52 protein-coding genes are annotated in these 55,946 nt (G+C 64.1%); 21 read left to right on the forward strand and 31 right to left on the reverse strand.

What is annotated here, in order from left to right:
* From ACFFUC_RS09220 to ACFFUC_RS09240, 5 genes are all read left to right on the forward strand, one after another.
* The coding region (locus ACFFUC_RS09220) for a type III PLP-dependent enzyme domain-containing protein (RefSeq protein WP_512699889.1) at window positions 1–483 on the forward strand (483 nt) is incomplete at its 5' end.
* 10 nt (window positions 484–493) lie between these two features.
* Window positions 494–934, forward strand: a complete 441-nt coding sequence (locus tag ACFFUC_RS09225) for a GlcG/HbpS family heme-binding protein (RefSeq protein WP_377685587.1) — start codon at window positions 494–496, stop codon at window positions 932–934.
* A 136-nt stretch (window positions 935–1,070) separates the two neighbouring features.
* Window positions 1,071–1,748 carry a GntR family transcriptional regulator gene (locus tag ACFFUC_RS09230; protein WP_377685588.1) on the forward strand — a complete coding sequence of 226 codons (678 nt, stop codon included), beginning with the start codon at window positions 1,071–1,073 and terminating at the stop codon, window positions 1,746–1,748.
* Between the two features lie 372 nt (window positions 1,749–2,120).
* On the forward strand, window positions 2,121–5,114 hold the full coding sequence (locus tag ACFFUC_RS09235) for an FAD-binding and (Fe-S)-binding domain-containing protein (protein ID WP_377685590.1): 2,994 nt from the start codon (window positions 2,121–2,123) through the stop codon (window positions 5,112–5,114).
* Between the two features lie 295 nt (window positions 5,115–5,409).
* Window positions 5,410–6,333 (forward strand): Hint domain-containing protein, encoded by a 924-nt coding sequence (locus ACFFUC_RS09240; RefSeq protein WP_377685592.1) that lies wholly within the window; start codon window positions 5,410–5,412, stop codon window positions 6,331–6,333.
* Window positions 6,334–6,436: 103 nt separating this feature from the next.
* Here the strand turns inward: ACFFUC_RS09240 and ACFFUC_RS09245 are convergent, their stop codons facing one another.
* Window positions 6,437–6,898 carry a nuclear transport factor 2 family protein gene (locus tag ACFFUC_RS09245; protein ID WP_377685593.1) on the reverse strand — a complete coding sequence of 154 codons (462 nt, stop codon included), beginning with the start codon at window positions 6,896–6,898 and terminating at the stop codon, window positions 6,437–6,439.
* Window positions 6,899–7,240: 342 nt separating this feature from the next.
* Here ACFFUC_RS09245 and ACFFUC_RS09250 point away from each other — a divergent pair, with 342 nt between their 5' ends.
* From ACFFUC_RS09250 to ACFFUC_RS09260, 3 genes are read left to right on the forward strand one after another with little or no spacing between them, the layout of a single operon-like run.
* Window positions 7,241–7,699, forward strand: a complete 459-nt coding sequence (locus ACFFUC_RS09250; RefSeq protein WP_377685595.1) for a (2Fe-2S)-binding protein — start codon at window positions 7,241–7,243, stop codon at window positions 7,697–7,699.
* Window positions 7,700–7,702: 3 nt separating this feature from the next.
* A complete protein-coding gene (locus ACFFUC_RS09255; RefSeq protein ID WP_377685596.1) occupies window positions 7,703–9,874 on the forward strand; it encodes a xanthine dehydrogenase family protein molybdopterin-binding subunit in 2,172 nt (723 codons plus the stop codon).
* The gene (locus tag ACFFUC_RS09260; protein WP_377685598.1) at window positions 9,871–10,473 is read left to right on the forward strand and encodes an Isoquinoline 1-oxidoreductase subunit; all 603 of its coding nucleotides are present in this window, start codon (window positions 9,871–9,873) and stop codon (window positions 10,471–10,473) included. The genes ACFFUC_RS09255 and ACFFUC_RS09260 overlap by 4 nt, the downstream gene beginning before the upstream one ends.
* Before the next feature lie 77 nt (window positions 10,474–10,550).
* On the opposite strand, the gene ACFFUC_RS09265 is transcribed toward ACFFUC_RS09260, so the two are convergent.
* The 9 genes from ACFFUC_RS09265 to ACFFUC_RS09305 form a co-directional block, all read right to left on the reverse strand.
* Entirely contained in the window at window positions 10,551–10,988 is a 438-nt protein-coding gene (locus tag ACFFUC_RS09265; RefSeq protein WP_377685600.1) for an alpha/beta hydrolase-fold protein, read from the reverse strand.
* 104 nt (window positions 10,989–11,092) lie between these two features.
* Window positions 11,093–11,473 carry a hypothetical protein gene (locus ACFFUC_RS09270; RefSeq protein ID WP_377685602.1) on the reverse strand — a complete coding sequence of 127 codons (381 nt, stop codon included), beginning with the start codon at window positions 11,471–11,473 and terminating at the stop codon, window positions 11,093–11,095.
* A gap of 78 nt (window positions 11,474–11,551) precedes the next feature.
* Complete coding sequence (locus ACFFUC_RS09275; RefSeq protein ID WP_377685604.1) at window positions 11,552–12,250, reverse strand: GntR family transcriptional regulator; 699 nt, start codon at window positions 12,248–12,250, stop codon at window positions 11,552–11,554.
* Between the two features lie 22 nt (window positions 12,251–12,272).
* Complete coding sequence (locus ACFFUC_RS09280; RefSeq protein WP_377685606.1) at window positions 12,273–12,854, reverse strand: malonic semialdehyde reductase; 582 nt, start codon at window positions 12,852–12,854, stop codon at window positions 12,273–12,275.
* An 8-nt stretch (window positions 12,855–12,862) separates the two neighbouring features.
* Window positions 12,863–14,812 carry a TRAP transporter large permease subunit gene (locus ACFFUC_RS09285; protein ID WP_377685608.1) on the reverse strand — a complete coding sequence of 650 codons (1,950 nt, stop codon included), beginning with the start codon at window positions 14,810–14,812 and terminating at the stop codon, window positions 12,863–12,865.
* A 111-nt stretch (window positions 14,813–14,923) separates the two neighbouring features.
* Window positions 14,924–16,015 carry a C4-dicarboxylate TRAP transporter substrate-binding protein gene (locus ACFFUC_RS09290; RefSeq protein WP_377685610.1) on the reverse strand — a complete coding sequence of 364 codons (1,092 nt, stop codon included), beginning with the start codon at window positions 16,013–16,015 and terminating at the stop codon, window positions 14,924–14,926.
* Between the two features lie 56 nt (window positions 16,016–16,071).
* A complete protein-coding gene (locus tag ACFFUC_RS09295) occupies window positions 16,072–16,452 on the reverse strand; it encodes a nuclear transport factor 2 family protein (RefSeq protein WP_377685612.1) in 381 nt (126 codons plus the stop codon).
* Window positions 16,445–17,353: a VOC family protein gene (locus ACFFUC_RS09300; RefSeq protein ID WP_377685614.1), complete on the reverse strand. Its 909-nt coding sequence runs from the start codon at window positions 17,351–17,353 to the stop codon at window positions 16,445–16,447. The genes ACFFUC_RS09295 and ACFFUC_RS09300 overlap by 8 nt, the downstream gene beginning before the upstream one ends.
* Before the next feature lie 30 nt (window positions 17,354–17,383).
* A complete protein-coding gene (locus ACFFUC_RS09305; protein ID WP_377685616.1) occupies window positions 17,384–18,217 on the reverse strand; it encodes a fumarylacetoacetate hydrolase family protein in 834 nt (277 codons plus the stop codon).
* Window positions 18,218–18,852: 635 nt separating this feature from the next.
* On the opposite strand from ACFFUC_RS09305, the gene ACFFUC_RS09310 reads away from it, so the two are divergent.
* The 3 genes from ACFFUC_RS09310 to ACFFUC_RS09320 are packed head-to-tail and all read left to right on the forward strand — an operon-like array spanning window position 18,853 to window position 21,582.
* A complete protein-coding gene (locus ACFFUC_RS09310) occupies window positions 18,853–20,073 on the forward strand; it encodes an isochorismate synthase (protein WP_377685618.1) in 1,221 nt (406 codons plus the stop codon).
* A gap of 10 nt (window positions 20,074–20,083) precedes the next feature.
* Entirely contained in the window at window positions 20,084–20,764 is a 681-nt protein-coding gene (locus ACFFUC_RS09315; RefSeq protein WP_377685620.1) for an isochorismatase family protein, read from the forward strand.
* Window positions 20,761–21,582: an SDR family oxidoreductase gene (locus ACFFUC_RS09320; RefSeq protein WP_377685622.1), complete on the forward strand. Its 822-nt coding sequence runs from the start codon at window positions 20,761–20,763 to the stop codon at window positions 21,580–21,582. Before ACFFUC_RS09315 ends, ACFFUC_RS09320 begins: the two co-directional genes overlap by 4 nt.
* Window positions 21,583–21,650: 68 nt before the next feature.
* Here ACFFUC_RS09320 and ACFFUC_RS09325 read toward each other — a convergent pair whose 3' ends face one another.
* Entirely contained in the window at window positions 21,651–21,941 is a 291-nt protein-coding gene (locus ACFFUC_RS09325) for a phosphopantetheine-binding protein (RefSeq protein ID WP_377685624.1), read from the reverse strand.
* The gene (locus tag ACFFUC_RS09330; RefSeq protein WP_377685625.1) at window positions 21,938–23,590 is read right to left on the reverse strand and encodes a (2,3-dihydroxybenzoyl)adenylate synthase; all 1,653 of its coding nucleotides are present in this window, start codon (window positions 23,588–23,590) and stop codon (window positions 21,938–21,940) included. Before ACFFUC_RS09330 ends, ACFFUC_RS09325 begins: the two co-directional genes overlap by 4 nt.
* 232 nt (window positions 23,591–23,822) lie before the next feature.
* On the opposite strand from ACFFUC_RS09330, the gene ACFFUC_RS09335 reads away from it, so the two are divergent.
* Entirely contained in the window at window positions 23,823–25,208 is a 1,386-nt protein-coding gene (locus ACFFUC_RS09335) for a condensation domain-containing protein (protein ID WP_377685627.1), read from the forward strand.
* Between the two features lie 289 nt (window positions 25,209–25,497).
* Here the strand turns inward: ACFFUC_RS09335 and ACFFUC_RS09340 are convergent, their stop codons facing one another.
* The 4 genes from ACFFUC_RS09340 to ACFFUC_RS09355 form a co-directional block, all read right to left on the reverse strand.
* A complete protein-coding gene (locus ACFFUC_RS09340; protein ID WP_377685628.1) occupies window positions 25,498–26,589 on the reverse strand; it encodes a LacI family DNA-binding transcriptional regulator in 1,092 nt (363 codons plus the stop codon).
* Between the two features lie 84 nt (window positions 26,590–26,673).
* Window positions 26,674–27,693, reverse strand: a complete 1,020-nt coding sequence (locus ACFFUC_RS09345; protein ID WP_377685630.1) for an ABC transporter permease — start codon at window positions 27,691–27,693, stop codon at window positions 26,674–26,676.
* Window positions 27,683–29,296: a sugar ABC transporter ATP-binding protein gene (locus ACFFUC_RS09350; RefSeq protein ID WP_377685632.1), complete on the reverse strand. Its 1,614-nt coding sequence runs from the start codon at window positions 29,294–29,296 to the stop codon at window positions 27,683–27,685. Before ACFFUC_RS09350 ends, ACFFUC_RS09345 begins: the two co-directional genes overlap by 11 nt.
* Window positions 29,297–29,396: 100 nt before the next feature.
* Window positions 29,397–30,323, reverse strand: coding sequence for a sugar ABC transporter substrate-binding protein (locus tag ACFFUC_RS09355; protein ID WP_377685634.1), 927 nt, complete (start codon window positions 30,321–30,323; stop codon window positions 29,397–29,399).
* Window positions 30,324–30,675: 352 nt separating this feature from the next.
* Between ACFFUC_RS09355 and puuE the strand changes: the two genes are divergently transcribed.
* On the forward strand, window positions 30,676–32,082 hold the full coding sequence (puuE, locus tag ACFFUC_RS09360; RefSeq protein WP_377685636.1) for an allantoinase PuuE: 1,407 nt from the start codon (window positions 30,676–30,678) through the stop codon (window positions 32,080–32,082).
* Window positions 32,083–32,267: 185 nt separating this feature from the next.
* The gene (locus ACFFUC_RS09365; RefSeq protein ID WP_377685638.1) at window positions 32,268–33,095 is read left to right on the forward strand and encodes a bifunctional allantoicase/(S)-ureidoglycine aminohydrolase; all 828 of its coding nucleotides are present in this window, start codon (window positions 32,268–32,270) and stop codon (window positions 33,093–33,095) included.
* Window positions 33,096–33,154: 59 nt separating this feature from the next.
* Here ACFFUC_RS09365 and ACFFUC_RS09370 read toward each other — a convergent pair whose 3' ends face one another.
* The 6 genes from ACFFUC_RS09370 to ACFFUC_RS09395 form a co-directional block, all read right to left on the reverse strand.
* A complete protein-coding gene (locus tag ACFFUC_RS09370; protein WP_377685744.1) occupies window positions 33,155–34,102 on the reverse strand; it encodes an MYG1 family protein in 948 nt (315 codons plus the stop codon).
* A 140-nt stretch (window positions 34,103–34,242) separates the two neighbouring features.
* Window positions 34,243–34,536, reverse strand: coding sequence for a zinc ribbon domain-containing protein YjdM (locus ACFFUC_RS09375; protein WP_377685640.1), 294 nt, complete (start codon window positions 34,534–34,536; stop codon window positions 34,243–34,245).
* Window positions 34,537–34,604: 68 nt separating this feature from the next.
* Complete coding sequence (locus tag ACFFUC_RS09380; protein ID WP_377685642.1) at window positions 34,605–36,128, reverse strand: Ppx/GppA family phosphatase; 1,524 nt, start codon at window positions 36,126–36,128, stop codon at window positions 34,605–34,607.
* A gap of 46 nt (window positions 36,129–36,174) precedes the next feature.
* On the reverse strand, window positions 36,175–38,340 hold the full coding sequence (locus ACFFUC_RS09385) for an RNA degradosome polyphosphate kinase (RefSeq protein WP_377685644.1): 2,166 nt from the start codon (window positions 38,338–38,340) through the stop codon (window positions 36,175–36,177).
* Between the two features lie 29 nt (window positions 38,341–38,369).
* Window positions 38,370–39,059, reverse strand: a complete 690-nt coding sequence (locus ACFFUC_RS09390; protein WP_377685646.1) for a P-loop NTPase family protein — start codon at window positions 39,057–39,059, stop codon at window positions 38,370–38,372.
* 457 nt (window positions 39,060–39,516) lie between these two features.
* On the reverse strand, window positions 39,517–40,779 hold the full coding sequence (locus tag ACFFUC_RS09395; protein ID WP_377685648.1) for an AI-2E family transporter: 1,263 nt from the start codon (window positions 40,777–40,779) through the stop codon (window positions 39,517–39,519).
* Window positions 40,780–41,098: 319 nt separating this feature from the next.
* Here ACFFUC_RS09395 and proS point away from each other — a divergent pair, with 319 nt between their 5' ends.
* Both proS and ACFFUC_RS09405 read left to right on the forward strand, forming a co-directional pair.
* Window positions 41,099–42,457: a proline--tRNA ligase gene (gene proS, locus ACFFUC_RS09400; protein WP_377685650.1), complete on the forward strand. Its 1,359-nt coding sequence runs from the start codon at window positions 41,099–41,101 to the stop codon at window positions 42,455–42,457.
* A 7-nt stretch (window positions 42,458–42,464) separates the two neighbouring features.
* A complete protein-coding gene (locus ACFFUC_RS09405) occupies window positions 42,465–42,941 on the forward strand; it encodes a DUF2937 family protein (protein WP_377685652.1) in 477 nt (158 codons plus the stop codon).
* Window positions 42,942–43,051: 110 nt separating this feature from the next.
* Here ACFFUC_RS09405 and miaB read toward each other — a convergent pair whose 3' ends face one another.
* A complete protein-coding gene (gene miaB, locus ACFFUC_RS09410) occupies window positions 43,052–44,401 on the reverse strand; it encodes a tRNA (N6-isopentenyl adenosine(37)-C2)-methylthiotransferase MiaB (protein WP_377685653.1) in 1,350 nt (449 codons plus the stop codon).
* A gap of 197 nt (window positions 44,402–44,598) precedes the next feature.
* On the opposite strand from miaB, the gene ACFFUC_RS09415 reads away from it, so the two are divergent.
* A complete protein-coding gene (locus tag ACFFUC_RS09415; protein WP_377685654.1) occupies window positions 44,599–44,946 on the forward strand; it encodes a TfoX/Sxy family protein in 348 nt (115 codons plus the stop codon).
* Window positions 44,947–45,071: 125 nt separating this feature from the next.
* Window positions 45,072–46,433 (forward strand): aminotransferase, encoded by a 1,362-nt coding sequence (locus ACFFUC_RS09420; RefSeq protein WP_377685656.1) that lies wholly within the window; start codon window positions 45,072–45,074, stop codon window positions 46,431–46,433.
* Window positions 46,434–46,474: 41 nt separating this feature from the next.
* Here the strand turns inward: ACFFUC_RS09420 and ACFFUC_RS09425 are convergent, their stop codons facing one another.
* The gene (locus ACFFUC_RS09425) at window positions 46,475–46,744 is read right to left on the reverse strand and encodes a DUF3572 domain-containing protein (protein ID WP_377685658.1); all 270 of its coding nucleotides are present in this window, start codon (window positions 46,742–46,744) and stop codon (window positions 46,475–46,477) included.
* A 116-nt stretch (window positions 46,745–46,860) separates the two neighbouring features.
* Here ACFFUC_RS09425 and ACFFUC_RS09430 point away from each other — a divergent pair, with 116 nt between their 5' ends.
* The 3 genes from ACFFUC_RS09430 to ACFFUC_RS09440 all read left to right on the forward strand — a co-directional run bounded on the left by ACFFUC_RS09430 (window position 46,861) and on the right by ACFFUC_RS09440 (window position 49,540).
* Entirely contained in the window at window positions 46,861–48,255 is a 1,395-nt protein-coding gene (locus tag ACFFUC_RS09430; protein ID WP_377685660.1) for a diguanylate cyclase, read from the forward strand.
* A gap of 123 nt (window positions 48,256–48,378) precedes the next feature.
* Window positions 48,379–48,834 (forward strand): DUF983 domain-containing protein, encoded by a 456-nt coding sequence (locus ACFFUC_RS09435; RefSeq protein ID WP_377685662.1) that lies wholly within the window; start codon window positions 48,379–48,381, stop codon window positions 48,832–48,834.
* A 4-nt stretch (window positions 48,835–48,838) separates the two neighbouring features.
* Entirely contained in the window at window positions 48,839–49,540 is a 702-nt protein-coding gene (locus tag ACFFUC_RS09440) for an NUDIX hydrolase (protein ID WP_377685664.1), read from the forward strand.
* A gap of 27 nt (window positions 49,541–49,567) precedes the next feature.
* Here ACFFUC_RS09440 and ACFFUC_RS09445 read toward each other — a convergent pair whose 3' ends face one another.
* The 7 genes from ACFFUC_RS09445 to ACFFUC_RS09475 form a co-directional block, all read right to left on the reverse strand.
* Entirely contained in the window at window positions 49,568–50,338 is a 771-nt protein-coding gene (locus tag ACFFUC_RS09445) for an enoyl-CoA hydratase-related protein (protein WP_377685665.1), read from the reverse strand.
* A 63-nt stretch (window positions 50,339–50,401) separates the two neighbouring features.
* Window positions 50,402–50,854: a cytochrome c-type biogenesis protein gene (locus ACFFUC_RS09450; protein ID WP_377685667.1), complete on the reverse strand. Its 453-nt coding sequence runs from the start codon at window positions 50,852–50,854 to the stop codon at window positions 50,402–50,404.
* Between the two features lie 3 nt (window positions 50,855–50,857).
* A complete protein-coding gene (locus tag ACFFUC_RS09455; protein ID WP_377685669.1) occupies window positions 50,858–52,828 on the reverse strand; it encodes a heme lyase CcmF/NrfE family subunit in 1,971 nt (656 codons plus the stop codon).
* Between the two features lie 259 nt (window positions 52,829–53,087).
* Entirely contained in the window at window positions 53,088–53,594 is a 507-nt protein-coding gene (locus tag ACFFUC_RS09460; RefSeq protein WP_377685670.1) for a holin family protein, read from the reverse strand.
* Window positions 53,585–54,196: a holin-associated N-acetylmuramidase gene (locus ACFFUC_RS09465; protein ID WP_377685672.1), complete on the reverse strand. Its 612-nt coding sequence runs from the start codon at window positions 54,194–54,196 to the stop codon at window positions 53,585–53,587. Before ACFFUC_RS09465 ends, ACFFUC_RS09460 begins: the two co-directional genes overlap by 10 nt.
* Window positions 54,197–54,312: 116 nt before the next feature.
* Window positions 54,313–54,756, reverse strand: coding sequence for a cytochrome c maturation protein CcmE (ccmE, locus tag ACFFUC_RS09470; RefSeq protein WP_377685674.1), 444 nt, complete (start codon window positions 54,754–54,756; stop codon window positions 54,313–54,315).
* Between the two features lie 18 nt (window positions 54,757–54,774).
* Window positions 54,775–55,587: a glutamate racemase gene (locus ACFFUC_RS09475; protein WP_377685676.1), complete on the reverse strand. Its 813-nt coding sequence runs from the start codon at window positions 55,585–55,587 to the stop codon at window positions 54,775–54,777.
* Between the last annotated feature and the right edge of the window lie 359 nt (window positions 55,588–55,946).

Here is a 55,946-nt window from a genome sequence, read left to right on the forward strand (position 1 = left end):
CTCAAGCCGGAATTCGTCTCGGGCGGCGGCACGGGTTCGTATTACTTCGAATCGAATTCGGGCGTCTATAACGAGCTCCAGTGCGGCTCCTATGCGTTCATGGATGCCGATTACGGCCGCATCCACGACAAAGAGGGCAAGCGCATCGACCAGGGCGAATGGGAAAACGCGCTCTTCATCCTGACCTCGGTCATGAGCCATGCCAAACCGAACCTCGCGGTGGTCGATGCCGGCCTCAAGGCGCAGTCGGTCGACTCCGGCCTGCCCTTCATCTACGGCCGCGACGATGTGAAATACATCAAATGCTCGGACGAGCATGGCGTGGTCGACGACCCGAACGGTGTTTTGCAAGTGAACGAAAAGCTCAAGCTGGTTCCGGGCCATTGCGACCCGACCTGCAACGTGCACGACTGGTATGTCGGCGTGCGGAACGGCAAGGTCGAAACCGTCTGGCCGGTCTCGGCACGCGGGCGGGCCTATTAAGGGAAGAGAGATGACGAAAGACTATAGCGAAATCACTTTGGATCTGGCGCGCGAGCTGGGCGATCTTTGTCTGGCCTATGCCAAGGACAAGGGCATGAAGCCGCTGACCATTGCCGTGGTCGATGCTGCGGGCCAGCTCAAGGTAATGCTGCGTCAGGACGGCACCAGCATGTTGCGCCCCGAAATCGCACAGGGCAAGGCGCGCGGCGCGGTCGGCATGGGGCTCGGCTCGCGCGCTCTTTACGACCGCGCGCAATCGCAGCCCTATTTCATCCAGGCGATGAACGCGATTGCGGGCGGCAGCCTCGTGCCGGTTCCGGGCGGCGTTCTGGTGAAAAGCGCGGGCCGCATCATCGGCGCGATCGGGATCACCGGCGACAGCTCCGACAATGACGAAGCCTGCGCCGTCCATGCGATCGAAGCCGTCGGCCTGACCGCCGATCCGGGCTGATCCGGCCCGCGACCAGACGCCGGCTGTCCGAAAACACCGCTGGAACAGGGGTACCGCGGGATGGTAGGATTGCGCCATCGCCGCGGTACATCCATACTTGCATCGCTTTTCCGCGATCCTTTGGGAAATTGACCGAATGAATTATCTGCCCGAACACGCCAAGGACCTCCGCCGCAAGTCTCTGCATGAAGAATTGACGCAGACCCTCCGCGAGCTGATCATCCACGGCACCCTGCCCCCCGGTGTTCGGGTACCGGAGAAGGATCTCTGCGACGCTTACGGCGTGTCGCGGACCCCGCTGCGCGAGGCGTTGAAGGTCCTCGCCAACGAAGGGCTGGTCGTGCTCGAGCCCAATCGCGGCGCGCGCGTCAGCCTGATCACCAAACAGGATCTCGACGAGGTTTTTCCCGTCATGGGCGCTTTCGAGGCGCTGGCCGGAGAGCTCGCCTGCTCCCATGTCACCGATGCCGAAATCGCCGAGATTACCGCGCTCCATCAGGACATGCTGAAACATTATCAGGACGGCGACCTCGAGCACTACTTCATCGTCAACCAGAAAATCCACGAGGCCCTGCTCGCCGCCGCTCGGAATGCGACATTGACCGCCCATTACCGCGCGCTTTCGGCGCGGGTCCAGCGCGCGCGCTATGTCGCGAACATGACGCCGTCGCGTTGGGCGCAGGCGGTGGCCGAGCATGAAGACATCATCACCCATCTGAGCGCGCGCGATGGTGCCAAACTGGCCGCGACATTGCGCGCGCATTTGGAGAACAAGCTGCGCGCCGTCAGCCAGCAGTTCGAACGCAGCGCCTGAGCCGCGCAGGCAAACCGCCTGCCGCGCCATGCACCAATCACGCGCCAGAGCCCCCTGGCCACGGCCGTAAGCGCGATCGCCCCAGCTCCGGTCGGACCCTTGTCCCGCCGGAGCTTTTTATTGCGCCCACCCTTTTCGGGACATTGCGTTTGCCGCCGATTACAGGCCTGCAACGCTCAGATTTTTCAAACTTAATATTGTATTCATTATTATTACGGCGTTAACTTTGCTGACCGCGGATGCGAATCCGGCGGGGACAAGCGTGGAACCACCCCTTGCCCTGTCCGGCCCAGCCTCCACCGGCGCCGCAAGGTGTCCGGCAAGCGGTAACGGCATTTCCAGTTAATCGACCCCTAGCCCGAAAGCCCCGCCATGTCCGCGCCCATCGCCAAAGCCACGACCAAAGCACAGTCCCAGACCGCACCCGCATCCGCGCCCGCCTCATCGCAGACCGGACTTTCGGCACCGCCCGCGGCGCGTGCCCATGCCCGCGACCTCTCTTTCGAGGCCGATTTGCGCAACGGGCTGGAGGGCGAGCTCAGGACCGATGCTTTCACGCGCGGGCGCTATGCCACCGATGCCTCGATCTACCAGATCATGCCCAAGGCGGTGGCCTATCCCAAACATGCGCGCGATCTGGCGGCGGCGCTGCAAATCGCGGGCCAGCATGGCGTGCCGGTGGTCGTGCGCGGCGGCGGCACCTCGCAGAACGGGCAGCCGCTGGGGCGCGGGCTCATTCTCGATCTCTCGCGCCATTTCAACGCGATCACCCAGTATGACCCCGAGGCGCGTCGGGTCACGGTGCAGCCCGGAATGGTGCTCAACACGCTGAACGACCGGCTGCGCAAGGACGGGCTGTTCTTTCCGGTCGAGCCCTCGACCGCATCGCGCTGCACCATCGGGGGGATGACGGGCAACAACTCTTCGGGCGCGCGCTCGCTACGCTTTGGCAAGATGGTCGACAACGTGCTGGCGGTGGACGGGCTTTTTCATGACGGCGAGGCTTTCTCGCTCTCGGGCGCCAATCCCGCGACCCCGCGCATGGCGGCCCTGATGGGCGGCCTGACCCATCTGGCCCGCGCCCACCGCCACGAGATCGAAACGATCTTCCCCAAGGTCCAGCGTCGCGTCGGCGGCTACAACCTCGACGAACTTTTGCCCGAGCAGCCCAATTACGCGCATCTTCTCGTCGGCTCCGAGGGCACGCTGGCGGTGTCCAGCGCGATCACCCTCCAGCTGTCGCCTCTGCCCAAGCATCGCGTCATGGGCGTCTGCCACTTTCCCAGCTTCCGTGCGGCAATGGAGACGACCCAACATATCGTTGCCCTCGATCCCGTCGCGGTCGAACTCGTGGACAACAACGTGCTGGTCCTCGGCGCCGATATCCCGCTGTTTGTGAAGACCCTCGCCGATATCACGCGCGGCAAACCCAACTGCCTGCTGCTGGTCGAATTCGCGGGCGACGATCTTGATGCGCTGCGCCGCGATCTCAAGCGGCTCGACCAATGTATGGGCGATTACGGTTTTCCCGATGCCGTGGTCGAGGTCATCGAACCCGCGCGCCAAAAGCCGGTCTGGGAGGTCCGCGAGGCGTGTCTCAATATCATGATGTCGATGAAAGGAGACGGAAAGCCGATCTCCTTCATCGAGGATTGCGCCGTGCCGCTCGAGCATCTGGCCGATTACACCGATGCCGTGACCGATGTCTTCTCCAAACACGGCACGGTGGGGACCTGGTATGCCCATGCCTCGGTCGGCTGTCTGCATGTGCGCCCGATCCTGAACATGAAAGAGGCCGATGGTGTGCGCAAAATGCGCGCCATTGCCGAAGAGACCGCCGATCTGGTGCGCCGCTTCAAGGGCTCCTATTCGGGCGAACATGGTGACGGGATCTCGCGCTCGGAGTTTGTCGAGCCGCTCTTCGGCGCCAAGCTAACCCGCGCATTCGAGGCGGTGAAGGACGGGTTCGACCCCGAGAACCGCCTCAACCCCGGCAAGATCGTGCGCCCGCTCAAGATGGATGACCGCGCCCTGATGCGTTTCGCGCCGGGCTATCAGACCGCCCTGCCCGCCGCGCCGGCGCTTGACTGGTCCGATTGGGGCGGCTTCGGCGGCGCGGTCGAGATGTGCAACAACAACGGCACCTGCCGCAAACTCGAAGGCGGGACGATGTGCCCCTCCTACCGCGCGACGCGCGACGAGCAGCATGTGACGCGCGGCCGCGCCAATACGCTGCGGCTCGCGATTTCGGGCCAGCTCGGACCGGATGCTTTCACCTCGCCCGAGATGAAGGCGACGATGGATCTTTGCGTGTCCTGCAAGGGCTGCAAGCGCGATTGCCCGACCGGCGTCGATATGGCGCGGATGAAGATCGAGTTCCAGCATCACTATTACGCCAAACACGGCCTTCCCCTGCGCGAACGCCTGATCGCCCATCTGCCGCGTTACGCGCGCCTCGCCAGCAGCGTCGCCCCGCTTTTGAACCTGCGCGACCGCCTGCCCTTCGCGGCCAAAATCTCTGAAAAGCTGCTGGGCTTCTCGGCCGAACGCAGCCTGCCGAAATGGCGCAAACCCTGGCAGGAAAACCGCGCCCCCGCCCGCCCCGAAGAAGTTCGGGGCGACGGGCGCGACATCGTGCTCTTCGGCGATACGTTCAACCGTTATTTCGAGCGCGAGAACCTCGAGGCTGCCGAGCGCGTCCTGCTGAAGGCGGGCTATCGTCTGCACCGCGTCCAGCCCGAGGGGCGGCGTCCGATGTGCTGCGGGCGCACCTATCTGTCTTCGGGCCAGACCGACGACGCCCGCGCCGAGGCGCTGCGCTCGCTCGATGCATTGCGCCCCTTTGTCGAAAAAGGCGCGCGGGTGGTCGGGCTCGAACCGTCCTGCATCCTGAGCTTTCGTGACGAAATGCTGGCGCTTCTGCCCGCCGAGCGCACCGGCTTCATCGCGGGCAAGGCGCTGATGTTCGAGGAGCTTCTCGCCGCCGATCTGAAAGAGGGGCGCATCACGCTGCCCTTCGCCGATCAAAAGGGCCGCGTGGCACATCTGCACGGCCATTGCCACCAGAAGGCCTTCGCCGTGATGGGGCCGGTCGAGACGATCCTGCGCGCCATTCCTGGCCTCGAATTGCGGGTGATCGAAAGCTCGTGCTGCGGCATGTCCGGCGCTTTCGGCTATGCGGTCGAGAATATCGAGGTCTCGAAGAAAATGGCCGAACTGTCGCTGCTACCCGCCGTCCGCAAAGCCGGCCCCGACGACATCATCGTCGCCGACGGCACCAGCTGCCGCCACCAGATCCATGACGGCGCGGGCCGCGAGGCCATCCATGTCGCGCGCGTGCTCGAAGCGGCCTTGGCAGCGCTCTGACGCCTGCCAAGGGCATAAGCCCGTCCCCCGATGCCGGTGCCCAGACGGGGCGCGGCAGGCGAAACCGCGCGGATCTCGGCCCTGAAAACCGGACTGCTCCGCGCACGTCCGCCTGCCCGCACCTCAAGGCCCGCGGCATCAAACGGCCTGCAACCCGCCGCCGAGCCTGACGACCACCGCACAATCCAAAGCCTCAAGAGCAAGAGCCCCTATCCTTTCTGTCAGGTCGCGAAACCGGAGAGCACAAAACGACATTATATTTTAAACTCAATTTCTTCCGCCGAAAGCCTCACCCATGCCTGCAAGCCCCTCGCCGACCGTGACCGTATCGCCCGACACCGCAACCCAAGACAATGGAGCAAGGGTTTCGGGAACCGCAGATGCCGGAAGCAGGGTCGAAATTAGGGATGAAGCCGGCGGATTGCTCGGCTCGGGCGTGACCGACGCTCTGGGGCGGTTTTCCGTCACCATCGACGCACCCCCGACCCAAGGCGCGCGCCGTTTCGTGACTGCCTTTGATGCGCAAGGCAAGATGTCGTGTCAGGTAGAGTTGGACGTCCTCGCGACGCCACGCGCCGACATCCAGTCTCCTCATGCGCCCGTCCCCTCTTTCGCGGCCGGCTCCTTGATCCGAACGGATCGCGGGAAGATCGCGGTCGAGGCTCTCTCGGTCGGGGAGATGGTCCTGACGCTGGACAACGGTTTCCAGCCGCTACGCTGGATCGGAATGCGCAAGATCGATGCCGCGACACTGGTTGCCAACCCCGCCCTGCGGCCGATCCGCATCCGCGCAGGCGTTCTGGGCCGGAACCTGCCCGAACAGGACCTGCTTGTTTCGCCCCAGCACCGCGTTCTGGCGCGCTCGCGCATTGCCGCGCGGCTGTTCGGCACCAGCGAGGTTCTCGTCGCGGCCAAGCAGCTTTTGCAGCTTCCCGGCGTCGATATCGCGGCCGAATTCGAGGCGGTGACCTATGTCCAGCTCCTCTTCGACCGCCACGAGATCATCTATTCGAACGGCGCGCAGACGGAATCGCTCTATACCGGCGCGGAAGCGCTCAACTCCGTCGATCCCGCCGCGCGCACGGAAATCCTGACGATTTTTCCCGAATTGCGCGACAATATGGATGCAGCGCTGTCGGCGCGCCCGATGGTTTCGGGCCGCGACGGCCGCAAGCTGACGGTGCGCCATGTCCAGAACCGGTGCGATCTGGTCAGCTAGGCGTCGCGGGCAGCAAGCCCCCTATCCCGCAAGGCACGCATCACAAAATCGAAAACGGGCCGCTGCACCCAAAGTGTTGCAGCGGCCCGCATTGTTCAAAGGGTCAGAGCGTGAACTCTTCGCCGTCCGGATCGCTCTGGATCGTCCAGTTGCCGCCGCTGCGGAAGCTTTCCGTCGTGGCCAGAGTATCCTCCATGAACTGGAGATAGACGCATTTGCCGCCCTCGATCTTGGCGAAAGCCGAGAAGGGCGAGGTCACCTGTTTTCCAAGGACCGTCGAGCGATAGACGAATTTGCCGAACATGGCCGCGTTCTTGTCGTCACCGAAGGTCGCATCCTCTTCAAACGACTCGACCGTCCAGAAGCGTGCGACATCGATGAAGGTCTGGACGATCGCCTGGGGACCATAGCTGGTGCCGCACCACGGCATCACCCGCTTCAGGTCGGGGTTGGAATAGTTCAGCGACACATAGGTGACATCGGGCGTCACCCATTTGGAGACGTTCTCGAGGTTGGTCGGATCGTCCAGAATACCCTTGAGGATCTCGGTCGTGCTTGCGGTCATGGCTTTCGGCTTCCCTTTGTCCCATGCTGATCGCCCGCGGGCGGCTTGCAGTCCCGCAGGTCGTTCGCCGTTTCGATGAGCGCAGACTAATTGATATTAATGCGCCCGCCAAGATTCGCTTTCGTACAATCCGAAGGAATAAAACGTCCGAGGTGGCCCAGCCGTCGACTTGCCCTTAGGGAAAGGTTCGCCATCTTTCCCCAACCTTCGAGACCGGATCAAACAAAGCCGTAAAACTCTTAATAAACAAAGTAATTGATCAATTGAGCTTCCCGCGCGAGCATCTATACCTTACCTTGTACATTTCGTGTGAGTTGCACACCCAGTTAAGCGAGACGAGGCATGGCAAGTTTTACCGTTAACGGAAGAGATTATAACCTCGACATCGATCCCGACACGCCCCTGTTGTGGGTCCTGCGTGACGAATTGCGCCTGACCGGCACCAAATTCGGCTGTGGCGTCTCGCAATGCGGTGCCTGCACCGTCATGCTCGACGGCATGCCGCGCCGCGCCTGCGTGACGCCGGTCAGCATGGTCGAAGGCAGCGACATCACCACGATCGAGGGCGTCGAAAGCCGCGAAGCCAAAGCGGTTCAGGCGGCCTGGACTGCGCTCGACGTGCCGCAATGCGGCTGGTGCCAATCGGGCCAGATCCTGTCGGCTGCCGCCCTTTTGCAGGACAATCCCAAACCCACCGATGAAGACATCGATCATGCCATGGCCGGAAACCTCTGCCGCTGCGCGACCTATGTCCGCATCCGCAAGGCGATCCACGAAGCCGCCAAAACGCTGGAGGGTTAAGCGATGGATACCACAACCACCCGCCGCGGTTTCCTGACCGCCGGTGCCGGTCTCGTACTTGCGCTGACCCTGCCGGTCGGGCGCGGCCGCGCGCAAACCGTTGCTGCTGCCGGCTCGGGCGCCGCGCCGTTTGCCCCGAACGCCTTCGTGCGCATCGGTACCGACGATCTGGTCACCGTAATGATCAAACATCTCGAGATGGGACAGGGCTCCTATACCGGCCTTTCGACGCTGGTCGCCGAGGAGCTCGAAGCCTCGTGGTCGCAAATGCGTGCCGAAGGCGCGCCGGCCAATGACGAGCTTTACGCCAATACCTATCTCGGCACGCAGCTGACCGGCGGCTCGACCGGTCTGGGCAATAGCTATATCCAGATGCGCAAGGCCGGTGCAACCGCGCGCGAGATGCTGGTGGCCGCAGCTGCTGCGGAATGGGGCGTTCCCGCATCGGAGATCACCGTCAAGGAAGGCGTGATCGCGCATGCCGCTTCGGGAAAAAGCTCGGGCTTCGGCGCTTTGGCCGATGCGGCGGCAAAACAGGCGGTGCCGAGCGATCCCGCGATCAAGGATCCCAAGGATTTCAAACTGATCGGCACCATGCTCCCCCGTCTCGATTCCGCGGCGAAAAGCAACGGTTCGGCCGAATTCACCATGGATGTCTACCGCGACGGAATGCAGACCGTGGTGGTCGCCCATCCGCCGAAATTCGGCGCGACGGTCGCCAGCTATGACGATAGCGCCGCGCTTGCGGTCAAGGGCGTGGTGATGGTGCGCCAGATCTCCTTCGGGGTGGCGGTGTATGCGACCAACACCTTCGCCGCACTTCAGGGCCGCAATGCGCTGAAGGTCGTATGGGACGATTCCAAGGCCGAGACCCGCAGCACGCAGCAGATCTTCGAGGAATATTCCACCGCTGCCGCGACCGCCCCGACCGAAGGTTTCGTGGTCGAAACCGACGGCGACATCGGCGCGATCGACGGCGCGGCCAAAGTGATCGAGGCCGAATACCGCCTGCCCTTCCTTGCCCATGCTCCGCTCGAGCCGCTGGATGCGGTGATCGAGCTCAAGGACAACAAGGTCGAGATGTGGTACGGCAGCCAGACCCCCGGCTTCGACCGCATCAAAGCCGCCGAAGTCATGGGCATCCCGCTCGACGACGTGCATATCAACGTGCTCTTCGCGGGCGGCTCCTTCGGGCGGCGCTCTCCGGGTTCGTCCCATATCACCGCCGAGGCCTGCGAGATCGCCAAAGCCGCCGGTCAGGACGGGGTCTACAAGCTGCTGTGGACGCGCGAGGACGATATCAAAGGCGGCTATTACCGCCCGATGGCCGTGCACAAGATGCGCGCGGGTCTGGACGCGGACGGCAAGATCGTCGGCTGGGACAACTCGGTCGCGACACCCTCGCTCTTTACCGGCACGCCGCTCGAAGGCGGGATGGTCAAGGACGGCATCGACGGCGGTGCCTTCGAGGGATCGGCCGAACTGCCCTATGCTTTCGGCGCGCGGCGCGTCAGCTGGAAGAGCATGCCCAAGACCGTTCCGGTCATGTGGTGGCGCGCGGTCGGCCATTCGCACACCGGCTATGCGGTCGAATGCTTCCTCGACGAGCTTTTCGCCGAAAGCGGCACCGATCCGATGCAGGGCCGGATCGACCTGCTCAAGCCCGAGGAAACCCGCGTGCGGGGCGTCCTTGAAAAGGTCAAGGAAATCTCGAACTGGAGCGGCGCGGTCCGCGACGGCAAAGGCTATGGCGTCGCCTATGCCAGAAGCTTCGGCACCTATGTCGCCGAAGTCGCCGAGGTCGAGAACCGCGACGGCCATCCCTTCGTCACCCGCGTCTGGTGCGCCGTCGATTGCGGCGTGCCGGTCAGCCCCGACGTGATCAACGCGCAGATGGAGGGAAGCATCGGCTTTGGCCTCAGCGCGGCGCTTTACAGCCAGATCACGCTCAAGGAGGGCGGCGAGGTCGAGCAGGCCAATTTCTACAACTACCCGCTGCTGCGGATCTCGGAGATGCCTGCGGTCGAGGTCGCGATCATCCCGAGCACCGCCGATCCGACCGGCGTGGGCGAACCCGGCGTCTCGCCGATCGCGCCCGCCGTCGGAAACGCCTGGCGCGCATTGACGGGCCAGAAACGCTATCAGTTGCCATTCTCGCTGGGAGAAAAAGCATGAAAAAACTGATGTTTGGTGCCGCTTTGGCGCTGCTCGGCGCCTCGGGTGCCCATGCGCAGGACGATGTGCTGAAAACGCCGGCCGATTTTGCGGCCATCACGAACGAGCAGGAGCGCTCGGCGGCGATTTTCACCGAAATGGGCAAAGTGCTGGAGCATCCGCGCTGCGTGAACTGCCACCCCGTCACGGGGGCCGCGACGCAGGGCAACGACCTCCATCCCCATAACCCGCCGATCATTCGCGGCGACGGTGATTTCGGCGCGGTCGGGATGAATTGCAACGCCTGTCACGGTCCGGAAAACATTCCCTTCCAGACCGGCGCGGGCACCATGCCCGGTGCCGCCGACGGCTGGATGATGGCCCCTGTCAGCCTCGGCTGGCGCGACAAATCCCTCGGCGAGATCTGCGCCATCCTCAAAGATCCGAACGCCACCGGCGGCCACGATCTTCAGGAGGTCCACGACGAACTCGCCGGCAACAGCCTGATCGGTTGGGCATGGGATGCGGGCGGGCGCACCCAGCCGCCGGGCTCTCAGGCGGAGTTCGCCGCTTTGACCCAAGCCTGGATCGACACCGGCGCGGCCTGCCCCGCTTCGTAAGAACCAATCCGCCAAGGCAGGCGGAAAGCCTCGGGGCGCGGATCACCTCCGCGCCCTTTTTCCATGTCCCGCGCGGCTTAAAGCTGCCCGAGATGGAAGCGGATCGTATCGGCAATGCTCGGAGGGAGGAGCGAGATATGGCTTTCCTCGGGATAGCTGCGCGAATCGAGCGCCACCCCCGCGAACCGCGCGAGAACCGCCTGCAAATCCTCCACCTTGTTCAGCCCCGCTCCGCTGTCTCGCCGCAGCGCGCCGGAGCTTTCGACCAGAAGGCGCAATGCCCTTTCCTGCGCCGCACCACCACCGGCCGAAAGCCCTCCCGCGAAGGCGGCGGCCTCGCGCAGCGCCTCGCCGTCATTCCACCACAGCGAAGGATCGGCAGCAGAGAAGCGGGCGAACAGTTTCGGCCGCGTGAACAGCATATGCAGCGTGAAAAGCCCGCCAAGCGAATGGCCGTAAAGCGTGAGATCATTCCGCGCGAGCGGCAGGCAGCGCGCGAGTTCGGGCAGGATCATCCCTTCGATCGCCTGCGCGAAAGCCTCGCGCCCGCCGGTCTCGCGATCCCCCGGACCGCGCGGCGGGATGCCCTGCCGCTTCGGGTCGATCCGGTGCCGCGAGGTCAGGTCGTACAGCGCCGCACCACATCAAAGCGCCTGCCGTCCGGATAGCCGATGCCGATGACGGCAAGCGGTGCCGCAGGGGCAAGCCTTTCGCGGGCATGCCACAAAAGCGGGAAAGTCGCATTGCCGTCGCTGGCAATGATCGCGCTGTAGCCTTCGGGCGGCGGCGGCATGGCGGGAAGGCCCACGAAAACCCGCCACGGCGCGTCGGGCGGTCCGATGTCGACATGATAGGCACGGGGATCGTTGACGACTTCGGCAGGCTCGCTCCCGCGCACAGGCGGCCTCGGCGCGGGTTCGCCGGCATTGACGGCGGGGACCAAGGGGGCGAAAAACGCGCGGGCCGCGACGCGCAAGCGTCGGGACAAGGCAAAGGGCATGATCACTCTCCGGCCGTTTTTTTCCGCCACGCGCGGGCCGATAGGGCTGAGGACGTCTCCGGCGCAGGCAAGCGGCCGTTACCAGCCGCTGCTGATGATGTCGATCGTGCGCTGGTAATGGGCGGCGATCAGCTTGGTCGCGGCTTGGGCGTCACGGGCGATGACGGCGTTTTTCAGCGCCTCGTGCTCGGCCAGATCGTCGCGCGGGGCCTTGAGGTAATGGACCGCGATCCGGCGGTAGCGTCGTGCCTGCAATTCAAGAATATCGCGGAAAGCCAAGAGCTTGGGCATGGGACAAGCGCTCACGAGGCTGTCGTGGAAGGCCAGATGCGCCCTCTCCCAATCGCGGTCGATCTCGCCGTCGGCGTCCAGCTTGGAGCGGCGCGAGAGCGCATGGAAAGCCGCGATCACACGCCCCTCCCATTCCTCGTCGCCGCGCGCGATCGCCTCGCGCAGCGCGATCGCGTCGAATTCGCCGCGCAGGCGCGCGATCTCCTGAAGATCGGCCATCGAAGCCTCGGCCACACGGTAGCCGCGACGATGCTCGGCGATGACCAGTCCCTCCGAGGCCAGATGCATCAGGGCCTCGCGCAGAGGCGAAATGCCGACATCATAGCTCGCGCGCAGCTCGTCGAAACGCAGCCGGCGTCCGGGTTCGAGACGCGCCTCGATGATGTCGTTGCGCAAGGTCTCGAGGATCTCGGCCGTGCGGGTCTGGCCCTGATCGGGTATATTGCCGTCCAATTCGCTTCCCCTGCTCTCCAGAACCGACGCCATGACCAGCGCTTCCTCTCTCAAATCAGACGATTTTACAAGCTGACCCAAAATCGAGCCTGGGCAGTCGCGGGAACAGATCCTCCCTTTGACCATAACCCAGATTGATCAGGAAGTTAACGGCCCAGTCCCCCTCGGGAAAGAAGGCCTCGTTGACGGCCTGCGCGTTGAAGCCCGAGAGCGGCCCGCAATCGAGGCCGAGCATCCGCGCCGCGATGATCATATAGGCGCCCTGCAGGGCCGAGTTGCGAAAAGCCGTTTCCTGCGCGAGCGGAGGATTGTTGGCGAAATTCGCGGCAATCTCGGGGCGGTGGATGAAAAGCTGCGGGATCTTGTCGAAAAAGCGCCTGTCCCAGGCCACGATTGCGGTGACGGGAGCGGCCCGAACCTTGGCCACGTTCATCTCGCCGAGCGTCGGGATCAGCCGCTCTTTGGCCTCGGGCGTGGTCAGAAAGACGAAACGTCCGGGGTTCGAGTTGGTGCTGGTCGGCCCCCAGCGCATCAGGTCGTAAAGCGCGCGCAGCTGGGCCTCTTCGACCGGACGGTCCTGCCAGGTGTTAAAGCTGCGCGCCTCGGTAAAGGCCGTCTCGAACATGGTGCTGTCCATTTCCTACCTCACAGAACAAAGGTGACCAGAGCGGGGAAGAGCATGCACAGCCCCACCAGAACCGCCATCGCCAGCACATAGGGGAAGGCTCCGGCAAAGACATCCTGCAAGCTGCAGACATCGCCGATGGTGTTTTTGACGACGAAGACGCTGATCCCGAAGGGAGGTGTCAAAAGACCCATCTCGACCGCGATGATGGTGATCAGACCGAACCAGATGACGACATCGGGCCCGATGATGTCGGTTCCCAAGGCCACGACGAGCGGCAGCACGATCGGCACGGCAATCACGATGATCGAGGTCGAGTCGAGGAACATCCCCATCACGATCACCGCCAGCAAAAAGAGCGCGATCACCCCCCAGAAGCCGAAACCCGAGGTGATGGCGTATTGCACCATCGCATTGGGCACCGTCGACATCACCAGCGCCTTGGTAAAGACCGCGGCCCCGATGATCAGGCTGAGCACCGAAACGGTGATCTGGCCGGTCTCCTGCAACACGCCCCACAGGTTTGCGCGGGTCAGTTTTCGGCGGATAACGGTGATGATCATGGTCGCGAAGGCCCCGATCGCCCCCGCCTGTGTCGGAGTGAACCAGCCCATGTAGATACCGCCCAGAACCACGGTGACCAGCACGACGATCGGCAAAAGGCGTCTGGCCGAGCTCAGCAGGGTCTCGGGTTCGAGATCGCCGACGTCTCCGCTGTTTCCGACGAAATCTGGGCGCAGCCAGGCCAGCAGCAGGATCGCCGCGCAAAACAGCACCGTCAGCAGCAACCCCGGCACGATCGCCGCCAGAAAGAGGTCGCCCACCGAGGTGTCGGTCACGAAGCCGAAGATGATGAGCAGAAGGCTCGGAGGCAGGAGCATCCCCAGCACCGACGAGCCCGCAACCGTACCGGCCGCGAAACGCGCGCTATAGCCGTGGCTGATCATCTGCGGCACCGCGACGCGGGAGAAGATCGCCGAGGAGGCAATCGAGATCCCCGTCACCGCCGCGAAAATCGCGTTGGCGACAACGGTTGCAATCCCCAGCCCCCCGAGGATCTTGCGCGTCCACCACGCCGCCACACGGTAGGCGTCCCGCCCGATGTCGGAGATATCGGTGAAAAGGCCCATCAGAACGAAAAGCGGGATGACGCCGAATTCGAATTTGTCGATCGTCCCTGTCGCCGAGGATTTGAGCGAATTCCACGCCACATTGGGATTGTCGCGCAGCAGCCAGATCGCGACGACGCCGACGACGCAGAGCACCACCGGCACATGCATCCCCGCCATCAGAAGCACCAGCAGGAAGACCACCGCCCAGACGCCGAGCGCGATCCGGCTCCAGTCGCCCCAGACGACCACGGCGGTCAGCGCGAAAAAGGCGGCCAGTCCGAGGGCGAGCCATGTCAGATCTCGGCTGGTGACGCCGACCCGCTGGCTCGGCAGTTTGCGCAGGGTCTCATAGGCGTTCAGCGCGAATTCGACGGTCATCGCCCCTGCCCCGATCGCCGTCATCAACTTGAAGGGCCAGGTCGGCGCGGTGAAGATCCCCGGCGTTCCGAAGAAGTCCGCGCTTTTCCACGCCTGAAGGAATTCCTTGAAGATGCTGTTGGCAAGCACCGCGAAGATCACCATGCCGACGCTCAGGAACAAGACATCGAGCACCCCCGCGATGAAGGGCTTGTGGCGCAGGAGCGGCGCAAAAAGGAAATCGGCCCGCGTCAGGCGGTTCCGGCGCAAGGCATGGGCAAGCTGCAAAAAGACGATCGGGACGATGGTTTGCTCGGTGAGCTCGACCACGCCGTAAAGCGGGCGCGAGAACAGCGCGAGACCAAGCACATCGGCGCAGATCAGCAGCATGAGGACGAAAATCCAGACCGTGCCGATCGCCGACAGCAGGGCCGCGACATGGCCAAAGCCGCGAGACAGGGCGGTTTCATCCGGAAGGGGGCCGGCGGATTGCGGTTGCACGGGCGGTTTCCTCCTGGGCCCGTCCTCCTGCGCGGAGCGACGGGCGAATGGGGTTCAAGGAAAGTCTTGGCTTGAAGGTCGGCTCGAAAGGTCGGCCCTGACGCGTGTCGCCTAGTCGGCCGACCACTCGCGCAAGGGGGTTGCCCCCGCCGCTTTGGCCGCTGCCATATAGGCGTCGAGGACCGCTTTGCCCTCGGGCAGTTTGGCCGCCCATTGCCCTGCGAGATCGGGCATGGCCGCGCTCCATTTCTGGCGCTCCTGCTCGCTCAGCGTCGTCAGGGTGACGGCGGGATCGGCCTCGAGCTCGGCGATGCTCGCATTGTAGCGCTCTTCGAGGATATCGGCGTTCATGACGCTATATTCGCGGCCAAGCTCGCGCAGGACCTGTTGGACATCCTCGGGCAGACCGTCCCAGACATCCTTGTTGACCGCAAAGCCCCCGATCAGGTTCGAGCCGAGCCCGACCAGCGTGACATGGGGCGCAACCTCCTGGATTTTGAGGGGATGGGCGCCGGTCACGATCGAGAGCACGCCATCAGCGACGCCGGTCTCGATCTGGTTGTAATAGGTCGGCAGCGCGCCGTTGACCGGCACCGCACCCGCCGCAGCCATCCATGTCGCCGAAGGACCGGGTGCAAGGATCTTGCGGCCCTTGAGGTCTTCGAGCGAAGTCACGGGGAATTTGGTGTAGAGATGGTAGGTATCGGCCACGGTGGCGCCGAGAAAGACGGTGTTGTTGTCTTCCCATTCGGCCGGAAGCGCGGCGATCGTCTCGTGGAGCTGGTTGAAAATCTCGGCCTGAAGGCGCGGATTGTCGGTGGTGAAAGGTGTATAGAAGGTGATCGAGTGGTAGGGCATCTTGCTCTCTTCCCACATCGAGCCGACCCAACCGGAATCGCTGACCCCGTCGGCCACCGCCTCGAGCGTGTCGCCATAGCCGTAAAGCGCACCGCCGTAGGATTCCGTCCAGTTGATGCGGTTCTCCGATCCCGCCGCCTCGAGGCGCGCATTGGCCCTTTCGACGATGACCTTGGACAATGGCGTGACCCAAGGGATCTGGATGCCGTGGCTTGACGAGATCACCATCTCGATCTCTTCGGCCTTTGCGGGGCGCGGACCAAGAGCCAGCGTCAGTGCAAGCGCCAGTGCCGTTCCGGCCAGAAGCAGCCTGCCGGACCTTGCGCGCGCGGGTTTCCCTTCCATTCTTTCTCCTCCCTGTGTGGTGTTGGCGCGCCGCTCTCCCTCCGGCGCGCTTGTTTTTATCGTTTGATGGGGGTGGGCGCGAAGACCAGCAGGCGCCAGCTCCCTCCGGTTTTGGACCAGACGACCGAGGTCGCATTGTCGATGATGCGGTCCTGCCCCGCCACGGTTGCGCGCGACCACATCGCGCCATGCACGATCAGCACGTCATCGCGGCGCACCACCGTATCAACAGTGCAGGTCAGCTCGTGATAGATGAAACCGCCCTTGCGGAACTTCGCGATGTAATCGGCCTTGCTATCCGCATTTCCGAAGGAATGCGTATAGTGCAATTCATCGTCGAACATCTGTTCGAGCGCATCGGCATCGCCGGTCTGCATGGCCATCCGGCGCTCTTCCTCGAGCGTTTTGGCCAGTTCGATATCGCTTTGTTTACTCATGATAGCTCTGCGGGCAGCATTCGTTGAAATGTTCGATCCATTCGATCGGAGGCAGCGCGCCCCATTTGTTGACGACACGCCAGTTGGACAGGTTTTCGCCCGGATCCGAGACGCGCGGCGGCATGTCGAGATCCTGGATGATCTCCATCTCGGCGATGCATTCGATCAGGAAACCCGCGGAATCGACGTAATACTGAAAGAGGTTGTCGCCCGCACCGTGACGCCCCGGCCCCCAGACCAGACCGCGTTCTTCGACGGTCAGCCCGTCGGCGATGGTCTGCAGGCCGCGGATGCTCTCGAATTCCCAGCTGATGTGGTGCACGCCGGTATTGCCCTTCACCGCGGCAACCGCATGGTGACGGCCGTCGGCTGCGCGCATCCACATGATCTCGTAGCCCGTGGTGCGCTCGGTCAACAAAAGGCCGGTTGCGGCATGCATTTCCTCGGCGAACTGGCGCGGATTGACCGCGGCGAAGTTGATATGGTCGAGAAAGCGCGGATGCGCGCCCGGGCCGTGATAGCGCAGCGGCTGGTCGAGCGGCATCGGCGTATGGACCTCGATCGCGTGCCCCTCGCTGGTCAGAAAGGTCACCGCCTTCCGGATGAAGGGGAAGGAGGGCGTGGTCGAGATGATGCGCAGCCCCGCCGCCTCGGCGCGCTCGCGCACCTTGTCGACGGCATCCGCATCAACCGCCTCAAGACCGACGCGGCGCAGGCTGTTTTCTCCGGCGCGGTACAGGATCATCTCGGCGTGGCGCTGGTTCGAGGTCAGCATGATGATATCGCTCTCGCGCACCGAGACACGCGCCCCCACGATATTGGCCGTATCCTCGGCGGCGCGCTCGGGATCCGTCACGTTCAAGGCGACATAGCCCAGTCTGAAAACCAAAGGTGCTTGCATCGGTTCCTCCTCCCTCTGCCTCAGGAAAAATCAGGCCTCGTTGCGCACTTCGTTGCGCAGGACACCCAGTTGCTCGACGTGGATTTCGCAGACATCGCCCTCTTTCATGAAGATCGGCGGTTTGCGGGCAAAGCCGACACCGGCGGGCGTGCCCGTGGCGATCACGGTGCCGGTCTCCAGCGTGGTGAATTCGCTGGCGATCGAGATCAGCTTGGCGACCGGAAAGATCATGTCGGCGGTATTGCCGTTCTGCAGGACCTGCCCGTTCAGAATGGTCTGGACCTGAAGTCCCGAGCCGCCCGCGGGCAGTTCGTCCGCCGTCACGAGATCGGGGCCGAATGCGCCGGTGCCGTCGAAGTTCTTGCCCGGCGTCCATTGCACCGACAGGAACTGGTAGTTGCGCAGCGAGCCGTCGTTGAAGATCGCATAGCCCGCAACGTGATCGAGCGCATTCTCTTCGCTGACATGGCGGGCGGGTTTGCCGATGATCACCGCAAGCTCGCATTCATAGTCGAATTCATGCGATGCGCGCGGCCGGATCAGCGGCGCCTCGTGGCCGATGAGCGAGCTGTTGAAGCGCGGGAAGAAGGCCGGATAGGTCGGCAGGTCCTTGTAGGGGCTTTCGGCGGCGTGATCGACGTAGTTCAGGCCGACGCAAATGAATTTCGGCGGCTGCGGGATGACCGGCAAAAGCGTGACGCCGGCCATGTCGATCTCGGGCTTTCCCTCGGCAATTGCCGCATTGTTAATCGATCCGTCAGCGATAAGATCGATTAGGCTAACCGCGCCCAGATCGCGCCAAACCGCCCCGTCCTGCACCGCGACGCCTGCGCCTTTGCCCGACCGATAACTTCTGAACCGCATCCGATATTCCTCCACTCATGCTGCGCGAAGGCAGCGCTGGTTGCTGAATTCAGGATGCCAGAGATGTTTTCCAAAACAACATAAATTTTCCAAAATAACTATATTTTGGAAAATTTCCGGATTCCCGACCTTCAGCGTCTCTGCGGAAGTGTTTTATTACAGATGGTTAAGAAATCACCAATTCACTCGTTGTAAAAGCCCAAGCGCTCCTCATCGCCGGATCCCGAATGACCCGAGCGCCATAAAGTGATTCGCATCCCCCCTTTCACCGCCCGACATGGGCCTTGAACGCAGAGCGCCGCGCGCGTCAAAACTCGCCGCCGCCGCAGCGCACCGGCCGTGCTTCTCCTTCCTTCTTCCAACCGCATTTGGCAGATCGCCGCTCATTGAAAGGCCGCTTCGCGCTGGTGGCGATCTCTCCCGCATCCCCGCTTGCCTTACCTGATTTATTCTGTCAGGAAACCTCGACGGCAGCTTTCTCCGCGCGACCCACGCGCCGGTCACGCAACCTCGAGAAAGCATCGGGCCCGCGCGGATTAACCCGCATGCGCGCCGCCCCCCATTTGCCAGCTTGTGCCAGCACCTCCCGAAGCATCGCGGCGGAATTTCCCGCCCCACTCAGGAAAGGATGTGCCATGGGCTTCATCAGCGAGCTGAAACCCTCCGATCATCTTGAGGATTCCAATCCGGACTGCCTGTTCTCCTTCGCCGGCCCCGAGGGGCATGTCGTGGCGCAAGATCCGGTTTTCTCCGTACCGCGCGGGCCGGCCGCCACCCTGCCCCTGCGCCTCGCGGCGCTTGCCCTCGAAGAGGGCGAAATCATCGGCGGCGCGATGCCTTTCGACAAAAGCGACGATGATTGCCTCTGGCGCGCGCGCGCGGGGGATGCCCCCGCATCGGGGCGCGCGGCCCCGACCGTGGCCCAGCCCGTCCCGCAGCCGCCCCTGCGCGAATTCGCCCTCGCGCCCCAGCCTTGGGCAGAGGATTACGCAGCGATGGTGACCGAGGCCCTCGCCTGCCTTGCCCAAGGCGACAAGGCGGGCGCGAACGAGGGGCTGAAAAAGATCGTCCTCGCCCGCAGCCTGCTGATCGAAAGCCCCCGCACCATTCCCGTCGCGGCCCTGCTCGCACGGCTCGGCCGAGACCCCGAGGCCACCGCCTTCCGCGTCCGCCTTCCCGCCCCCGCCGATCGGCCTCATGCCAGGCGCCATCTCGTCGGCGCGACACCCGAGCTTCTGGTGCAAAAGACCGGTGATGCCATCCGCTCGCATCCTCTTGCAGGCTCGGCCAAGCGCGCGGGAAGCGCCGCAGAGGACAAGCAGGTCGCGCAGGCCCTCGCGCAATCCGAGAAAGACCGGCGCGAACACCTTTATGTCGTCGATTACATCCTCGACACTTTGGCCCCCTATTGCGCCGAGCTTTGCGCGCCGCGCGGGACCGAGGTCACCCATACCGCGAGCATGTGGCATCTGGGGACCGAGATCAAAGGCAGGCTGCGCGACCGCGAGACCCCTTCGGCGGTTCTGGCTTCGATCCTCCATCCGACACCCGCGATCTGCGGCCTGCCGCCAAGCGCCTCTGCGCGGCTGATTGCCGAGCTCGAGCCGGTCCCGCGCGGCTTTTATGCGGGCGCGGTCGGCTGGTCCAAGGCCAATGGCGACGGCGCCTGGTATGTCGCGATCCGCTGCGCCGATATCTGCGGCACCACCGCGCGGCTTTTTGCGGGCGCGGGGATCGTCCTCGGCTCGGAGCCGATGTCCGAGGCCGCCGAGACCGGCGCGAAATTCGGAGCGCTGCTCGCCGCGCTCGGCCTGCCCGCCGATATGGCGGTCGCGGGATTGTTGCAAACCTCCTGAGACGAAAACCATGGCCCTTCCACAGATCCCTCCCTACGAGCTGCCCCTCGCCCTCGCCCGCCCGCCCCGCCCGCAATGGCGGCTCGATCCCGACCGTGCGGCCTTGCTGGTTCACGACATGCAGGCCTATTTCACGCGCCCCTTCGACGCGGATGCCGCGCCGCTTCGGCCCTTGGTCGCCAATATCGCGCGGCTTTTGACGGCCGCGCGGGCTGCGGGCGTGCCGGTTTTCTATACCGCGCAGCGCGGCAACCAGTTCCGCCCCGACCGCGGCCTTCAGGCCGATCTCTGGGGCGCGGGCATGTCTGCCCTGCCCGAGCATGAAACCATTCTGCCGGCTCTGGCCCCCGCCCCCGGCGATCATGTTCTGGTCAAGCACCGCTATAGCGCCTTCCAGCGCTCCAACCTCGAACGGCTCTTGCGCGCACGCGGGCGCAACCAGCTGCTGATCACGGGGGTCTACGCCCATATCGGCTGCCTCGCGACCGCGCTCGAAGCGTTCCAGATCGAGATCGAACCCTTCCCCGTTATGGACGCGCAGGCCGATTTCACCTTGGCCGAACATGTCGGGGCAATGGGCTGGATCGCCGCGACCTGCGGGGTGCCGATGAACTGCGATGCGGTCTGCGAGGCCCTTGCAACAGAGAGGACCGCGACCAATGGGGCCGTCACAGGCGGGGCCGTCGCATGAGGCTCACGGGCTTTGAAGGGCGAACCGCCGTGGTGACCGGCGCGGCAGGCGGGATCGGACAGGCGGTAGTCGCGGCACTTCTGGATGCGGGGGCGAGGGTTCTCGCCAGCGACCGTGCCGAGGCAATTGCCGCGGCCGTCACCTCTGCATCCACCGCCGGCCTGCCGCAGGACGAAAGCCGCGTGATCTGGCGCGCTTACGATGTCGCAAGCGACGACCCCGACCAGCTTGTCGCCGAGGCCGAAGCGCGTTTCGGCCCGCTTTCGCTTGGGGTTCATGCCGCAGGCGTGCTGGCGATGGCACCGCTTCTCGACTGCACGACCGCCGAATGGGACCGCGTCATGGCGATCAATGCGGGCGGCGCTTTCCGCACCGCCTCGGCCTTTGGTCGCGCCATGCGCGCGCAGGCCGAGGGCGGGCCGAACCGGCAGGGCCATAACGGGGCGATTGTCGTGGTCAGCTCGAATGCGGCGGGCATTCCGCGCCGCAATATGGGGGCCTATGCGGCCTCGAAAGCGGCAGCGAGCATGATGACGCGCTGCCTTGGCCTCGAACTGGCGGAATGGGGGATCCGCTGCAATATCGTGGCCCCCGGTTCGACCCTGACGCCGATGCAGACCGGCATGTGGGAGGGCCCCGAAGGGCGCGACAAGGTCGTTGCGGGCGATCTTGCGGATTTTCGCACAGGCATCCCGCTGGGAAAGCTCGCGCGACCCGAGGATGTGACCGCAGCGATCCTGTTCCTGCTCTCGGAGCAGGCGGGCCATGTCACGATGGCCGATCTTTACGTTGATGGCGGCGCGACCCTGCGGGCCTGAGCGCGGCATCCCGAAATGAAAGGGGCGGGAATTTCCCGCCCGTTTCGCGTGCCGCATTCCCGCGCCGCTCAGGCGGCAAGGCGCGCACGGATGAGCGCCCACCATGCCTCCAGCGTCGGCACTTCAGCCAGTTCGGCAAAGCTGACCGTGATCCCCGCCCGCGAAAGCTCCGCGCCGAGCTCCATCACGGCGATCGAATCCACGCCGTAAAAGAGCAGGTTTTCAGCCGGATCAATCGCCTCGTCGTCATCCACCATGCGCGCCACGCGGCTTTCCAGCCAGTCGCGGTCGATCACGCCCGCCGCGCCTAGCTGCGTGTCTATGTTCTTTGAATGTTCCGATTCCGCAATTCCGGTCATATCGTCACCTCTCCCTGTGCAACGGTTTGGCCCCCTAAATCCGCCTCGGCGCGGCGCAGGCTTTGCTTGTCGATTTTGCCCACCGCCGTCAGCGGCATGGCGGCAACGAAGCGGAAGCGGTCGGGGATCTTGTATTCGGCCACGCCGAGTTCGAGCAGATAGCGCCGCAAACCCGAGGGCCTGACCGCCTCTCCGTCGCGCAAAACGACAACCGCGCTGCTTTTCTCGCCCATAAGCGCATCGCCGACCGCGATCAGCGCGGCATGGAGAATGGCGGGGTGGCGCAGCAAAAGTCCCTCGATCTCTTCGGCGGCGATCTTTTCGCCACCGCGGTTGATCTGGTCCTTGACCCGCCCGACCACGCGCAGATTGCCGCCCTGCACGCGTTTGACCAGATCGCCGGTATAGTAAAACCCTTCGGTGTCGAAAGCGGCGGCATTCTGCTCGGGGGCCCGATAGTAGCCGCGAAACGTATAGGGACCGCGCACCGCGAGCATGCCCGTCCCGCCTTCGGGGACGGGCACGCCGCTTTCAGGATCAAGAATGCGGATCTCGTCATCGGGGCTGATCGGACGGCCCTGAGTGGTAAAGCAGACCGCATCGGGATCGCCCGCCCGCGTATAATTCACCAGCCCCTCGGCCATGCCGAAGACCTGCCGGAGCGCGCAGCCGAGCACCTCGGGGACAAGTCGCGCCTGCGCCTCGGCGAAATTCGCGCCTCCGACCAGCATGAGATCAAGCGAAGCGATCTTGGCGCGCGCATCTGCATCATCGCGCGCGGCCTTTTGCCAAAGTGCAACCGCAGGCGGGACCAGCGCCACCGTATTGACCCCGTGACGCGCGATCAGATCAAAGCACTGCGCGGGGTCGGGGTTCGCGGCCATGATGACGGTCCCGCCCGCATCGAAGACGCCCAAAGCACCGGGCGAGCTCAGGGCGAAATTATGCGGCGCGGGAAGCGCGCTCAGATAGCGGGTTTCACGGTCGAAGCCGCAGATCCGCACGCTTTCGCGGATACTGTAATCGTAATCGTTATGGGTGCGCGGGATCAGCTTGGGCGTGCCGGTACTGCCGCCCGAAAGCTGGAAAAAGGCGACCTCTCCCGCCGGTGTCGGACGAAACTGCGGCGCGGGTCCCCGCGCATGGTCGAGCCAGTGGCCGAGATCGCGCGCGGGGCCGTCCGCGCCATCGCCCTGAAAGAGCGCAAGGGGCTTGCCGGGCAAAGCATCGACAAAGCGGTTGTCGCCAAAAAGCTCGAGGCTGCGGTCGCCGATCACCAGACGCGGCTTGATCTGCGCGGCATAGGCCGAGATTTCGAGCGCGCGATGGTTCGACAAAGCATTGAGCGGCACCACGCCGATTTTCAGAAGCGCCAGAAAAACCAGATAGAATTCCGCGATATTGGGAAGTTGCACCAGCGCCGTATCGCCGTGGCCCAGCCCCGCAAGCGACAGATTGGCCGCGAGGGTCGAGGCCCGCCGGTCTGCCTCGGCATAGGTCAGGCTGCGCAGGCCGCAAATCAGCGCGACGGCCTCGGGGGTCTGCGCCACCTGCGCTTCGAAGCCGCGCGTCAGAGGCTGGTCGAGCCAATATCCTTTCGCGCGGTATTCGGCGGCAAAGGCCTCCGGCCAGGGAGTAAATTCAACCATCTCGGTCCACCTGCTTTGGAAAAATTCCGGGCTGGCTGACCGTGGTCCGCTTGCTATATTGACGAATTCAAATTGTTTAGTATTTCTATCAGCAATTAAGGCGGGCGCAAGTCCCCGCGCCGAAGCGCGGCCGTTTCCAGCCTGCCAAAGCCCGTTTCCGCCCACCAGAGCGCGCCCGATTGCGGCCGGTCACGGCAGGCCAGACCGCAACAGCCACAATTTTGGTGACCCGATGACCCAGATCGATCCGCGCCCTGCCCTGCCCGACACCGCGCCTGATGCCACTCCCTCCCGCCTGCTGCCCCTGACACTTGCCCAGCTCGACTTCTGGGAGGAGTTCCGCCACCACCCCGACGAGCCGGTCTCGACCGTGGCCCATGTCGTCACGCTGAGCGGGGCCGGAGACGCTGCGGTCGATGGCGAGGCCTTGGCGCGTGCGATCACCCAAGTCATCGCCGAAACCGATGTCTTCCGCCTGCGCTTTACCGGCGAAGGCGACAAGAGCCCGCGCCAAAGCGGGGATGCCGCCCCGCCGCCTTCCCTGCGCCGGATCGATCTTTCGGATGCGGGCGATCCTGCGGCCGAGGCCCGCAAACTGATCGACGCGGATATGGCGCGCACGATCGATCTGCGCCGCGATCCCCTCTCCTCGCAATGGCTGATCCGTTTGGGGCCGGACCTGTGGCAATGGTACAACCGCGGCCACCACATCATTCTCGACGGCTACAGCATGGGGCTGATCGAACAGCGCTGCGCCGAGCTTTACGCCCATTTCGCGCAGGCCGGCCCCGAAGGACGCCCCTTCTCACGCTTCACGGCCTATCTCGCGGAGGAGGATGCCTACCGCGCCTCGCCCCGTCACGAGGCTGCCAAGACCTTCTGGCGCGGGGCACTCGCTCGCACCGCCCCGCTCCCCCTGATCCGCAAGGGCGAGGAAAATTACGCGCTTGCGGGGTATGGCCATGACTTCACCTTGCCGCAAAGCGGGGCGGGGCTTGCGGCTTTGACCAAGGCCACGGGACTCGGCTGGGCGGATCTGATGACGGCGCTTGCCTCGGCCTATCTGCTGACCCATCTGCCGCGACCGGATACCGGAACAGGACACGCGGGACTGGCGGTCTGGCTGCCCTTCATGAGCCGCATGGGCAGCGTCAGCGCGCGCATTCCGGCGCTGGTCGTCAATATCCTGCCGCTGGCGGTCCACACGCCCAGCGACGGCCTGTTCGGGACCTTTTTGACCGAGACTGCTGCGGGGCTGCGCGCCCTTCGCCGCCACGGCCGCTACCGGATCGAGCAGATCGCCGAAGACAGCGGCATCCGGTTCGGCTCTCGCTTCTTCTTTTCGCCGCTGGTCAATGTCATGCCCTTCGACCGCCCCCACTTCGACGGCTGCGCGGCAGAGAGGCAGGTCCTTTCGAACGGCCCGAATGACGGGTTCAACATCACCATCCGCGCCGAACATAATGGGAGCGGCATGCAGTTGCGCATCGACGCCGACCCAGCTTTGACACCGCTCGCCGAATTCGAGGCCCATTGCCGCGACCTCCCCGCCTTTCTCGCGGCGGCCCTGCAGGAGAAGAGCCTGTCCCTGCCGCTTGCTGCTTTGCTCAAGAGCTGAGGGCGCTCGGCGCAGTGGTCGCTGCAGTCGGCCGCAGAAAGACACATTCGCGCGTGGGCATGGCCCTGCCCTCCCAGCATCCCTGCACATCTGCCCTCCGCCCAGCGCTTTGGCGATCAGGACACAACGGCCGCTTGGAGGCTTGGAGGTACACACATGCTCCCCCTTCAGGGCAAGACCTTATGCGGCCCTTGGTACTTGGCTGGCGGGTCTGCGCGGAGAAGGCGGCGCTGGGCGTCTCCGCCCTCCGCTCATGCCTCGGCCACGGCATTGCGACATGGAGAACGGCTCAGCCGCGCACCGGTCCTGTGGTTTCACCCGAACGCAGGCGGCAGGGCAGGATCACCTGAGGGGGGCCCGTCCTCTCGGGAAGACCGGCGAAAAGCGCAAAGGCCGCTTGGGCGATCTTTGCGACCGGTTGCTCGATCGTGGTCAGGCGCGGCGTGATCATTGCCGCGACCGGCAGCCCGTCAAAACCCATAAGCGAGAGATCGCGCGGAACCGAAAGCGCCAATTCCTGTGCCGCGCGCAAGGCACCGATCGCCTGTTGGTCCGAGCTTGCGACGACGGCAGTCGGACGGATCGTCTCGGGCAACGCCATCAGACGCTTGAGCCCCTGCTCCCCGCTGGTCAGATCGAAACGGCCGGTCACGATGTAATCGGCAACCGCGATCCCCTCTTGTGCCAGAAGCGGCGCCATGAGCCCGAGATAGCTGTCGTGGCGCAAACGCGCCGGCATCAGGCTTTGCTCGCCGGCCAGCAAGGCGATGCGGCGATGTCCGAGGCTGACCAGATGGTCGAGGCCCAGCGCCATCCCTCCGGCATGATCGGATGCCGCGCCGATCTCGACTCCCGTCCCCGTCTGCGGAGCGGCCAGACGGTCGACATGGATGATGGGCAGGTCATAACCCGCATAATCAGCCGAGCCGGCCTGACAACGGATCAGGAAAAGCCCGTCGATACGGCGGCGGAAAAGGGAATCGACACAGGCCGCTTCGATGCGGGGATCCTCGGTCGAATTGGTCAGGAAGAGGTTGTACCCCCCCGCACGGGCCGCCTGCTCCAAAGCCTGCACCAACTCGGCGAAAAACGGATTGGCCAGATCGGGGACCACGACCCCCAGACATTTGGTGAAGCGCCGCCCGAGATCCTGCGCGATCTGGTCGGGACGGTAATCCATCTGCGCCATGACCGCACGGATACGGGCCCGCATCTGCGCCGAAACCGCCGGATGATCGTTGAGCACCCGCGAGACGGTTCCCACGCCGACGCCCGCCTCTCTGGCGACATCGCGGATGGTGATCTTGCGGGGCGCGGCAAGCGGATCCTTCGGCGCGGGCTCCGGTCCCGTTGCCCCTGCCGCCTTGTGTCTGCCCTGCATCATTACCCCCGTCCGGTCTCGGGCGCATCGCCGCGGCACCCCTTTGCGCGGGCCTGTCTGCCACTTCCGCCCCGCATGCGCAAATCAGCGCGCGCCGCGGCGTTGGGCAATGCGGTTTTGTACCGCATCGAGGATCACGGCGAGGATGATCACCGCACCGGTAATGATCTGGCGCACGAAATCGCTGGCACCAATCAGGATGAGGCCGTTGCCCAGCACCCCGATTACCGCAGCCCCGAGCAAGGTCCCGATCATCGAACCGCGTCCGCCGTTGAGGCTGGTTCCACCGATGATGACCGCCGCGATCGCGTTCAGCTCGTAGCCGTTGCCCATGATCGGCGAAGCGCTGGTCAGGCGCGCCATATACATCACCGCGGCAATCCCGACCGCAAAGCCGCAGATCCCGAAGGCGGCGGTCTTGTAGACCAGCGTATTATGTCCGGCCAGACGCACGGCCTCTTCGTTGTTGCCGATCGCATAGAGCATGCGGCCGAAAACCGTGCGCGTGAGCACGACCCAGCCTAGCCCGACGACAATCAGCGCAACAATGAACAAAAGGGGAACGCCCGCAATGCTGGCCGTGCCGAAGCTCGTGAAAGCGGGGTTCGAGATATAGACCGTATTCGATTGGGTGAACTGCAGCGCGGAGCCGCGCGCCATGTTCAGCATGCCCAGCGTCACGATGAAGGAGGGGATCGACCACCAGGCCGAGATCAGCCCGTTGATGATGCCGCAGAAGGTCCCCACCCCGCAGGCGACAAGGATCGTCAGCGTGATCGCCAGCCATGAGGGCAGATCGGGGTTCGACATGAAAGTCGCCGCGATCACCGCCGCCAGCGCCATGACCGAACCCACCGACAGGTCGATCCCGCCGATCAGGATCACGAAGGTCATGCCTGCCGCCAGAATGACGTTCAGCGTGATCTGGACCATGATGTTGGACAGGTTGATCTGGGTGAGGAAGGTCTTGGTCGTCAGGCTGAAGACGATGATCAGCAAGACCAGCGCCACCCCGATACCGGCATTGCGCAAAAGCCCGCCCCAAAAGGCGCTGCGCGGAACATTCGGGCGGCCCTTCGCCGCGGCAGTGGTGTCAGTGCTCATGGGAAACCTGCTCTTTGAGATATTCGCTATAGGCGAGCTGGAGGATCGCCTCTTCGGTCATGGCCTCGCCCTCGAGGCTGCCCGCGATCACGCCGCGCGACATGACCTCGACGCGATCCGCGAGGGTCAGCAGCTCGGGAATGTCCGAGGAGACGACCAGAATGGCGACGCCCTCCTCTGCCAGCTTGCCCAGAAGCGCGTAGATTTCGGCCTTGGCCCCGACATCGATGCCGCGTGTCGGCTCGTCGAGCATCAAAACGCCGGGTTTGCGCAAAAGCCACTTCGCCAGAACGACCTTTTGCTGATTGCCGCCCGAAAGGCTCGCGACCGGCAGATCGAAACCGGCCGCGCGAATATCGAGCGAGCGCAACATGGCGGAAACCGTGCGGTTCTCCGCGCCACGATCGAGAAAGCCCGCGCGCGAATGCTCGTGCACCGTCGCAAGCGAGCCGTTCACGGTCAACGACATCGGCAGGACCAGCCCCTCTTCCTTGCGGTTTTCGGTCACGAGGCTGATCCCCGCCGCAATCGCGTCGCGCGGGCTTGCGACCGTCACCGGACGCCCGTCACGCAGCACGAGACCGCGTGCCGGCAGATCGGCGCCGAAAATCGCGCGCAAGAGCTCGCTGCGGCCCGCGCCGACCAGCCCCGCGATCCCGAGGATCTCTCCCGCGCGCAGGGTCAGCGAAATATCCGGCCGCGCCGCATTGAGTGCGGTCTGGAAGCCGTCGATCTCCAGCGCGGGTCTACCTCCGGCGCGGGCCGGACGGGCAAGACGCTCCTGACGCAATTCGCGGCCGACCATCTGCTGGACCAGACCATCCGCGGAAACGGCCCCTGTCTCCTGCGTGACGATCATCCGGCCGTTTCGGAAGACGGTCACGCGGTCGCAATGGGCGAAGACCTCTTCGAGGTGGTGCGAAATGAAAAGAACGGTCGTGCCCTGCGCCTTGAGACGGTGGACGATCTCGAAAAGGCGGCCGCTTTCGCGCGGGGTCAGGGTCGCGGTCGGCTCGTCGAGGATCAGAACGCGCGCATCATCCGCAAGCGCGCGGGCGATCTCGATCAATTGCTGCTGGGCGACGCCGAGCGTGCCGACCGGAAGGCGCGGATCAAGCCCCTCGAGCCCGACCAGCGCCAGAAGCTCCTGCGCGCGTCGCATTAGGACCGGCGTATCGACAAAGATGCCGAAGCGGCGCGGCAGGCGCTCGAACAACAGGTTCTCGGCGATGCTGAGCGAGGGCAGAAGGCTGAATTCCTGATGGACGACACGAATGCCCCGCGCCATCGCCTCCGAGGGCGAGGCAGGCGCATAGGCCGCACCGTCAAGCGTCATCGTCCCGCCGTCGGGCTGGATGATGCCGCTGAGGATCTTGATGAAGGTCGATTTTCCGGCCCCGTTCTCGCCGACGATCGCATGGATCTCTCCGGCCGCGAAATCGACCGAGATCTCCTGCAATGCCGGCACGCCGCCATAGGATTTGGAGATCAGGCTGGTCGCGAGCCGCAGGCTCCGCCCCTCTGGCGGATCGTGCGGCGTGGATGGCGCGCTTGCTGTCGGGGTGGGGCCTGCCCGATTTCGGCCGGATGGGGCTGGGGTCATATCGCAATCCCGCAATGATGTCCGGAAACGTGTCCGGCTGGCTGTCCGGTTGGCGCGGGACGGACAGGCGTCCTCCCCGCGCCGGCTTTTCCCGCTGGACTCAGTTCTTGGTCACGAGCTTGATCTCGGTCGTGACCCAACCTTCGAGCGGCGTGCCCGAGCGGAAGGATTCGATTCCGCGGTTGATCGCATCGGCAGCCATGTCGCGGCCGAACTGGTCGACGGTGGCCAATACGCGGCCGTCTTCGACCATCGGGCGGATCGCGGGGATATTGTCGAAGCCCACGACCTGGATCTTGCCGGTCAGACCCGCGGCCTCGATCGCCTTGACCACGCCGAGCGCCATCGAATCGTTCGCGGCCATCACGCCCTGAACATCGGGATGGGCGGTGAGCATGGTGGTGAAAACGGTATTGGCCTCTTCGGTTTCCCAATGCGCGGTGCGCGAATCCAGCAGTTCGAGCCCGTGTTCGGCAATTGCCGCGTCAAAGCCCACCTTGCGCTGTTTGGCGTTGTCGGCACCGGGGTTGCCCTCGATGATGACCACTTTCGCGCCCTTGCCCAAAACCTCGGCCAGCTTGTCGCCCGCCATTTTCGCGCCCGCGGCATTGTCGGGACCGACGAAGGCCAGTTTGAGACCCGCCTGCGCCTTGGCCTCCTCGTCCAGCGGCACGTCGAAGTTCACGACGGTGATGCCGGCGTCCACCGCACGTTTCGCGGGGCCGACCATGGCGCGGCTATCGGCGGGGGCCAGAACGATGATGTCTTTCTGCTCGACGATGCAGGTGTCCATCGCATTGACCTGCGCGTCAAAGTCCGTCTCGGACTGCATCCCGACCATCTTGAGGTCGAAATCCGCGCGCTTGGCTGCATATTCCTCGGCGCCGACACTCATGTCTTTGAAGAACTCGTTCGACAGCGATTTCATCACCAGACAGACCTGAGGACGTTCCGCATCCGCCAGCGCCGGCAGAGCAACAACAGTCGTCATCAGCGCCACGGCAACAGTGGTCATCGTCTTGATCATTTCTCTCTCCTCCATGGTTTGGGCGGTTCGATCCTCTGTGGAACCGGTTCCATGTCCGATTTCACGCAGATTTAAACCCTTTTGTCTATGATTCCCCGCAACCGACATCCCGCCTCTGTCCAAACAGCCAAGCCGCAGCCCGAAATCGGCCCGCGAAAGGCGGTGCCGAAGGCGCGGCGAAAGCCCCGACAGGGCCGGATTTGCGAGGCGGTTGTTTTCGCGGATGAACGGCTGTACTTTATGCGAATTATTGAAACAGAATTCACATATCGGCACTTGCCCCAAGGGCCGCGAAGTGGTTCCTGCTCATAATGGCCCGAGTTCCGGCCAATTTCCAAAGAGGATTCCCACCATGCGCTACAGCCGCGATTTGAATGGCTATGGAGAAAACGCCCCCGATCCGAAATGGCCGGGCAATGCGAAAATCGCGGTCCAGATCGTCGTGAACTACGAAGAAGGCGGCGAGAACAGCATCGAGCATGGTGACGCGGCCTCCGAGGCCTTCCTGTCCGAAATCATCGGCGCGCAGCCCTGGCCGGGCAAGCGTCACTGGAACATGGAATCGATCTACGATTACGGTGCGCGCGCGGGCTTCTGGCGTCTCTACCGCATGATGAAAGACATTCCGGTCACCGTCTACGGCGTCGCAACCGCGCTCGAGCGCAGCCCCGAACAGGTGGCGGCGATGCAGAAAGCCGGCTGGGAGATCGCGACCCACGGCCTGAAGTGGATCGACTACCGCGACGTGCCGCGCGAGGTCGAAGAAGACCATATCGCCAAAGCGATCAAGCTCCACACCGAGATCACCGGCGAGCGCCCCTATGGTTTCTATCAGGGCCGCACCTCGATGAATACGGTCGCGCTCGGCTGTGAAGAAGGCGGCTTCGCCTATCTCGCAGATACGATCGCCGACGACCTGCCCTATTGGCATGTCCACAACGGCAAGCCGCAGCTGATGGTGCCCTATACGATGGACGCCAACGACATGCGTTTCTCGAGCGGTCAGGGCTTCGGCACCGGCGAGGAATTCCTCGACTACCTCAAGGCCAGCTTCGACGTGCTTTACGCCGAAGGCGAGGCCGGCGCGCCCAAGATGATGTCGATCGGTCTGCACTGCCGTCTGGCGGGCCGTCCGGGTCGTGCGATCGCGGTGCAGAAATTCATCGAATACGCCCGCTCGCATGCCAATGTCTGGTTCGCATCGCGTCTCGACATCGCGCGCCACTGGGCGCAGGTCCATCCCTATGAGGCGACCGAGCGTCCGTCCGAAATGGACCGCGAGACCTTCGTGGCCAAGTTCGGTTCGATCTACGAACATTCGCCCTTCATCGCCGAGCGCGTCTGGGACGGTGAAATGGGTGCGGTCCATGATACCGCGCTGGGTCTTGCCCGCCGCATGGCGCAGATCTTCCGCGCCTCCTCCGACGAAGAGCGTCTGGGCGTTCTGAACGCGCACCCCGATCTTGCCGGCAAACTGGCCGCGGCAAAGGCGCTGACCGCCGAAAGCACCGCCGAACAGGCGAGCGCGGGTCTGGATGCCTTGACCGACGACGAGCGCGCGACCTTCAACCGGCTCAATACCGACTACGTCGCGCGCCACGGCTTCCCCTTCATCATCGCGGTCCGCGACTACGACAAAGCCGGCATCATGGAAGCGATGCAGAACCGCATCGACAACGACACCGCGACCGAGCGCCGCGAGGCCGAGCGTCAGGTCAGCCGCATCGGCGAGCTGCGCCTCCAGCAGGTGCTGGGCTAAGGCGCGAAACGGCCCCCCGCAAGGCCGGGCCGCCAACCGCCCCAGAACTTCCGGTCATGCGCGGTGCCTCGAGCGTGCACCCCGCCTGACCAGCCGAGCAGAGCCCCGGGCGCAAGCCCCGACGGCCAGCCAACGATTTGCCTTAACTATGCCGGAGCACGATGCTCCGGATCTCAGGAGACACCATGTCCAACGCCAAGAAGAACAGCTACGCTGGTCCTTTTGCCGGCCTTCCGCCCCAGTCCGACCTCTCGGTCGACACCGCCGTTTTCACCGATGCTTATGCCGTCATTCCGGCAGCGACGATGCGCGATATCGTCACGAGCTTCCTGCCCGGCTGGAAGAACATGCGCATGTGGGTCATCGCCCGCCCGCTCTCGGGTTTCGCGGAAACCTTCAGCCAGTATATCGTCGAGCTGAACGGCGATGCGGGCTCCGACCGCCCCGAAACCGATCCGACCGTGCAGGCTTCGCTGTTTTGCACCGACGGCTCGATCGAGGTCACCATCGACGGCAAGGCCCATGTGCTGACCGCCGGCGGCTTCGCCTATATTCCGGCCGGCACCGCATGGTCGGTCAAGAACGCATCGGATCTGTCGCGCTTCCATTGGTGGCGCAAGCGTTGGGAGCCGGTCGAAGGCCTCGACAAGCCCGATGTCATCATCGCCAATGAAAACGACATCGAACCGATCGCCATGCCCGACACCAACGGCGCATGGGCGACGACCCGTTTCATGGATCCGACCGACATCCGTCACGACATGCACATCACCATCGTGACGCTGAAACCGGGCGGCTCGATCCCCTTTGCCGAAACCCATGTCATGGAACACGGGCTGTTCGTGATCGAGGGCAAAGCGGTTTACCGTCTCAATCAGGATTGGGTCGAAGTCGGCCCGGGCGACTTCATGTGGCTGCGTGCGTTCTGCCCGCAATGCGCCTATGCCGGTGGCCCGTCGAACTTCCGCTACCTGCTCTATAAAGACGTCAACCGTCACGCGAAAATGCTGTAAGAAAAGGGGGCCTCGGCCCCCTTTTTTTCATTCCCGAATGCCGTCGGCCCGCAGCGTGTTTAGACCGCCTGTTCGGCCTCACGCTCGGCCTCGGCCTCGCGCACGGCGATTTCGGCCATGGCCAGTGCGGCCTCGCGGGTTGCGGCTGCCGCGATGAAGCGGCCGTTATGGCAGAATAGCGCGCCTTTGACGCCCGAAGCTTGTTCCAGCGCCTCGTTGGTCAGACCGGCCCAAGCGGCAGGCAGATCGGCGCGCAGGGCGAAGCCCTCCTCGGATTTGCGGATGCCCCCGATGCTCCAATCCTTGCCGCGCGGGTTGATCACGAACCACAGATGGTCCGCGCCCGCTTTGACCACGGTCGGACGGAAAGGCATGCCCATCGGCAGTTCCAGCACGCGGCCCTCGCCCGCCTGTTCGATCGAGGCCATCACCATCGCCTCGGCACGCAATTTCGCGGCGCTGCGGTTGATGCGGGCCTCGACAAACGCGCGGGCGATGCCGAGCGCGAGATGGAAGGCCTCGGTTTCGGCCTCGGGGTCGGTATTGTCGAAAACCGGTTTCAGCGTCTCTAGGAGGCTCGGCAGAACCATCCCCGCCAATTGCGGCCCCGCGGCCGAAGGGCTGAGCGCGCCGTTGTCGACCAGATCGAGCGGCAGAACGAAACCCGTGTCGAACGAACTGTGGATCGCGTCGATATTGGCCTCGGCAATGCCGAAACCGGCAAGATAATCGCGGCCGAAATGGCGCCAGACCAGCCCGAAAGAGCTGAGCGGCTGCCCGTCGTCGCGCAAAGGTGCGCCGCGCTGGTGGTGGTCGAAGATCCGCGCCTCGGGATCATAGGCCCCGCCGACGTCATAGATGATGCGGTCTTTGGCCGGCGTGATCCATTCGGGCGCGCGGCTGCGCACCAGCTCGGCCTCTGGAAACAGCCGCGTGAGGATCACGCTCGAGAGCAGCTCGTCGGCGTGAAAGCCGCCGGAATGGGTGACGAGATAGCTGGGCTGCATCATGGTGTCCTTGGATCGGTTCGTCTGGAAATCGTCGCGCGCGCCCGCAGGGCCGGCAAAGCCCGCCTGCCCTACGCCGATTGACCGCTTTTGGCAATCGGCGCAGGCGCGCTGCGTGCGGGCACGCCCGCCCCCGCCCTTTAGCGTTTGCGCACGAATTCGGTGCGCAGCACGAGGCCGCGAATGCTGTCGTGGCGGCAGTCGATTTCTTCGGGATTGGCGGTCAGGCGGATCGTGCGGATCACGGTGCCCTGTTTGAGAACCGTGCTGGTGCCCTTGACCTTGAGGTCCTTGACCAGCACCACGCTGTCGCCATCCGCCAGCACATTGCCCGCCGCATCGCGCACCACGACCTCCGAGCGCGCAGCGATCTCGGAAGCCGGAAGCCATTCGCCGCTGGCCTCGTCATAGACATATTCTTCATCTGCGGCCATATCGCCCCCCTGTCGATGCTGATGGAACGAGACCCATCCCCGACGCGGAACCAAAGGTCAAGCGCAGCCTAGAAAATCGCGACTTCCGCACCCAGCGAGGAGGCGAGCGAGCGCAGCCGCGCCTCGGCAACCTCGCCCATGAGCGCGCGGCCTGTTTTGGTCAGATGCAGCTCGAGCCGCTTTTCTTCGGGGAAATATTTCAGCGCCCCCGCCTCGCCCGGATCGCGGACCGAAAACATCGCGCCGAACCGCATCGCCTTGCCGAGGATTTCGGCCTTGGTCAATTCGGTCTCGTTGAGCAAGGTAAACAGCGCCGCCATCGGCGAAGCGGCGCGGCTGTTGCGGTAGCGGTGCAGCAAAGCCAACCCGAGAAAGACCCGCTCGGGATGCGAAAGCGCGGCCATATTGGCGCGCGTCACATTGTCGAAACAGGCGTCGGCGCGGTAATCGGGATGGGTGCGCCATGCCGTGTCGTGGAGCAGACAGGCCGCGCGGATCAGGCGGTCCTGCTCGGGTGGTTCATTGGCGAAAATCGGCAGCAGGAACTGGTAGAGCTTCTTGCCGAAGCCCGGCATCCGCGCCATCTGGCGTTCGGTGAAACGCGCGGCCTCGATCAAAGGATCGCGTTTGCGCAGGCTCGCGGGCATCTTTTCGTAAAGCAGCCCCTCGCGGATCCCGTAAGAGGAAATCGCCAGTGATTTCGGCTGGAAGCTCAGAACCAGCTGGCGCAGGACCTGACTGGCCAGCGGCACCAGCTCGATCCGGCTCGTGGAAATGCCGGTCTGGGCCTTGAGCGCCATCAGATCGTTCTCGCCGATCCATTTCACGGTCTCGAGCGCCGCATCGGGGCTCATGCGGTATTCGTGCAGAACCGTCATCGGATAATTGGCGCGCTCCATATCGAGGCGCGCAATCGCACGCCACGAGCCGCCGACCAGATAGATCTGCTCGTGATCGGCGCCGATCTTTTCGACCAGCCCGTCCATCACCGACTTGATATGTTCGCGCAGACCGGCCTTGCCGCCCTCGATCTGCTGGAGACGGAAGGGCCCGAGCGGCGAGGTTTCGCGCCGCCCGACCTTGCCGTTTTCGACGACCGCAAGTTCGAGAGAGTTGCCGCCGATATCGCAGACGAGACCGCGCGCATCTGGCCAGCCGAGCAAAACCCCCTGCGCCGAAAGCCGCGCCTCTTCCTCGCCCTCGATCACCAGAAGCTTGAGGCCGGTCTCCGCCTCGACCGCCTTGCGGAAAGCGCGGCCGTCCTTGGCCTCGCGCACGGCGGCGGTCGCGACGCAGATCAGGGGTTTGATCCCCATGCCGTCGGCCAGAACCGAAAAGCGCTTGAGCGCGGCCATGGCGCGTTCGACCCCTTTGGGGTTGAGATGGCCGGTCGTGACCAGCCCCTGACCAAGGCCCGCCATGACTTTCTCGTTGTAGAAATAGGCGGGGCTGCGCGCCGCGCCGTCGAAGACAACCATGCGGATCGAGTTCGATCCGACATCGACCACGCCGACACGGCTGAGCGAACGCTCGAAGACGCTGCTCCCGAAGGGCTCGATGGTTTCGCCGCTTGTGATCACCACGCCGCTCATGAGGCCCTCCGATTCGTCGCTGACAACGCTCTTTGCGCTGGATGGTTCAATCCGGTGAATGCGTCAACGCCAGAACGTCCTTGGCACCGGCACTTCCCCGACCCGAAAGAGACGGATTTTCCATAAAGAACTTGTGACAGCTGAACAAATCGTCGCGCCCGACCGGCAGATGGCGGACGTAGCGTCCATCGGGCTGCAGGATCCAGCTTTGCGCCTCGTCGGCGAGATTGGCGGCCATGATCTGGCTAGTGATCTGGGCTTTCACCGTCTCGTTGAGGCATTCGACCAGCGTTTCCACCCGCCGCGAGAGGTTGCGGCCCATCCAGTCGGCCGAGCTGATGAAGACCCGTGCGCGTTTGGACGGCAGGCCCTGACCATTGCCGAAACAGACGATGCGCGAATGCTCGAGAAAGCGCCCGACGATGGATTTCACGCGGATGTTTTCCGACAGGCCCTGAATGCCCGGACGAAGCCCGCAGATGCCGCGCACCACGAGGTTGATCTTTACGCCCGCCTGGCTCGCGGCATCGAGCGCCTCGATAATATCCTTTTCGATCAGGCTGTTCATCTTGGCCCAGATCTCGGCAGGCCGCCCCTGCCGCGCGAATTCGACCTCGCGCCCGATCAGCTCGATCAGCCGGTCCTTGAGGTTGAGGGGCGAGATCGCGAGGTTCTCCAGCTCGCTCGGCTGGACATAGCCGGTGAGGAAGTTGAAGACCTTCGAGGCATCGCGCCCCAGCGCCGGATCGCAGGTGAACAGCGAAAGATCGGTGTAGATCCGCGCGGTGATCGGGTGGTAGTTGCCGGTTCCGAAATGGGTATAGGTCACCAGCTGGCCGTTCTCGCGCCGCACCACGGTCGAGATCTTGGCATGGGTCTTGTACTGGGTGAAACCATAGACAACATGCGCGCCGGAACGCTCAAGCCGGCGCGACTGGCGGATATTGGCGGCCTCGTCGAACCGCGCTTTCAGCTCGACCAAAGCGGTGACGGTCTTGCCGGTCTCGGCCGCGGCGCAAAGCGCATCCACGATCGGGCTGTCGTAGGAGGTGCGGTAGAGCGTCTGTTTGATCGCCAGCACATTGGGATCATGCGCCGCCTGCTGCAAAAAGCGCACCACCATGTCGAAAGTCTCGTAGGGGTGATGGAGCAGCATGTCCTTTTGCCGGATCGCCGCGAACATGTCGCCGTCGTGATCCTGCACGCGTTCGGGCACGCGCGGGGTAAAGCTCGGCCATTGCAGGTCGCGCCGGTTGTCGAGCACCAGCGCGCCGAGATCGGCCATGCCCAAAAGGCCTTCGACCTCGACCACCTCTTCGGATTTCACCTCGAGCTTTTCCATGATCAGCCGGCGCAAACGGTCCGGCGCGCCCGCCGTGATCTTGAGCCGGATGACCGAGCCGCGACGGCGCCGCTTGAGCGCGCTTTCGAATTCGCGCACCAGATCCTCGGCCTCCTCCTCGACCTCGAGATCGCTGTCCCTGAGCACGCGGAAGGCGCAGTATCCGGTGTCGCGATAGCCAGGAAAAAGGCTGCGCAGATGCATCAGAAGCAGGTCTTCGAGCCGCAGGAAGCGCGTGCCGCCGGGCAGCGGGATGAAGCGCTCGATCTGCTGGGGCACCGGAAGCAGAGCCTGCATCTGCCGCCCGTCGCTTTCCGCCGCAAGCTCCAGCGCAAGGCAGAAGCCGAGGTTGGGGATGAAGGGAAAAGGATGGGCGGGGTCGATCGCCAGAGGCGAGAGGATCGGAAAGACATCCTCGACGAAATAGCGCCGCAGATAGGCTTCTTCGGCGCGCGTCACGCGCGAACGCGACAGGATGGTGATGTCGGCCTGCTCCATCTCGCGGCGAACGCCGGTCCAGACCGCCTGTTGCGCGGCCATCAGGCGGCGCGCATTGGTATTGACCAAAGCGAGCTGCTCGGCCGGAGTCAGCCCGTCATCCGAAGGCGTGCCATGACCCTCGCGCACCAATTCGCGCAGGCCCGCCACGCGGACCGTATAGAATTCGTCGAGGTTCGTCGCCGAAATCGACAGGAAACGCAGTCGTTCGAGCAAAGGCACACGCGGATTGCGCGCCTCGTCGAGCACGCGCCAGTTGAAGCTCAGCCAGCTGACCTCCCGATTGAAAAAGCGCGCGGGGCCTTCGGGCGTCCCGTCCGGATAGCTGCGCGGCGCGGGGATGGGCGAGGTCAGAAAATTGGCTTGTGTCATGGCAATCGATAACAAATGTTGCGTGGGGATCATGCGTCCGGTTCAAAGAGCTTGTCCAGCCATTCGGCGGCCAATCTGCGTGTTATTGCGCGATGATCCGCCATTGCCGCCGTATCGATCGCCGTGACCAGCCTGCGGGCAAGATCGAGATCGCGGTCCATGCGCAGCGAGAGGAAATCGATCACCTCGGGCGAGACGGAAATCTGGCGGTCGGCAAAGAGCTTGACCAGAACCGCCGGCAAAAGCGCCTGATCGGGGGGGCCGAGTTCGACCTTGGTCAAAGCCTCCATCCGCGAGGCGAGATCGGGCAGCGTGATCCCCCAATCGCGCGGCGGCGATTGCGCGGTCAAAAGCAGCAGGCAATCGCGCTCGACGCTGAGGTTCCACAGATGGAACATCGCCTGTTCGGCTCCGGCGGCTAGGCCGATGCGATGGGCATCCTCGATTACCAGCGCGCCGTCATGGGGCACGAGATCATCAAGCGCATCGATGCGCAAAGCCGCCGCCTGCTGGCGCAAGGCGCCGTTCTCGCCCGCCCAGAACCGCGCGATGTGGGATTTTCCCGTCCCCGGCCCGCCCAAAAGCAACAACCTGCCCTGCGGCCAGAGCTCGGGGCGGTCAAGCATGGCCAGAGCATCGCGATTGGCCGCCGTCACCAGAAAATCCGAGCGCGACGAGGCGGGTGGTCCGGCAAGATCGAACGTCAGCTGTCTCGACACGCGGCTCAGCCCCTTGCCGCTTTGCGGAGGGATGCCGCAAATCCGGCGGGCATGCGGGTCACGGAGGCGGAGCAGCCGGACACGAGCAAATTTCGGGCAATCGACGGGGCATTGCCGCGCTGGGGGACCGGCATTTCTGCCCCGCGCGTCCAGACCGCGCCCGCAAGCTCCATCATGCCCTCACCGATCATCCCTGCTCCCTGATCTTGCTGTTGGTTGTGGCGGCCCGCGCTGCGGCGCCTATCCGCATCGTCCGTCCCCAAGCGCTTTGCGGCCCTGTTCCTGCGTCGTCATTACCCTGTCTTTGGCCCCCAAGGGCCGTCTGCACCTTCGCCGCGCGCCGATACGGGGCGCGGATTTGGCCCCATTCTCTCCGACGCGCCAAGCTTTGCAACCACTTGCCGCCAAAATCATACGGGCCGGAGGATGCTCCGGCCCGTGTTTCTTTATCGTGCAGTTAGTCCAAAGCCGTCTTGCGCTCGAGCTTTTCGGCCTTTTCCTGGGCTTTCGCCTCGATTTCGCGGCGGCGGCGCAGCTCTTCCTCGAGCTCCTCGCGCTTGATCGCGGCAATCGCCATCTCGCGCGAGACCAGCGCCAGATTGCGCTTTTGCTCGGCAGTACCGGCCGGAACGATCTCGACCAGGGTCGGCGGCGCGGGCTGGGGCGGGATCTCTTGTCCGGTATAAAGCGCGCTCTCCTTGTAGCGCGCCGCCGCAAAGCGCACGAGAACGCCAAGCGCCGCCGACAGGGGCACCGCGACCAAAAGGCCGACAAAGCCGAAAAGCGTGCCGAAAACCGACAAGGCCAGCATCAGCCAGACCGGATGCAGGCCGACATGCCCGCCGACAATCTTGGGCTGGAGGTAGTTGCCCTCGACGATCTGGCCGATCGCGAAAACCGCGACCACCGCACCGATCGAGAAAGGCTGCCCCCAAAAGGAAAACAGCGCGACCCCGATGGCCGTCGCCCCGCCGACCACGACACCGACATAGGGAATGAAGGACAAGGTCGCCGCCAGAACGCCGATCGCGATGCCGAAGGGCAAACCGACCACAGCCAGCGAGATCGAATAAAACGTGCCGAGGATCAGGATCACCAACCCCTGCCCGCGCATGAAACCCGAGAGCACATCGTCGATGTCATGGGCCAGCTTGCGGATGGTCGGCGCGCCTTCGCGCGGCAGCAACTCGTCGAGGCGCGCAACCATATTGTCCCAGTCGAGCAGCAGGTAGAAGGCCACGACCGGCACGATGACGAACAAGGCGACAAAGCTCACGATCCCCATGACCGAGCCGAGAACCGTGCCCAAAAGCTCGCCCCCCCTCTCGCTGATCGTGGTACCGACACGGGCAAGCGCGGCGCTGACCGGCCCGCCTTCGACCATCAGATCAGGGAAGCGGTTGACCAGAAAGACCTGAAGCTTGGTCACCATCTCGGGCGCGGTCTGGATCAACTGTGTGGTCTGGCGGATCAGGACGGGCATGAAGACCAGCACGACGACCACGAAAAGCATCACCACGCAAAGCGTGATCACCACGACCGACAGGGTGCGCGACAGCCCCTTGCGTTCCAGCCAATCGGCCACCGGATCGAGAAGATAGGCCACCCCCGCCCCGATCAGGAAGGGCATGACGGCATTGCCGAGCCCCCAAAGCACCAAAAGCAGGACGATCAGCCCCCCGCCCCAATACCAGGATTGTTTATGTGCCGGCAGGCGCATGGTCGTTCTCCGATTTGATTGGCGCGAATGTGGGGCCAAGGGGGGCTCTATGCAAGCAAGGCCGTTGACGCGGGCGCGCGCCGCAGGGGGGAGGCCCGCGGGAACCTGCCGCAACGGGCGCGCGGTCGGCAGGGTTGAACCGTGCAGGTCCAAAGTGGACATGCTCCACCGCAGGGACCCCGCCCTCGCATCGCGAACGACGCGCACGGTTGCGAACAGCTTGGGCGGAACACCCGCTTTGGAGCCCAAGTCGCAGGACGCTGTTGCCGCGCGGGGCGCGTTGCGATAACCCGTTTGTGCAAATCAAGAGGTTTCCGCCATGCGTCTGTCGCGCTACTTCCTTCCCGTTCTGAAAGAGGAGCCGAAAGAGGCTCAGATCGTCAGCCACCGCCTGATGCTGCGCTCGGGCATGATCCGCCAACAGGCGGCGGGGATCTATTCCTGGCTTCCGCTCGGCAACAAGATCCTCAAACGCATCGAGCAGATCGTTCACGAAGAACAGCAGCGCGCGGGCCATATCCCACTGCTGATGCCGACGCTCCAGCCGGCCGATCTGTGGCGCGAATCGGGCCGCTACGACGCTTACGGCGAAGAAATGCTGCGCATCACCGACCGCAACAAGCGCGAGATGCTCTATGGTCCGACCAACGAGGAAATGATCACCGACATTTTCCGCAGCTATGTCTCGAGCTACAAATCGCTGCCGCTGACGCTTTACCACATCCAGTGGAAATTCCGCGACGAGATGCGCCCGCGTTTCGGCGTGATGCGCGGACGCGAATTCCTGATGAAGGACGGCTACAACTTCGACCTGACCAAGGAAGATGCGCTGCACGCCTATAACCGCCACCTCGTCAGCTATCTGCGCACCTACGAGCGCATGGGCCTGCAGGCGATTCCGATGCGCGCCGACGGCGGTCCGATCGGCGGCGATTACACCCATGAATTCCTCGTTCTGGCCGAGACCGGCGAATCCGAAGTCTTCTACGACAGCGAGATCACCGATCTGAAATTCGGCAACCGCCAGATCGATTACGACAGCGTTGAGCAATGCGAGGGCGTGCTGCAGGAATTCACCTCGCGCTATGCCCGCACCGACGAGACCCATGACGAAGCGATCTTCGCCGAGGTCCCCGAGGATCGCCGCCGCTCCGCGCGCGGCATCGAAGTCGGCCAGATCTTCTACTTCGGCACCAAATACTCCGAAGCGATGGGCGCCAATGTCGTCAACGACAAGGGCGAGCGCGTTCCGGCCCATATGGGCTCGCACGGGATCGGCGTCTCGCGTCTTCTGGGCGCGATCATCGAGGCCAACCATGACGACAAGGGCATCATTTGGCCCGAGGGCGTCACGCCCTTCCACGTCGGCATCGTCAATCTCAAACAGGGCGACGCCTCGACGGATTCGGCCAGCGAGGCGCTTTACACCGAGCTGAAAGCTGCCGGTCTCGACCCGCTTTACGACGACCGCGACGAACGTGCGGGCGCGAAATTCGCGACGATAGATCTCATCGGCCTGCCCTGGCGCATCACGGTGGGCCCGCGTGGTCTGGCCGAGAACAAGGTCGAGCTGACCAACCGCCGCTCGGGTGAATCGGTCGAGATGTCGCCGGCCGAAGCGGTGCAACGCCTGAAGGCGGTCTACCAGCCGGTCTTCGACGCGGCCTACAAAGGATGATCACCCGATGACCGCACTCCGCCTGATCCTTGCTCTGGTCGTCGCCTCGCTGTTTTCACAGTTTCCGGCATTTTCCGATCAATATGTGCAGCGATTGGGCGGAGAGGTCGAGGCGCTGACCAAGCTTGCCGCCGCCTTCGCTACCAATCCGGAGACGGATGCGCCGACGCGGACGGCGGCGCTGGCGGATCTGTCCGGCGGCGCCGCTCCCGCCGAACACCCAGTCATGGGCGAGGTCGTCGCGCGGCTAGACGCGGCGAAGGCCGATCTTGCCGCGCTCGAGGCATCCGGCCCGCTCGAACGCTTGGCCGAACCGCAACGCTTCCGCGATCGCGCAACGCTGGCCGCGACTTGGTACGATTTCAAACCCGCTTTGCCGATTTCGACCAGCGGCCTGATTGCCGCCGTGATCGGTTTCGCGCTTGGCTGGTGCCTTGCCTTGGTGATCGGGCTGTTTCTGCCCAAGCGCCACCGTCCGGCCTGACGCCGCGCTTCGGGTAGCGCAAGCGCCCGAGGCCGCCATCATTAGCCACAGAAAAAGGGCCGGTCTAATTGACCGGCCCTTTCCTGTTCGTCTCGCCTTGTCCCGCCTCGTCACGCGCGGATCAGTGCCGCGCCTAGCGAATTGGCTTCAGAGCGGGTGATGCGCACACGCACGAGGTCGCCGACTTTGGTGTCGCCGGCATTCTCGATGAAGACCGCATGGAGATACTCGGATTTTCCGATCATCTGACCGTCCAGTCGTCCGGCCTTTTCGACCAGAACGCTCAACTCGCGCCCGACCATGCTTTCCTGCGTGGCCTTTTGCTGACGCGTCAACAGGGCCTGCAATTCCTGCAAGCGGGCATCGGCGACGGCGGCATCGACCTCGGGGCGGTCGGCGGCGGGTGTGCCCGGACGGGGTGAGTATTTGAAGCTGTAGGCCATGCCGAAATGGACCTTTTCGACCAGCGCCATAGTGGCGGCGTGATCTTCGTCGGTCTCGCCGGGGAAGCCCACGATGAAATCAGAGGTCAGGACGATATCGGGGCGCGCGGCCTTGATGCGCTCGATCAGGCGAAGATATTCCTCGGCGGTGTGCTTGCGGTTCATCGCCTTGAGAATGCGGTCCGAGCCCGATTGCACCGGCAGATGCAGATAGGGCATCAGCTTGGCCTCGTTGCCATGAGCCTCGATCAGATCGTCGGTCATGTCGTTGGGATGGCTGGTGGTATAGCGGATGCGGTCGAGCCCGTCGATTTCGGCCAAAGCGCGGATCAGCCGGCCCAGCTCCCAATCCCCGCCATCCGCACCAGCACCATGCCAGCCGTTGACGTTCTGGCCCAGAAGCGTGATGTCGCGCACCCCGCGCGAAACCAGATCGCGGGCTTCGGTCAGGATACGGTCGACCGGACGGCTGACCTCCGCCCCGCGGGTATAGGGCACAACGCAGAAGGCGCAAAACTTGTCGCAGCCTTCCTGAACCGTCAGGAAAGCGGTCGGCGCACGACGGGTCGCGGGGGATTTCGGCAGATGCTCGAACTTGTCCTCGGCGGGAAACTCGGTATCGACCCCGCCCCCCTCGCGCACCATTTTCGGCAGGCGGTGATAGGCTTGCGGGCCCACGACCAGATCGACCAGCGGCATGCGGCGCTGGATCTCGGCACCCTCGGCCTGTGCGACGCAGCCCGCAACGCCGATCTTGAGATCGGGACGCTCGGCTTTCAGCGGCTTGAGGCGGCCAAGGTCGGAATACAGCTTTTCCGCGGCTTTCTCGCGGATGTGGCAGGTGTTGAGAAGCACCATATCCGCATCTTCGGCGGTCTCGGTCAGCACATAGCCCTCCGAGCCCATCGCTTCGGCCATGCGCTGGCTGTCATAGACGTTCATCTGGCAGCCATAGGTCTTGATGAAGAGCTTTTTGGCCCCTTCAACCGTCTTTTCGCCCTGCGCTGTCTCGGTCATGTCGCGATTTCCCCGGAAAGTTCGGCCTGCGATACAGGATGGCGCCGAAATTGGAAAGTACTGCGGGAAAGGCACGCGCAGATTTGAAGGATGCGCCCCGCACGGCAACCCCGAATGGCCACGAAGGCATGGCCACAAAGGGAGGCACCGCGAATGCACGGTTGTTGCGGCACGCGCGAGGCTTTAAATTTGCGACCATGATCCAAGCAAGCGACCTGACCTCGATCACCAATATCGGCCCTGCCACCGCGAAGGCGCTGATCGGGGCCGGCGTGCCCGATGTTGCGACGCTGCGCGCGCTTGGCGCGCACGAGGCCTATCGCGCGCTGGTTCTGGCGGGCGAGAAGCCGCATTTCATCGGCTATTACGTCCTGCAGATGGCGCTGCAGGGCCGTCCTTGGAACGATTGTCGCGGTGCGGAAAAGGCCGCTTTGCGCGAGCGCTTCGACGCTTTGATCGCCGACTGCCGCCGCTCCGCCCTGCCCGACGACATCCCCCATAGCCTCGCCGAGGCCCTCGACCGCATCGGACTTGCCCGCCGCTAGGAACGCCTTGGCGCCATAGGCCGCAATGTCGCAAAAGACTGCCCTTGGCGCGCTTCCTCCCCATTGAACCGCGTCACGGCCCCCGCTAGCGTGACCCAAACAGGCTTATTCTGGGAGTGCCGCCGATGACCACGCCGCAAAGCTGGGAAGCTCGCGCAGAGGAATATTCGCTTTACGGTTTCACCGACATGCCCTCGGTCCACGAGCGCGGCACGGTGGTTCTGACCCATGGCGAGGGTCCCTATGTGTTCGACACCAACGGCAAGCGCTATCTCGATTCGAACTCGGGCCTGTGGAACATGGTCGCGGGTTTCGACCACAAGGGTCTGATCGAAGCCGCACAGGCGCAATATGCGCGCTTTCCGGGCTATCACTCGTTTTTCGGGCGGATGTCGGACCAGACGGTGATGCTGTCGGAAAAGCTGGTCGAGGTGTCGCCCTATGATCGCGGACGGGTGTTTTACACCAACTCGGGTTCCGAGGCGAACGACACGATGGTCAAGATCTTGTGGTTCCTGCACGGCTCCGAAGGCAATCCGAAAAAGCGCAAGATCCTGACGCGCTGGAACGCCTATCACGGCGTGACGGCGGTTTCGGCCTCGATGACGGGCAAACCCTATAACGAGGTCTTCGGCCTGCCGCTCGAGGGTTTCATCCATCTGACCTGCCCCCATTACTGGCGCTATGGCGAGGCCGGAGAAACCGAGGCCCAATTCGTGCAGCGCCTCGCCCGCGAACTGGACGAGACGATCGCCCGCGAAGGCGCGGATACGATCGCGGGCTTCTTTGCCGAGCCGGTAATGGGCGCAGGCGGCGTCATCACGCCCGCCAAGGGTTACTTCCAGGCGATTGCGCCGATCCTGAAAAAGCACGGTATTCCGCTTGTCGCCGACGAGGTGATCTGCGGTTTCGGCCGGACCGGCAATACCTGGGGCAGCCAGACCTATGATTTCGTCCCCGATGCGATCATCTCGTCGAAGAACCTGACGGCGGGCTATTTCCCGATGGGAGCGGTCATCCTTGGCCCCGAACTGGCCGACCGCGTGCAGGACGCTGTCGAAAAGATCGAGGAATTCCCCCACGGCTTCACCGCCTCGGGCCATCCGGTCGGCTGCGCCATCGCGTTGAAAGCAATCGATGTGGTGATGAACGAGGGGCTGGCAGAGAACGTCAAACGCCTCGCGCCCCGCTTCGAGGAAGGGCTCAAACAGCTCGCGCAGAACCCCAATATCGGCGAATATCGCGGCGTGGGCTTCATGTGGGCTCTCGAGGCGGTCAAGGACAAGCCGACCAAGCTGCCCTTTGACGCCAAGCTGTCCGTTTCCGAGCGTATCGCCAACAGCTGCACCGACCACGGGCTGATTTGCCGCCCGCTCGGCCAGTCCATCGTGCTCTGCCCGCCCTTCATCATGACGGAAGGCCAGATGGACGAGATGTTCGACAAGCTCGAACAGGCGCTGAAGAAAGTCTTCGCAGAGGTCGCCTGACGCGCCCTGATGGTCTCGGACGGGCGGTTTCGGGCGGGCGGTCAGAAAGGATCGTAGCCGCCCAGAACCGCCCGCGCCATTTGCACTCGCTCGGGCCTGATCCCCGAGGCGGCGGCGAAATCCAGCACGCGCTGGTCAAGCTCGAGCAGGAAATCCAGCACGAAAACCGCAAATTCTGGCCGCGAAGCCATCTCGCGGATCGCCGAGGCATCCGCCCCCGCCTGCGCCAGGAGCGCACCGACCAGCTCGGGATCGCCGGCGATATGGGTAAAACCGTGATCGGCGATGTCGCGGGCTTCGGAGGCATGCATGGCGGATTCCTGCTCATGGTTGAAAGGCTCGCGCAATTCCTACCCTGCCGGAAACCCTTTGTTAACCGTTTGGGCGCAGCATCCGTCTCCAAGCATGTTCGAGGGCGGAGGCAGAGATGACGGAAAAGATCATGGTCGTCGACGGAGTGCCGACCAACCGGATCGTGATGAAGGTACGGCTCTCGGCCGCGGCGCACGAGGTTCAGACACTGGCCTCGGGCAGCGACGCGCTGGAGCGGCTGCGTCAGGAACTGCCGCGCGCGGTAATCATCGGCGCAAGCCTGCCCGACCGCAGCACGGTCAAATTATGCCGCGACATCCGCAATATGCCCGGATGCAGCCATCTGCCGATCCTCCTTCAGGTCGATGCGGGGGAACGGCTGGCCGCGCTCGATGCCGGGGCCAGCGCGATTCTCGATCCGCAAGACGATGATCAGGCGCTGTTCGCGCGGATCCGCTCGCTCTTGCGGCAATCCTCGCTTCTGGCCACCCCGGGCGAGGATCTCAGCAGCCGGCGCCCGCCCCCGTCCGAAAGGTCGCGCCAGACCGGCGCCCGCGCCGTCTTCGTGGCCGATCAGGTCGGAACCGCGCTGGCCTGGCGCTATGCGCTCCATGACCTGATCCCCTGCGATATCACGATTTGCGACCCCGAACGCGCTTTGGCCGAGGCGCAATCAGGCCCCGCGACCGATCTTTATGTGATTTCCGCCGATATCCAGCGCAACGGCGACGGCTTGCGGCTGCTGTCGGAACTGCAGGCGCGTCCTTTCTCGCGCGATGCGGCCTTCCTTGTCGCACTCCGCCCCGAGCGGGCCGAGGCGATGGGCGTCGCGCTCGATCTCGGGGCGGGCGATGTGCTCCCCCATATGATGAGCCCCCAGATCAATGCCGCCGAGGCCGCGATCCGCATCAAGGCCCAGCTCGAGCGCAAATTCCTGTCGGACCGCCGCCGGCGAGAGGCGACGCGCAACATCTTGTGGGCGATGACCGATCCTCTGACCGGCCTCCACAACCGCCGCTACGCCATGCCGCGTCTTGGCGACATGGTCGCGCAGGCCGCGCGCGACCAGACCCCGCTGGCGGTGCTCGCGCTTGATCTCGACCGCTTCAAACGGGTGAACGACGCCCATGGCCACAGCGCAGGCGATCAGGTGCTGATCGGCGTTTCCGAACGTCTGCGCGACGCTTTGCCCGCCAATGCGCTGTTCTCGCGCACGGGAGGCGAGGAGTTTCTTGCCGTCATCCCCCTTGCATGCGCCGATGAGGCGCTGGTCGTGGCCGATACCGTCCGCGAGGCGGTCGCCCGCACCCCGCTTGTCGTTCAGGGCGAGACGGGCAAGGTCGCGCTCGACATCACCGTCTCGGTCGGCGTGGCGCTCATGCCGGCAGGCGCAACCCCCGCATCGAGTCCCGTCGAGCTCCTGCTTTCGCGCGCCGACCGCGCCCTTCTTTGCGCGAAATCGCAGGGCAGAAACCGCATCATCCTTGCCCCGCAGGGGCTGGCCGCATGACGAAACCCGCGCGGCAGCCTGTGCGACTTAAGTGCGGGCTGCGACGCTTTGCCGCCGCGCCCGACTTCCCTTTCTCGGGTTGCAGGACTATGTCTGATGGAACGCATGCGAGGATCCTGCACCATGTCCCAGACGCAAATCGCCCAAGAGATCAATGACCGCCCGACAAAACCCGCCCTTCTGCGCGGCGCGCGGGGTCGCTGTCCGGCTTGTGGCGAGGGAAAGCTGTTCAGCAAATACCTCAAGGTCAACGATTCCTGCCCCTCCTGCGGCGAGGAATTGCACCACCAGCGCGCCGATGACGGTCCGGCCTATCTGACCATCCTTTTGGTCTCGCATCTCGGCACCCCGCTGCTGATGGCGATCTTCATGATGTACCGCCCGAGCCCGATGACCCTGCTTCTCTCCTTCTCGATCGGTGCGATTGTGGCCTCGCTGGCGCTTCTGCCGGTAGTCAAAGGCGGCTTTGTCGGCGTGCAATGGGCACGGCGCATGCATGGTTTCGGCGATACCCGTCGCAGCAATCCGCGCGAGGATGGTGCCGCAGGTCCGGCCGATATCGCGCTTTCGGCGCAGTAACGCCATGAATGACCGCAGCGCGCAGCCTTTGGCAATTCGCGATGCGGCAAGCATTCTGGTCGTGAACCGGAATGCCGCGCGGGGCCCTTCGGTCCTGATGGGCCAGCGCGGCAAGGCGGCCGCTTTCATGCCGTCGAAATATGTCTTCCCCGGAGGCGCGGTCGATCCCGAAGACGGCACGGCGCGTCTGGGCGGCGCTCTTGCCACCCGCACTGCCGCCCGTCTGGGCGCAGAGCCGCGATCGCCTTCCGAAGTCACCCCCCATGCGATTGCGGCTGCGGCCTTGCGCGAACTGGCCGAGGAGACCGGCCTGTTGACCGGCAGCCAAGGCCTCGCTCCCGAGGGTTGGCATCGCTACGGCGCGGCAGGGATCGCCCCCGACCCCTCGAACCTCATCTATATGTTTCGCGCCATCACGCCACCGCGCCTGAGCCGCCGCTTCGATGCGCGCTTCCTGCTGCTCGATGCCGGCCATATCCACGGCGACGCCGAGGATTTCTCGGCCGCCTGCGACGAGCTCTCCCATCTCCATTGGGTGCCGATCCGCGAGGCGCGCGAACTCGACCTGCCCTTCATCACCGAGGTTGTACTGGCCGAATTGGGCGCGCTCCTGCGGGCCTCGGGCGGCGGGCCTTTGAACGAGCCCGCCGAAGTCCCGTTCTTCGACAACCGCGACGAGGTGCCGCGCTTCAGCAGGATCACCTGACGCGCGGCTTGTCGTAACGGCCCCCGCTTAACGGCCGGTGAATTGCGGCGCGCGTTTTTGCAGGAATGCCTGTACGCCTTCGCCGAAATCGTGGCTTTTCCCGAGCGCGCCCTGCAGACGCGCCTCGACCTGCAACTGCGCGGCCATGTCGTTGGTCGCGGATTCGGCCAAAGCTTCGCGCACCGCAAGGAAGGCCGCCGTCGGCCCCGAGGCGAGGTGGCGCGCCCGCGCCGCGATCACGGAAGCGAATTCGCCGTCGGGCACGGACTCCCAGATCATGCCCCAATCGGCGGCCTGATCGGCAGTAATCTTGTCGGCGAAAAGCATCATCCCCGCCGCCCGCGCCATGCCGACCTTGCGCGGCAGAATATAGGTGCCGCCCGCATCGGGGATCAGGCCGATCTTGGTGAAGGCCTGCAAAAACACCGCCGATTGCGTGGCGATCACGACATCGGCCGCCAAAGCCAGATTGGCCCCTGCCCCCGCCGCAACCCCGTTCACCGCACAGATCACGGGGACACGCGCCTTGCGGATCGACCAGAGCATCGGCTCGTATTCGTTGCGCAAGGTCGCCTCGAGGTCGATCGCCGACTGCGCATCCGTCAGATCTTGCCCCGAGCAAAAGGCGCGACCATTGCCGGTCAGAACCGCGCAACGCGCCTCGGCCGGCAGGCTGTTCATCGCCTCTGCGATCTCGGCGCGCATGCGGCTGTCGAGCGCGTTCATCACCTCGGGCCGGTTGAGGGCAATCGTCGCCACCCCGTCGCTCAGCGAAAATTCGATCGTCTTGTAGGACATGCGGCCTCCCTGCCGTTTCGTCGAGATGGGGTGTGCGGTGGGCCCTGCAGGGGCCGATCCGCCTTATTCGCGCATAATGCGGTCGATCTCGTCCTTTTCGGATTGCGACAAGGCCTCGGCACTGCCTTCGGCGCGGGCGCGCCCTCGCAGGAAATGCCAACCGATCAGCACGCCGAGCAGCGCCATGATCGGCCCCGCCAGCCACAGCAGCCAGTTCATGCCGCGTTTGGGCGGCTCGAACAGGACGAATTCGCCGAAGCGGTCGGTGACCGCATCGATCGCCTGCGCATCCGTATCGCCGGCAACCAGCCGCTCGCGGACGTAAAGGCGCAGATCGCGGCTGATCGGCGCGTTGGATTCGTCGATCGTCTCGCCCTGACAAACCGGACAGCGCAGGAGCTTGGACATTTCGCGCGCCCGCGCCTCGAGCGCGGGATCCGCGAGCACCTCGTCAGGCTGCACCGCAAAAGCGGGGGCAGCCATCAGAAGCGACAGGCAAAGAAGAGTGATCCGCATCGCTTACTCCGCCGGTGTCGCGCGTGCCGGAGCAGCGCTGCGGCGCGCAGCCCCTGCCGCCACGCGGTAGCGCCGGTCGGTCAGCGAGACCAGCGCGCCAAGCGCCATCAGCGCCGCCCCGAGCCAGATCCAGCTTGCGAAAGGCTTGATATAGCTGCGCACAGCCCAGCCGCCGTCAATCTGCGGGTCGCCGATCACCAGATAGATGTCGCGGAACAGCCCGTTCTGGATCGCGGCTTCGGTCGTCGGCATCGCCTGCACCGGATAGACCCGCTTTTCGGGATAGAGCACCGCGACCCGCTTGCCGTCGCGATCGACATGCATCGTGGCCATGGTGGTGGTGTAGTTCGGGCCCTTGACCTCTTTGACCTCGTCGAGCGTGATCTCGTAATCCGCGACCGTGAAGGGCTGGCCGATCTGGGCCACGCGGATATCCTCGACCTGCCAGGCCATCAACAGACTGACCCCGATGAAGGTCACGCCGAGGCCGGCATGGGCAATCGCCTTGCCCCAATCGGCGCGCGGCAGACGAGTCAGACGCGACAGGCCGGAATTGCCGGTCCGCAGCCACAGATCGACCGCAGCGCCCGCAACCAGCCAGCCGCCAAGCGCCGCACCAACCACCGCCAGCGCCGATTTTCCGGTCGAGACCGCATAGACCAGCGCACCAAGAGCGAAGGCGAACAGCAGCGCTCCGCGCAGGGGCCGCAGCGCCTTGCCGATATTGCCGCGTTTCCACGGCAGAATCGCACCGATCGGCAGGATCATCGCCAGCACCACCATGAAGGGCGTAAAGGCTTTCTCGAAGAAAGGCGTGCCGACCGACAGTTTGGCGTCCCAGCCCATTTCGGCAATCAGCGGCCAAACCGTTCCGATAAAGACGACGAAAGCCGAGACCGCGAGCAGGATGTTGTTAAGCACCAGCGCCCCCTCGCGAGAGACCGGCGAGAACACCCCTTTCGCCTGCATCGCGCTGGCACGGAAAGCGTATAGCGTAAGCGCACCGCCGACGAAAAGCGCAAGGATGCCGAGAATGAAGACGCCGCGCTCGGGGTCGTTGGCGAAGCTGTGGACCGAGGTGATGACCCCGGAACGCACGATGAAAGTCCCGATCAGCGAGAAGCCGAAGGCCATGATCGCAAGCAGGATCGTCCAGCTTTTGAGCGCCTCGCGCTTTTCGACCACGATGGCGGAATGGAGCAGCGCGCCCGCGAGAAGCCAGGGCATGAAGCTGGCGTTTTCGACCGGATCCCAGAACCAGAAGCCGCCCCAGCCAAGCTCGTAATAAGCCCACCACGACCCCAGCGCGATGCCGATGGTCAGGAACATCCAGGCGCTGAGCGTCCACGGACGCACCCAACGCGCCCAGGCGGCGTCGACGCGGCCCTCGATCAGGGCGGCGACGGCAAAGCTGAAGGCCATGCTCAACCCGACATAACCGAGGTAAAGGAAGGGCGGATGGAAGGCGAGGCCCGGGTCCTGCAGCAGCGGGTTGAGGTCGCGACCGTTGAAGGGTGCATTCTCGAAACGCAGGAACGGGTTCGAAGTAAAGAGGATGAAGGCGTAGAAGGCGACGCCCACCGAGGCCTGAACCGCCAGCGCCCGTGCCCGCAATTTGGGCGGCAGGTTCGGGTCGAACGAGGCCGCGGCTGCGCCAAAGAGCGCGAGGATCAGCACCCAAAGCAGCATCGAGCCTTCGTGGTTGCCCCAAACCCCCGAGATTTTATAGAGCATCGGCTTGTCGGTATGCGAGTTCTCGTAGACCAGCGCGACCGAAAAATCCGAGGTCACGAAAGCATGGGTCAGGGCCGCAAAAGAGACCGCGACAAGCAGGAACTGCGCCATGGCCGCCGGCCGCGCCGCCTCGATCCAGGGCGTCCAGCCGCGCTCGGCGCCGATCAAGGGCACAATGGTTTGAAAAATCGCAACCGCAAAGGCGAGGATTAGGGCGAAATGGCCGATTTCGGCGATCATGGCTGTCTCCGGAGTATCTGCTGAAAGATAGCCCCATGTGCCGCCACGAGCCAGCCCCCCCGATGCGGTCAGGTTGTCACAGGGGAGCGGCACGGATCACTTCCGCGACATCAAAGCCCCGTGAATGCGCGGCCTTTGCCGGTTCTCGGTCCGGCAACTCGCCAGGCAATCGCCCCTCGAAAAACGGTTGCGGGCCGAGGCACCGCCCCGACCCGCAGAATTGCCGCATTTTGCGGATAACTGGATTTATCCCGTATAATCAGCCCTTTGCCGCCCAATCGCGCAAAGCGGCATTATCAGCGAAGTCATCGGCACCCGCGCCCTCTCCCTGCGGCCCGCCAACCGGTGAGGACCTGGTCCGCGGCATTGCCTGTCTGCGGAAATGGTGGGCCTCGCGCGCGCCGAAGTAAAAGCTGATGACCGCGCCGAAAAGCCACCACAGCGGCTCCGGTACCAAGGCCAAACCGTCCATGCGCATGCTGAAACCGGGCGGATCCACCATTGCATAGCCGAAAAGCCCCAAGGTCCCCAAGGTTAGAACAGGTCGAGGAAGCCTATTCAACCCATTGATAAACCTATCGAACAATCCATCTCCCTGATAAAGGAACTCGGCCTGATGCTCCTCCATTGCTTGGGCATAAGCCTGCCCCTCCAACTCCTGCCTGCGGGTGGCATTGGGGGTGAAGACCTCGGCGAGACTGCCCGCGGCGTTTGAAACGCTGGTCACGGCGGAACCGATCCCGATGAAGCGGTCGATCACGCCCATTTTGCAATCCTCACGCGGTGCTCGGCGAGGCTGAGATGGTATTTCCGGTCGATGAACTCTTCGGCGCGCCGGATCCAGCCGCCCTTTTCGCCTGTGGCGGTGCGCGCATACTTCCGGCTGGCGGGACGGCTGTCGGCCAAAGCGTAGTAGTAGTTGCGCCTCGCGATCCCGTAGGCATCAGCCAGATGGTCGGGGGCCGCCGCCCCCGCTTTGGCAACCGCCGCCAGCGTCAAGGGACCGATCAGCCCGTCATCCTTGACGTGGTAACCCATGCGTGTGACCAGCTTTTGCAGGATTTTCACCGCATTGACGCCTGCATTGACATACATGTCGAAGGCGCTGGCCTGAAGCATCGCGGGAAGTTCGGACAGGCCGGGCCTGCGGAAGTAATGCTCGACAAAGATCGATTGGGCCTGGGCGCGGGTCAGCGCCTTGACGTCGCGGATATCGACCCGCCCGTCCTTGGTACGATCCAGCCCGAGGCGCCGCATGGTCGCCAAGGTCACGCCAAAATTGGTTGCCCCACCCGGATCGTCGGGATCATTCACGAAGCCGCCCTCGCGGGCGACAATCTCGGCAGCTATCTCTTCGACGGTTTTCATGCTCTCCCCCTACTGCTTGCGGGGAGATGATTGCGCCGCGCGCGCTAAGCAAATCTTAACGAAGCGTGCGTTGCGCGGCACCAGCAGCCGTCAGCCCAAGGATGGCAGCACGCGGATCAGCTGCTCGGCCCCTCGTAGACGCCCTGCGCCTTGAGCGAGTCGATGACCTCTTTGGGCATATAGCTCTCGTCATGTTTGGCGAGAATTTCCGAAGCGACGAAGGTGTCGCCCTCCATCGAGCCGGTGCCGATCATGCCTTCGCCCTCGCCGAAAAGATCAGGCAGAACGCCGGTGAAGCGGACCGGAACCGTCGCGCCGCCATCGGTCACGCTGAAGGTGATCGTCTCGCTCGCGCCGCGCACGAGGCTGCCCTCGACCACCAGACCGCCCAGCCGGAAAACCTCGCCATCGGCCGCCGGAAACTCTGCGAGCTGCGCGGGCGAACGGTACAGGTTGATGCCGTCACGAAAGCCATAACCGATCAGGCCGGCCGCCAGAACAAGCGCAACGGCAGCGGCAACGAGAACCTGAATTCTTCTTTTTTTCTTTAGGCTTTTCATGTCTGTACGATAAGTTCCTTAGGCACTTTCAAAAGAGATGGCATGGCGCAGAAACTGCGTGGCTTTGCCCGAGACCCGCTTGGGATCACCCGTCGTGAGATAGGCCGAACGAGTCCCCGAGCCGACGAATTCAGGACGCCTTGCGAGATAATCCTCGAGGCTCTCGGCGACAAGATTGGCTTGCGAATAGACTTTGACGGACTCGCCGAGCGCCTTCTGGAAGGTGCTTTGCATCAGCGGATAATGGGTGCAGCCGAGGATCGCGGCCTCGGGATGGGGCATGCGGCGCTTGAGAGCCTCGACATGGCTGGTCACCAAGGCTTCCGCCAAAAGCTCGTCGCCCTGCTCGATCGCGTCGACGACACCGGCGCAGGGTTGGGCCTCGACATCGACGCCGATCGCGCGGAAGGCCAGTTCGCGCTGGAATGCGCGGCTGGCGACGGTCGCAGGCGTCGCGAAAAGCGCGACATGTTTGACCGCAACCTCGCGCGGAGGCGTATTGTCGCCCCATTGGCGTTCGGTCAGCGACTCGATCAGCGGAACGAAGACGCCGAGGACGCGCTTGCCCTCGGGGATCCAGGTCTCCTGCATGCGGCGTAGGGCAGCGGCGCTGGCGGTATTGCAGGCGAGGATGACGAGATCGCAGCCCTCGGCCCAGAGACGCTCCACGCCGCGGCAGGTCAGTTGATAGATATCGTCGCTGTCGCGCACGCCATAGGGGGCATTGGCATTGTCACCGTAATAGACCAGCGGCAGGTCCGGCATTCTGGCGGCGATCGCCTCGTGAACGGTCAATCCGCCAAGGCCCGAATCAAAGACGCCAACTGCCATAGGTTTTCTCCTGTCTATGCAGGCGGGTTTAAGAGAAAACCGGCGAAAATGCCACGCTTTACTCGGCATCCCGCCCTAACGATCCTGTCAGCAGCCTGCGGCACAAGGCCGCAAAGCCCCGCCAAATGCGATCCGAGACGCGAAATACGGCACAAAATGCCGCGCGGGTCTCACATCCATTCACTTCCCTGCGATCACGCAACCCCGAAACCGAAGGTAGTGGCGCGGCTTGACGCAGGTCCGCCGGCATGAGACCGCGTTGCGGCTTTGCCGTTCGCCCGCCCCGAATGTCGGGATTCGTGCATGAATCGACCGGTTTCGCAGAGCGCTGCCCGGATCAATCGCAAAGCGATCACATG

It is taken from the genome of Paracoccus cavernae, assembly GCF_042430175.1.
Classification (GTDB): Bacteria; Pseudomonadota; Alphaproteobacteria; order Rhodobacterales; family Rhodobacteraceae; genus Paracoccus; species Paracoccus cavernae.

What these genes read in the sequence shown, in the direction of transcription:
- ACFFUC_RS09225 (WP_377685587.1), top strand. Translation starts at nt 494, where the DNA reads ATGACGAAAGACTATAGCGAAATCACTTTGGATCTGGCGCGCGAGCTG.
- ACFFUC_RS09230 (WP_377685588.1), top strand. Translation starts at nt 1,071, where the DNA reads ATGAATTATCTGCCCGAACACGCCAAGGACCTCCGCCGCAAGTCTCTG.
- ACFFUC_RS09235 (WP_377685590.1), top strand. Translation starts at nt 2,121, where the DNA reads ATGTCCGCGCCCATCGCCAAAGCCACGACCAAAGCACAGTCCCAGACC.
- ACFFUC_RS09240 (WP_377685592.1), top strand. Translation starts at nt 5,410, where the DNA reads ATGCCTGCAAGCCCCTCGCCGACCGTGACCGTATCGCCCGACACCGCA.
- ACFFUC_RS09245 (WP_377685593.1), bottom strand. Translation starts at nt 6,898, where the DNA reads ATGACCGCAAGCACGACCGAGATCCTCAAGGGTATTCTGGACGATCCG.
- ACFFUC_RS09250 (WP_377685595.1), top strand. Translation starts at nt 7,241, where the DNA reads ATGGCAAGTTTTACCGTTAACGGAAGAGATTATAACCTCGACATCGAT.
- ACFFUC_RS09255 (WP_377685596.1), top strand. Translation starts at nt 7,703, where the DNA reads ATGGATACCACAACCACCCGCCGCGGTTTCCTGACCGCCGGTGCCGGT.
- ACFFUC_RS09260 (WP_377685598.1), top strand. Translation starts at nt 9,871, where the DNA reads ATGAAAAAACTGATGTTTGGTGCCGCTTTGGCGCTGCTCGGCGCCTCG.
- ACFFUC_RS09265 (WP_377685600.1), bottom strand. Translation starts at nt 10,988, where the DNA reads ATGATCCTGCCCGAACTCGCGCGCTGCCTGCCGCTCGCGCGGAATGAT.
- ACFFUC_RS09270 (WP_377685602.1), bottom strand. Translation starts at nt 11,473, where the DNA reads ATGCCCTTTGCCTTGTCCCGACGCTTGCGCGTCGCGGCCCGCGCGTTT.
- ACFFUC_RS09275 (WP_377685604.1), bottom strand. Translation starts at nt 12,250, where the DNA reads ATGGCGTCGGTTCTGGAGAGCAGGGGAAGCGAATTGGACGGCAATATA.
- ACFFUC_RS09280 (WP_377685606.1), bottom strand. Translation starts at nt 12,854, where the DNA reads ATGGACAGCACCATGTTCGAGACGGCCTTTACCGAGGCGCGCAGCTTT.
- ACFFUC_RS09290 (WP_377685610.1), bottom strand. Translation starts at nt 16,015, where the DNA reads ATGGAAGGGAAACCCGCGCGCGCAAGGTCCGGCAGGCTGCTTCTGGCC.
- ACFFUC_RS09295 (WP_377685612.1), bottom strand. Translation starts at nt 16,452, where the DNA reads ATGAGTAAACAAAGCGATATCGAACTGGCCAAAACGCTCGAGGAAGAG.
- ACFFUC_RS09300 (WP_377685614.1), bottom strand. Translation starts at nt 17,353, where the DNA reads ATGCAAGCACCTTTGGTTTTCAGACTGGGCTATGTCGCCTTGAACGTG.
- ACFFUC_RS09305 (WP_377685616.1), bottom strand. Translation starts at nt 18,217, where the DNA reads ATGCGGTTCAGAAGTTATCGGTCGGGCAAAGGCGCAGGCGTCGCGGTG.
- ACFFUC_RS09310 (WP_377685618.1), top strand. Translation starts at nt 18,853, where the DNA reads ATGGGCTTCATCAGCGAGCTGAAACCCTCCGATCATCTTGAGGATTCC.
- ACFFUC_RS09315 (WP_377685620.1), top strand. Translation starts at nt 20,084, where the DNA reads ATGGCCCTTCCACAGATCCCTCCCTACGAGCTGCCCCTCGCCCTCGCC.
- ACFFUC_RS09320 (WP_377685622.1), top strand. Translation starts at nt 20,761, where the DNA reads ATGAGGCTCACGGGCTTTGAAGGGCGAACCGCCGTGGTGACCGGCGCG.
- ACFFUC_RS09325 (WP_377685624.1), bottom strand. Translation starts at nt 21,941, where the DNA reads ATGACCGGAATTGCGGAATCGGAACATTCAAAGAACATAGACACGCAG.
- ACFFUC_RS09330 (WP_377685625.1), bottom strand. Translation starts at nt 23,590, where the DNA reads ATGGTTGAATTTACTCCCTGGCCGGAGGCCTTTGCCGCCGAATACCGC.
- ACFFUC_RS09335 (WP_377685627.1), top strand. Translation starts at nt 23,823, where the DNA reads ATGACCCAGATCGATCCGCGCCCTGCCCTGCCCGACACCGCGCCTGAT.
- ACFFUC_RS09340 (WP_377685628.1), bottom strand. Translation starts at nt 26,589, where the DNA reads ATGCAGGGCAGACACAAGGCGGCAGGGGCAACGGGACCGGAGCCCGCG.
- ACFFUC_RS09345 (WP_377685630.1), bottom strand. Translation starts at nt 27,693, where the DNA reads ATGAGCACTGACACCACTGCCGCGGCGAAGGGCCGCCCGAATGTTCCG.
- ACFFUC_RS09350 (WP_377685632.1), bottom strand. Translation starts at nt 29,296, where the DNA reads ATGACCCCAGCCCCATCCGGCCGAAATCGGGCAGGCCCCACCCCGACA.
- ACFFUC_RS09355 (WP_377685634.1), bottom strand. Translation starts at nt 30,323, where the DNA reads ATGATCAAGACGATGACCACTGTTGCCGTGGCGCTGATGACGACTGTT.
- puuE (WP_377685636.1), top strand. Translation starts at nt 30,676, where the DNA reads ATGCGCTACAGCCGCGATTTGAATGGCTATGGAGAAAACGCCCCCGAT.
- ACFFUC_RS09365 (WP_377685638.1), top strand. Translation starts at nt 32,268, where the DNA reads ATGTCCAACGCCAAGAAGAACAGCTACGCTGGTCCTTTTGCCGGCCTT.
- ACFFUC_RS09370 (WP_377685744.1), bottom strand. Translation starts at nt 34,102, where the DNA reads ATGCAGCCCAGCTATCTCGTCACCCATTCCGGCGGCTTTCACGCCGAC.
- ACFFUC_RS09375 (WP_377685640.1), bottom strand. Translation starts at nt 34,536, where the DNA reads ATGGCCGCAGATGAAGAATATGTCTATGACGAGGCCAGCGGCGAATGG.
- ACFFUC_RS09380 (WP_377685642.1), bottom strand. Translation starts at nt 36,128, where the DNA reads ATGAGCGGCGTGGTGATCACAAGCGGCGAAACCATCGAGCCCTTCGGG.
- ACFFUC_RS09385 (WP_377685644.1), bottom strand. Translation starts at nt 38,340, where the DNA reads ATGACACAAGCCAATTTTCTGACCTCGCCCATCCCCGCGCCGCGCAGC.
- ACFFUC_RS09395 (WP_377685648.1), bottom strand. Translation starts at nt 40,779, where the DNA reads ATGCGCCTGCCGGCACATAAACAATCCTGGTATTGGGGCGGGGGGCTG.
- proS (WP_377685650.1), top strand. Translation starts at nt 41,099, where the DNA reads ATGCGTCTGTCGCGCTACTTCCTTCCCGTTCTGAAAGAGGAGCCGAAA.
- ACFFUC_RS09405 (WP_377685652.1), top strand. Translation starts at nt 42,465, where the DNA reads ATGACCGCACTCCGCCTGATCCTTGCTCTGGTCGTCGCCTCGCTGTTT.
- miaB (WP_377685653.1), bottom strand. Translation starts at nt 44,401, where the DNA reads ATGACCGAGACAGCGCAGGGCGAAAAGACGGTTGAAGGGGCCAAAAAG.
- ACFFUC_RS09415 (WP_377685654.1), top strand. Translation starts at nt 44,599, where the DNA reads ATGATCCAAGCAAGCGACCTGACCTCGATCACCAATATCGGCCCTGCC.
- ACFFUC_RS09420 (WP_377685656.1), top strand. Translation starts at nt 45,072, where the DNA reads ATGACCACGCCGCAAAGCTGGGAAGCTCGCGCAGAGGAATATTCGCTT.
- ACFFUC_RS09425 (WP_377685658.1), bottom strand. Translation starts at nt 46,744, where the DNA reads ATGCATGCCTCCGAAGCCCGCGACATCGCCGATCACGGTTTTACCCAT.
- ACFFUC_RS09430 (WP_377685660.1), top strand. Translation starts at nt 46,861, where the DNA reads ATGACGGAAAAGATCATGGTCGTCGACGGAGTGCCGACCAACCGGATC.
- ACFFUC_RS09435 (WP_377685662.1), top strand. Translation starts at nt 48,379, where the DNA reads ATGTCCCAGACGCAAATCGCCCAAGAGATCAATGACCGCCCGACAAAA.
- ACFFUC_RS09440 (WP_377685664.1), top strand. Translation starts at nt 48,839, where the DNA reads ATGAATGACCGCAGCGCGCAGCCTTTGGCAATTCGCGATGCGGCAAGC.
- ACFFUC_RS09445 (WP_377685665.1), bottom strand. Translation starts at nt 50,338, where the DNA reads ATGTCCTACAAGACGATCGAATTTTCGCTGAGCGACGGGGTGGCGACG.
- ACFFUC_RS09450 (WP_377685667.1), bottom strand. Translation starts at nt 50,854, where the DNA reads ATGCGGATCACTCTTCTTTGCCTGTCGCTTCTGATGGCTGCCCCCGCT.
- ACFFUC_RS09455 (WP_377685669.1), bottom strand. Translation starts at nt 52,828, where the DNA reads ATGATCGCCGAAATCGGCCATTTCGCCCTAATCCTCGCCTTTGCGGTT.
- ACFFUC_RS09460 (WP_377685670.1), bottom strand. Translation starts at nt 53,594, where the DNA reads ATGGGCGTGATCGACCGCTTCATCGGGATCGGTTCCGCCGTGACCAGC.
- ACFFUC_RS09465 (WP_377685672.1), bottom strand. Translation starts at nt 54,196, where the DNA reads ATGAAAACCGTCGAAGAGATAGCTGCCGAGATTGTCGCCCGCGAGGGC.
- ccmE (WP_377685674.1), bottom strand. Translation starts at nt 54,756, where the DNA reads ATGAAAAGCCTAAAGAAAAAAAGAAGAATTCAGGTTCTCGTTGCCGCT.
- ACFFUC_RS09475 (WP_377685676.1), bottom strand. Translation starts at nt 55,587, where the DNA reads ATGGCAGTTGGCGTCTTTGATTCGGGCCTTGGCGGATTGACCGTTCAC.